Here is a 47330-nt window from a genome sequence, read left to right on the forward strand (position 1 = left end):
TGACAATGAAGAAGCAGTTCTTGAGTATGCCAAGCGTTTGGCAAAATTGCAAGAAGAAGTCAAAGATCGCGTTTTTATGGTGATGCGCGTCTACACTGCTAAACCACGTACTAATGGTGATGGTTATAAGGGCTTGATTCACCAACCAAATGCCAAAGAAGCACCTAGTCTCATCAATGGGATCAAGGCGGTTCGTCACCTGCATTACCGTGTTATTTCTGAGACAGGAATGACGACAGCGGATGAAATGTTGTACCCAGAGAACCTTCCTTTGGTAGATGATTTGATTTCTTATATGGCAGTTGGAGCTCGTTCGGTTGAAGACCAACAACACCGTTTTGTAGCTAGTGGAGCAGATTTTGCGACAGGTTTTAAAAATCCAACGTCTGGAAATCTCAATGTCATGTTCAACGGTATTTATGCAGCGCAAAACAAGCAGAGTTTTCTTTTCCTAGGAAAAGAAGTCGAAACTACTGGAAATCCTCTATCCCATGCCATTCTCCGTGGTGCCCTTAACGAATACGGGAAAAACATTCCTAACTACTACTATGATAATTTGATGGATACTATTGCCCAGTATGAAAAGATGGGCCTTGAAAATCCATTTATCATCATTGATACCAACCATGATAACTCAGGCAAGCAGTATATGGATCAGATTCGCATCGTTCGTCAGACCTTGATTAACCGCGATTGGAATGAAAAGATTAAAAAATATGTTCGTGGTTTCATGATTGAGTCTTATCTAGAAGACGGTCGTCAAAATGAACCAGAGGTCTTTGGGAAATCTATCACCGATCCATGTCTAGGATGGGAAAATACTGAGGCTCTTGTGCGCGAAATCTACCAAAGACTAGGAGAATAATATGGCATTTATTGAAAAAGGTCAAGAAATCGATATTGAAGCGATTAAGGCGGAAACACAGCTGTCTGCAAAAGCCTTGCAACATAAGGAAAGCCGTGACCAGGAACTAGCAGACATCCTTTCAGGAAAGGATGACCGAATCTTGTTGGTCATTGGACCTTGTTCGTCTGACAATGAAGAAGCAGTTCTTGAGTATGCTCGCCGTTTGGCAGACTTGCAGAGGAAAGTTGCGGATAAGATTTTCATGGTCATGCGTGTTTACACAGCCAAGCCACGCACCAATGGAGATGGCTACAAGGGTTTGGTTCATCAGCCAGATACTTCTAAAGCACCAAGTTTGATTAATGGTTTGCAGGCTGTACGTCAGCTTCATTATCGAGTGATTACAGAAACTGGATTGACTACAGCAGATGAAATGCTTTATCCATCCAATCTAGTTTTAGTTGACGACTTGGTGAGCTACCATGCCGTGGGTGCGCGTTCAGTAGAAGACCAAGAACACCGTTTTGTAGCTTCAGGGATTGATGCACCAGTGGGGATGAAAAATCCAACCTCAGGAAATCTATCTGTTATGTTTAATGCCATCTATGCTGCACAAAACAAGCAAACATTTCTTTACCATGGACAAGAAGTTGAGACTTCAGGTAATCCCCTGGCCCACGTTATCCTTCGTGGAGCTATGAATGAATATGGGAAGAATGAACCAAACTTCTACTATGAAACTCTCTTAGATGCTATCGGCCGTTACGAGTCTATGGGGCTTGAAAATCCCTTTATCATGATTGATACTAACCATGATAATTCAGGGAAGCAATATATGGAGCAAGTTCGAATTGTTCGTCAGGCTCTGCTCAACCGTGACTGGAATGAAAAGATCAAGAAGACAGTTCGAGGTTTCATGATTGAATCTTACTTGGCAGATGGTCGCCAAAATCAACCAGAAATCTTTGGTTGTTCTATTACAGACCCATGTCTAGGATGGGAAAACACAGTAGCCCTGGTAGAAGAAATCTATACTACCTTAACAAAATAAGTGAAAAGGATGGAGTTGGGGGTATCTCAACTCCTTTTGATGAAAATGATAGTTGGACACGGAATCGATATCGAAGAATTAGCTTCCATACAAAATGCAGTTGAAAAAAGAGAAGGCTTTGCGCAGCGTGTCTTGACGGACAAGGAAATGGAGCGCTTTTCCAGTCTCAAAGGTCGTAGGCAGATCGAGTATTTGGCTGGTCGTTGGTCAGCTAAAGAAGCTTTCTCAAAGGCTATGGGAACGGGAATTGGGAAGCTGGGCTTTCAGGATTTGGAAGTTTTGAACAATGAGAGAGGGGCTCCCTACTTCAGCAAATCCCCGTTTTCAGGGAAAGTGTGGCTATCGATCAGCCATACAGATCAGTTTGTGACAGCTAGTGTTATTTTGGAGGAAGAATATGAAAACTAGTCCACATAGACCAACCAAGGCCCTCATCGACCTGGGTGCTATTCGCTACAATATCCAACAAATGGGAGAGCACATTCCTAAAGATACACTAAAATGGGCGGTTGTAAAAGCCAATGCCTACGGACACGGAGCGGTAGCTGTTGCAACAGCTATTCAGGATGATGTTGACGGCTTTTGCGTTTCGAATATCGATGAAGCCCTCGAGCTTCGTCAGGCAGGAATTTCTAAGAAGATTCTCATTTTGGGAGTATCTGAGGCTGAATCTCTCTCATTGGCTAAGGAGTATGCGATTACCTTGACAGTGGCAGGATTGGAATGGATCCAGAAACTCATAGCTACAGAGCCAGACTTATCAGGTTTAACCGTTCATCTTAAAATTGATTCAGGTATGGGACGAATTGGTTTTAGAAGTGCAAGCGAGGCGGCACAAGCTCAAACTTTACTCAAGGAGCATGGAGCAAATGTTGAGGGAATCTTTACACACTTTGCTACTGCAGATGAAGAGTCAGATAGCTACTTTAAGCAACAGCTAGAGAGTTTTAAGGGAATCCTAGATGATTTGCAAGAAGTGCCAAAATTGGTTCATGCTAGTAACTCCGCAACTACTTTATGGCATGCGGAAACGATTTTTAATGCTGTTCGCATGGGGGATTCCATGTATGGTCTCAATCCAAGTGGACAAGTTTTGGAATTGCCTTATAAACTAAAACCAGCCTTGACTTTGGAGTCAGCCATCGTTCATGTCAAAACAGTAGAGGCTGGAGCTTGTATGGGCTACGGAGCGACCTATCAGGCAGACAGTGAGCAAGTCATTGCTACTTTGCCAATCGGTTATGCAGATGGTTGGACACGAGACATGCAGAATTTCTCAGTTCTGGTGGATGGCCAATTGTGCCCCATCGTAGGACGTGTATCCATGGACCAAATCACCATTCGTTTGCCTAAGCTTTATCCATTGGGTACCAAGGTAACCTTGATTGGCTCAAACGGGGACAAGGAGATTACTGCAACAGATGTAGCGGTTTACCGTGGAACCATCAATTATGAGGTAGTTTGTCTCCTCAGTGATCGAATTCCGAGAGAATATTATTAAAAAACAGAAGGAAAGGAGAGTAGCATGAATTTACACCAACCCTTGCATGTCTTGCCTGGTGTGGGACCCAAATCAGCAGAAAAATATGCCAAAATAGGAATCGAAAATCTGCAAGACCTCTTGCTCTACTTTCCTTTCCGTTATGAAGATTTTAAGACCAAGCAGGTGCTAGAACTAGAGGATGGTGAAAAGGCTGTCCTATCTGGTCAGGTGGTAACGCCAGCTAGTGTTCAGTATTATGGATTTAAGCGCAATCGTCTTCGCTTTAGCCTTAAACAGGGAGAAGTTGTGTTTGCGGTCAATTTCTTTAATCAACCCTACCTGGCTGACAAGATTGAACTAGGAGCAACCTTGGCTGTCTTTGGCAAGTGGGATCGTGCCAAGGCAAGCCTCACAGGAATGAAGGTTTTAGCCCAAGTCGAGGATGACCTCCAACCGGTCTATCGTCTCGCACAAGGTGTCAGTCAAGCAGGACTTGTTAAGGTCATCAAGACCGCCTTTGATCAAGGACTGGACCTCTTGATAGAAGAAAACATCCCTCAGTCCTTGCTCGATAAATACAAACTCATGTCTCGCTGTCAGGCTGTTCGTGCTATGCATTTCCCTAAGGATTTGGCAGAATACAAACAGGCTCTCCGTCGAATCAAGTTTGAGGAACTTTTCTATTTCCAAATGCAATTACAGACCCTCAAGTCTGAAAATAAGGTTGATGGAAGTGGATTGGTTCTGAATTGGTCCCAGGAAAAACTAACTGCGGTTAAAGAAAAGTTACCCTTTGCTTTGACCCAAGCCCAAGAAAAGAGCCTGCAAGAAATCCTGACCGATATGAAGTCGGACCATCACATGAATCGACTCTTGCAAGGGGATGTTGGAAGTGGGAAAACAGTGGTAGCAGGTCTAGCGATGTACGCAGCCGTAACGGCTGGTTATCAGGCTGCCCTCATGGTTCCAACAGAGATTCTTGCAGAGCAACATTTTGAAAGTCTAGAAAGTCTCTTTCCTGATTTGAAACTAGCTCTCCTAACAGGTTCATTAAAAGCTGCAGAAAAACGCACGGTTTTAGAGACCATTGCTAAGGGTCAAGTTGATGTAATCATCGGTACCCATGCCCTTATACAGGATGGGGTGGACTACGATCGACTTGGATTGATTATCATCGATGAACAACACCGATTTGGAGTTGGACAAAGGCGTATTTTACGTGAAAAAGGAGAAAATCCAGATGTCCTCATGATGACGGCGACTCCGATTCCACGAACCTTAGCCATCACCGCCTTTGGAGATATGGATGTTTCTATTATTGACCAGATGCCAGCTGGACGTAAGCCAATCGTGACACGCTGGATCAAGCATGAGCAATTACCCCAGGTTTTGACTTGGTTGGAAGGAGAAATTCAAAAAAGTTCTCAAGCCTATGTTATTTCGCCCTTGATTGAAGAATCTGAAGCCCTAGATCTTAAAAATGCTATTGCTTTATCGGAAGAATTGACGGTTCATTTTGCAGAAAAAGCAAAAGTTGCTCTCTTACACGGTAAGATGAAGAGTGATGAAAAAGACCAGATTATGCAGGATTTCAAAGAGAGAAATACAGATATTCTGGTTTCGACAACGGTTATCGAGGTCGGGGTCAATGTGCCAAATGCGACAGTCATGATTATCATGGATGCTGACCGTTTCGGACTTAGTCAGCTTCATCAGCTCAGAGGTCGTGTCGGTCGTGGGGATAAGCAGTCCTATGCGGTACTTGTGGCCAATCCCAAAACTGATTCTGGAAAGGATCGCATGCGCATCATGACGGAAACGACCAATGGATTTGTCCTTGCAGAAGAAGATTTGAAAATGCGTGGCTCTGGTGAGATTTTTGGAACCAGACAGTCAGGTCTACCAGAGTTTCAAGTGGCTGATATTATCGAAGATTTTCCGATTCTTGAGGAAGCGCGTAAGGTGGCTAGTTATATCAGCTCCCTTTCTAACTGGCAGGAGGACCCAGAGTGGCATATGATTGCCCTAAATCTAGAAAAGAAAGAACATTTAGATTAAGCTTTCTCTAAGAAAATCTTAAGTTTGCTTTTAGGGTTATTGTCTATACTAGGGTCATCAAAAAGAAACGAGGACTCTCACATGACGATGACAATTAAAGTAAATTACCAAAAAACGTTTCAACAGGAACAAACACCTTCTCATAAATACTAAGTAAAAGAGCGGTAACGAACGCTCTTTTTGTATGGGATTCTCAGGTAAGGGATTTAGAAAAGTGATTATGTTCATTTGATTTACTGAATGTATAAACTTCAACATCACTTCAAACAACACCTTAGTCTTAACAGGCAATCTAAAAGCAGTGCTTTGAGAAACCTGTGACTAGCTTTCTAGTTTGCTCTTTCGTTTTCGTTGAGTCAGAAGTTACTTTTAGTTTTTTCTAAGGAAAATGTAAGCTATGTTTTAGGAAGAGATTTTATACTGGGTTCATCAAAAAGAAACGAGGACTCTCACATGACAATGACGATTAAAGTAAATTATCAAAAAACCTTTCAAGAAGTAGTGGAAGCAGAAAAGGTTGCTACAAAATAGTAGTTATTAAGGGCAGTAGAGCCCTTTTTAAATACTTGCTTTATACTCTTCAAAAATCAAATTCAAACCACGTCAGCTTCACCTTGCCGTACTCAAGTACAGCCTGCGGCTAGCTTTCTAGTTTGCTCTTTGATTTTCATTGAGTATTAGGCGAAATATGATAGATTTTTAGTAGATAGAATGAGCAGAATCACGCTATACCAATTTTTATTCTTGACAAGTAAAAGAAACAAGTATATACTGTTTTTGCTGATTCTGCAAAGCGAGAATTAGACTATACCAATTTAAGGGGAAAGCACAGCTTGTCTGTGTCGTATATACTATGTGTGGAATTGTTGGTGTTGTTGGAAACACAAATGCAACTGATATTTTGATTCAAGGGCTTGAAAAGCTCGAATACCGTGGTTATGATTCTGCGGGAATTTTTGTCCTAGGTGGTGCTGAAAACCATTTGGTGAAGGCTGTTGGTCGTATTGCAGAATTGTCTGCTAAAACTGCTGGCGTTGAGGGGACAACTGGTATTGGACATACTCGTTGGGCCACTCACGGTAAACCAACAGAAGACAATGCTCACCCACATCGCTCTGAGACAGGACGTTTTGTCTTGGTCCACAATGGGGTGATTGAAAATTATCTTGAAATCAAGGAAGACTACCTTGCAGGTCACCACTTCAAGGGACAAACAGATACAGAAATCGCTGTACACTTGATTGGAAAATTTGTTGAAGAAGACGGCATGTCAGTACTTGAAGCCTTCAAAAAAGCTCTTCACATTATCCGTGGTTCTTATGCCTTTGCCTTGGTTGACTCACAAGATCCTGAAGTCATCTATGTAGCTAAGAATAAATCACCACTTTTGATTGGTCTTGGAGATGGTTACAACATGGTCTGCTCAGATGCTATGGCTATGATTCGTGAAACTAACCAATACATGGAGATCCATGATCAAGAGTTGGTTATCGTCAAGGCTGATAGCGTTGAAGTGCAAGACTATGATGGTAATAGCCATGAGCGTGCTAGCTACACTGCAGAGCTTGACTTATCAGATATCGGTAAGGGAACTTACCCTTACTACATGCTTAAGGAAATCGATGAGCAACCAACAGTGATGCGTAAGTTGATCCAAGCCTATACAGATGAGGCTGGTCAAGTAGTGGTGGACCCTGCTATCATCAAGGCTGTTCAAGAGGCAGACCGCCTCTACATTCTAGCAGCTGGGACTTCTTACCACGCAGGATTTGCTTCTAAGAAAATGTTGGAAGAATTGACAGATACGCCAGTTGAACTTGGTATCTCATCTGAGTGGGGCTACGGTATGCCACTTCTCAGCAAGAAACCACTCTTCATCTTTATCAGCCAATCTGGTGAAACAGCTGATAGCCGTCAGGTTTTGGTTAAGGCCAATGAAATGGGTATCCCAAGCTTGACAGTGACAAACGTGCCTGGTTCAACTCTGTCACGTGAAGCTAACCATACCATGCTTCTTCACGCAGGTCCTGAAATTGCCGTTGCTTCAACCAAGGCATATACTGCGCAAATCGCAGCTCTTGCCTTCCTTGCGAAAGCGGTTGGTGAAGCAAATGGCAATGAAAAAGCTAAAGCTTTCAATTTGGTTCACGAATTGTCTATCGTGGCTCAGTCTATCGAATCAACTCTCTCAGAAAAAGAATTGATTGATAGCAAGGTTCGTGACCTTCTTGAAACAACACGCAATGCCTTTTACATCGGACGTGGCCAAGATTACTACGTAGCCATGGAAGCCAGTCTTAAGCTCAAAGAAATCTCTTACATCCAGTGTGAAGGTTTTGCGGCTGGAGAACTTAAACATGGAACCATTGCTTTGATTGAAGAGGGGACACCTGTTTTGGCCCTCTTGTCAGATCCGGTTCTTGCTAACCACACTCGCGGAAATATCCAAGAAGTGGCAGCACGTGGCGCTAAGGTCCTTACTATTGCAGAAGAAAATGTTGCTAAAGATACCGATGATATTGTCCTTACGACCGTACATCCTTACCTCTCACCAATCTCAATGGTCGTACCAACACAATTGGTCGCTTACTTTGCAACCCTACACCGTGGACTTGATGTGGATAAACCACGAAACCTTGCCAAGTCAGTAACGGTAGAATAAACTAAAAAATTAAATCATAAAAAGTGAACTAAATAGTTTTCTGGAAATCAGAATGCTGTCTTGTTCACTTTTTTTGTATACTTAATGAAAATCAATGACCAAACTAAGGTGTTTAGATAGATATCTCACAGAATAGCTTAGAGATTCTAGATAAGAGTGACGCAGTCAGTCTCATTATACCAATTTGATATTGTAGAGAAAACGGATCAAGACCTCAGCCAAGATAGTTCAAGTCAAGATTGAAGAGGATTGATTCATACTCTTCGAAAATCTCTTCAAACCGCGTCAACGTCGCCTTGCCGTACTCAAGTACAGCCTGCGGCTAGTTTCCTAGTTTCCTAGTTTGCTCTTTGATTTTCAGAGTATCACTCCTTTTAAGGATTCATTAGAAATAAATCTAAAATTAAATGTTATCCCAGTTTCTATTAAAATTAGAATTCTTTTTGAAAGCTATGCTTGTGAAAGACTGGAAAACTATAAAAAAACTCTAAGAGCTGGACGATAAGGATCCAACTCTTAGAGGAGTGAGTGTCGTATTTTACTTGCGATACAAACGATCGTATTGGTAGTAAGGATCAAAGGTTACATTGATTCCTAGTTTGCGAAGAACATTTTTGTCTTCGTCTGTTAGGATAATCGTAGAGTGAGCTTCGCTTCCTTTGAGGTTTCCGAGTTCTTTCATGGCACGATCTGCATCAGGATTCTGCATAGCTGTGATTGCAAGTGCGATAAGGATTTCATTTGAGTGGAGTCGAGGGTTACGGCTACCCAAGTGATTGATTTTCAAACCTTGAATTGGTTTCACCACTTCTGGTTCAATTAATTTTGTTTCAGCATCGATGTTAGCTGATTTCTTGATTGCATTGATCAAAGCAGCGGCTGTTGGACCAAAGAGTTCTGAGTTCTTACCAGTAACGATTTCACCAGAAGGTAATTCAAGAGCTAGAGCAGGTCCGCCTGTTTCTTCTGCTTTTTGACGTGCGGCAACAGCAACCTTTCTATCAGCTGGTGTGATACCTAGGTCATTCATGAGAAGCTCAATCTTCTTCACAGCAGTTTCTCCAACCTTCTCGGCTTTGAAGTCAAGAACTGTCTGGTAATAGCGACGGATAATTTCCTGTTTAGATGCTTCAATGGCAGCGTCGTTATCAGTGATTGCAAAGCCAACCATATTGACACCCATGTCAGTTGGAGATGCATAAGGAGACTCCCCCAAGATACGTTCCAGCATACGCTTAAGGACAGGGAAAATTTCAATGTCGCGGTTGTAGTTGACTGTGGTTTCTCCATAAGTTTGGAGATGGAATGGGTCAATCATGTTGACATCATCTAGGTCTGCTGTAGCAGCTTCATAAGCCAAGTTGACTGGGTGATGAAGTGGGAGATTCCAAACTGGGAAGGTTTCAAATTTAGCATAACCAGACTTGATACCATTGATTTGGTCGTGGTACATGTTAGACATACAAGTTGCCAACTTACCTGAACCAGGCCCAGGAGCAGTCACGACAATCAAGTTACGACTAGTTTTGATATAGTCGTTTTTCCCCATACCATCAGGAGAAATGATGTGATCCATATCTGTCGGATACCCCTTGATAGGGTAGTGGAGATAAGAGTCAATACCATTTTTCTCTAATTGATTACGGAAGGCATCAGCTGCCGGTTGGCCAGCATATTGAGTAATGACAACTGAACCAACAAAGATACCGAGTTCATTGAATTTATCGATCAAACGAAGCACTTCTTGGTCATAAGAAATGCCCAAGTCTCCACGAGCTTTTGAGTGCTCGATATTGCTAGCGTTAATAGCGATAACAACCTCAACTTGCTCCTTCAATTCTTGTAAGAGTTTGATTTTGTTATCTGGTTCATATCCAGGAAGGACACGAGCAGCGTGGAAATCTTCTAACATTTTGCCACCAAACTCCAAGTAGAGTTTGCCGTCAAATTGGTTGATGCGCTCCAAGATATGGTCGCGTTGTAGATTTAAATATTGTTCAGAACTAAAAGCTTGTTTTTTCATTTTTTTACCTCTGACCTCTATTATATAAAAAAAATAGAAGATAAGAAACAACGGAGGTTCGAAATAAAGAAAAAGATTGAAGCAAACGCTTGCATAAAATTAAGAAAAGGTCTATGATGGAATAAAGTGAATGTTAAAAGGGGAAAAAAGATGCAAGAAAAATGGTGGCACAATGCCGTTGTTTATCAGGTCTATCCAAAAAGTTTTAAGGATAGCAATGGAGATGGGATTGGTGATTTACCTGGGATTACCAGTAAGCTAGACTATCTAGCTAAGTTAGGGATCACAGCGATCTGGCTTTCTCCTGTTTATGACAGCCCTATGGATGATAATGGTTATGATATTGCCAATTATCAAGATATCGCGGCTATCTTTGGAACCATGGAAGATATGGATGAGCTGATTGCTGAGGCTAAAAAACGAGATATCCGAATCATTATGGATTTGGTGGTCAATCATACATCAGATGAGCATGCTTGGTTTATCGAAGCTTGTGAAAATCCTGATAGTCCTGAGCGAGACTACTATATCTGGCGTGATAAACCTAACGACTTGGAGTCAATTTTCAGTGGTTCTGCTTGGCAATATGACGAAAAGGCTGGACAATATTACCTGCACTTTTTCAGTAAGAAACAACCAGACCTTAACTGGGAAAATGAAGAACTACGCCAAAAAATCTATGAAATGATGAATTTCTGGATTGATAAAGGGATCGGTGGATTTCGTATGGACGTTATTGACATGATTGGGAAAATTCCTGATCAGAAGATTGTCAACAATGGTCCTATGCTCCATCCTTATCTCAAGGAAATGAATCAGGCTACTTTCGGCGACAAAGAGCTCTTGACAGTAGGGGAGACATGGGGAGCGACACCAGAAATCGCAAAACTCTATTCAGATCCAAAAGGACAAGAACTGTCTATGGTCTTTCAGTTTGAACATATCTGTCTTCAGTATCAGGAAGGACAACCTAAGTGGCAGTACCAAAAAGAGCTAAATGTTGGGAAATTAAAAGAGATTTTCAACAAATGGCAGACAGAATTAGGGGTTGAGGATGGCTGGAATTCCCTCTTCTGGAACAACCATGACCTCCCTCGAATCGTCTCTATCTGGGGAAATGACCAAGAATACCGCGAAAAATCTGCCAAAGCCTTTGCAATTTTGCTTCATCTCATGAGAGGGACTCCTTATATTTACCAAGGGGAGGAGATTGGGATGACCAATTTCCCATTTGAAAAGCTGGATCAAGTAGAGGATATTGAATCCCTCAACTATGCGCGTGAAGCTCTTGAAAAAGGTGTTTCAATGGAAACAATCATGGATAGCATTCGTGTGATTGGACGTGACAATGCGCGTACTCCAATGCAGTGGGATGAGACAAAAAATGCTGGTTTCTCAGACGGACAACCTTGGTTGGCTGTTAATCCAAACTACGAAGCAATCAACGTTCAGGAAGCACTGGAAAACCCAGATTCTATTTTCTATACTTATCAAAAATTGGTAAACATTCGTAAGGAAAATAGCTGGTTGGTGAGAGCTGATTTTGAACTTCTTGATACGGCTGAAAAAGTCTTTGCTTATATCCGTAAGGATGGAGACCGTCGTTTCCTAGTTGTGGCCAATTTGTCCAACCAGCAGCAAGAGTTTGCAGTAGAAGAGTCAGTTAAGTCTATCTTGATTGAAAATACCTCAGTAGAAGCAGTTTTGACTACACAGACCTTGGCTCCATGGGATGCCTTCTGTGTCGAATTAGCTCATTAAACCTAAAAACTTAAGTATCCAAAGATGCTTGAGTTTTTTTCTAAAATAAGTGTAAAAACTTCTTTAATAAATATTAGTTTGAATTTTCTAAAAAAACACCTTGAAACCCTTGCTTTTATATAAAAATAGGGTATAATGGTGAAAAATAGTATTTTAAAGGAGAATACCGATGAAATCGAAAAAGTGGCTCGCAGTAGCAGGGATAACGATGAGCGCAGCTCTTCTTTTGGCAGCTTGTGGCAAGACTGAGAAAAAAGCAGATGCTCCAACAACATTTTCGTATGTATATGCCATTGATCCAACAACATTGGACTATAGCGTTACTAGTAAAAGTTCAACATCAGACGTCATTGCCAACTTGGTCGACGGACTCTTGGAAAATGACAAATATGGAAACTTGATTCCATCGCTTGCTGAAGACTGGTCTGTTTCACAGGACGGTTTGACCTACACTTACAAGCTACGTAAAGGTGTCAAATGGTATACTTCAGAAGGAGAAGAGTATGCTGAAGTCAAGGCCCAAGACTTTGTGACAGGTTTGAAGCATGCTGCAGATGGTAAATCAGATGGCCTAACTCTTATCCAAGATTCTATCAAAGGTTTGGCAGAGTATGTTAGCGGTGAAACAAATGACTTCTCAACAGTCGGTGTCAAAGCAGTTGACGATTATACAGTCGAGTATACCTTAAATAAACCAGAAAGCTTCTGGAATTCTAAGGTGACAACAGCGACTATGCTCCCTGTTAATGAAGAATTCCTAAATTCTCAAGGGAAAGATTACGGTGCGGCAGCGCCTTCAGGTATTCTCTACAATGGTCCATATATTTTGAAGAACTTCACTTCAAAATCAGTGATCGAGTACGAAAAGAACCCAAATTATTGGGACAAAGACAATGTTAAAATTGACCACGTCAAGCTTACCTTCTACGATGGTTCTGACCAAGAATCATTGATTCGTAGCTTTGCGTCAGGCTCATATACGACAGCTCGTCTTTTCCCAACTAGCTCAAGCTTTGATTCAACTAAGAAAGAATACGGCGATAAGATCGTTTATAGTCCGCAAGAAGCGACAAGCTATTACTTTACTTTCAACGTAAATCGTCAGTCTTACAATAAAACAGCTAAGACAGATGATGCCCAAAAAACTTCAACTAAAGAAGCACTTCTCAATAAAAACTTCCGTCAAGCCATCAACTTCGCTCTTGACCGTCATGCTTACTCTGCACAGATGAATGGCGAAGAAGGTGCAGACAAGATTATCCGTACCAGCCTTGTGCCTTATGACTATGTCCAAGTTGGTGAAAAGACCTTCGGTGAATTGGCTCAAGAACAATTGGTAACATACGGAGATCAATGGAAAGATGTTGCTTTGACAGATGGTAAGGATACTCTTTACAATCCAACAAAAGCAAAAGCTGCCTTTGAAAAAGCAAAATCAGAATTGCAAGCTAAAGGTGTAACCTTCCCAATCCATTTGGATATCCCAGTTGAACAAACTGATGTCATTGCTGTACAGCAAACCAACTCTCTCAAACAGTCTGTCGAAGCAGCACTTGGAAGTGAAAATGTTGTCATCGATGTACTTCAAATGACTGACAATGAGAAAATGAGCATTACATCTCAAGCCAAAGTTCCTTCTCAAAAAGACTATGACTTGAACGGAACTGGTTGGGGGCCAGACTATCAAGACCCAGCAACCTACCTCAATATCTTAGATGCTAAGAAAGGTTCTGCTCTTAAACACTTGGGTATAACAAAAGGTAAAGATCCAGAAGTTATGGCTCAAGTTGGACTTGATGAGTACAAGAAACTCTTGGATGATGCAGCATCAGAAACAAGCGATCTTAACAAACGCTATGAAAAATATGCCAAAGCACAAGCTTGGGTTTCAGATAGCTCACTTCTTATCCCTGTAGCTTCTTCAGGTGGTTCTCCGACAGTTAGTCGTACAGTACCATTCACAAAAGCTTACTCTCAAGTTGGTATCAAGGGAGATCCGTTTGTATTTAAAGGTTTAGAATTGCAAAATGATATTGTAACAGCTAAAGAATACGAAGAAGCTCTCAAGAAATGGCAAAAAGAGAAAATTGAAACAAATGCCAAATACCAAAAAGAACTAGCAAATCACGTTAAATAGTCTTTTGTAATGAATAAAGAAATCCTGTTTTGAAGCGGGATTTCTTTATTTTTTGATTTTCAATGAGAGGTCAAATCAGTATATAGCTTTACTTTTTGGACAAAATTTGTTAAAATATAGTCATGTTACAAAACCTAACATATAAGGAGAAATAAATCATGAGCATGAAAAAACGCTTACTAGGAGCAGGGTTGACACTTGCTGCTGCGGTCCTATTGACAGCATGTGGTCAGTCAGCATCAGATGGTAAAACATACTCGTCTACCTTTGGTGCAGATCCGACAACCTTCAACTATCTCTTGGACTACGCTGGTGATAATACTGCTGTTGTAACCAACTTGGTAGATGGTTTGCTTGAAAATGATAATTATGGAAACCTCATTCCTGCTCTTGCAGAAGATTGGAGTGTTTCTAAGGATGGTTTAACTTATACCTACAAACTTCGCCAAGATGCCAAGTGGTTTACAGCTGACGGTGAAGAATACGCTCCCCTTAAAGCACAAGACTTTGTAACTGGTATCAAGTACGCTGCTGACAACAAGGGACAAGCCTTGGACTTGATTCAGAACTCTATCAAGGGTTTGGGTGATTATGTAACAGGTGCAAATACTGACTTCTCAAATGTTGGTGTCAAAGCCTTAGATGACTATACTGTACAATATACCTTGACTCGTCCAGAACCATTCTGGAACTCAAAAACAACCAACAGTATCTTATTCCCTGTAAACGAAGAATTCCTTGCTTCTAAAGGTAAAGACTTCGGAACCCTGAAACCAGATAGCATTCTTTATAGCGGACCATATTTGTTAAAAGATTTTACATCTAAGTCTTCTATCGAATATGTGAAAAACCCACATTACTATGACCAAGAAAAAGTAACGATTGAAAAGGTAAAATTGGCCTACTTTGATGGTTCAGACCAAGATTTGACAATCCGTAATTTTGAAAGTGGTGCTTACTCATCTGCAGGTGTTTATCCAAATAGCTCAAACTTCGCTAAGACAAAGGAAAAATACAAGGACAATATCGTTTATAGCTTGCAAGATGCAACATCTTGGTACTATAACTTTAACGTCAACCGTGGTGCTTATAACCACACTGCAAAAATAAGCGATGCTCAAAAACAAGCAACTCAAGCTGCAGTTTTGAATAAAAACTTCCGTCAGGCAGTTAACTTTGCCATTGATCGTACAGCTTACTCAGCTCAATCAAACGGTGAAGAAGCAGCTAAGAACACTCTTCGTAACTCGCTTGTACCACCAACTTTCGTACAAGTTGGAGACAAGACTTTTGGTGAAACAGTTGCTTCCAAATTGGTCAACTATGGTACACAATGGTCAAATATGAATCTTGAAGATGCTCAAGACGGTTATTTCAATAAAGAAAAAGCACAAGCCAAGTTTGCAGAAGCTAAAAAAGAATTAGAATCCCAAGGTGTGAGCTTCCCAATTCATTTGGACTTGCCTGTAGACCAGGTTAACAAGACCTTGCTTTCTGGAACAAACTCAATTAAGCAATCAATTGAATCAACGCTCGGTTCTGAAAATGTAGTGGTTGATGTTATCCAATTGTCGACAGATGATTATACAAATGCAACAGTTCAAGCACCAACTCCTGCAGATCACGACTATGATTTGAATTTGGATGGATGGTCAGCTGACTACCAAGATCCTTCAACTTACCTCAATCCTTTCAATGCTGAAGATGGATTCTATCTCAAGATTTTGGGACTTGATCCAAGCAAGGATGCTGATAAGATTACAAGTATCGGATTGGACCAATATACTCAAAAATTAAAAACAGCAGATGCAGAAAATACAGACGTAGCTAAACGCTATGAAAACTACGCAGATGCACAAGCTTGGTTGATTGATAGTTCCCTTCTAATCCCAGTTGTGTCAAACGGTGGTGGTGCTTCAGTGACTCGTGTGACACCATTTACACGCGCTTACTCACTAGTTGGTATCAAAGGAACTGGAAGCAACTACAAATACATGAGATTACAGACAGATGTTGTTACAAGCTCTCAATTTGCTGAAGCGAAGGCTAAATGGGAACAAGAACGTAAAAATTCTGTCGAAAAGAGTCAAAAAGACTTTGAAAGTCACGTGAAATAAGTATAAAGAGTGATAGTAGAACAGAAATCGGTAAGCCCAAACTTGATCTCATAGTTTAAAAGATGAACAAAAAATCTTTAGCTACCGTGATAAAGTTTCATGATCAATAAACATAAAGGTCGGGATTTTTGCCCCGACCTTTTTAACATAGCAGCCTCTTTTAAGTAAAGTTTTAGCTATTTTATCATTGGAATTTACTATTCTTGTTTTTAAGGTAAATAAAAACGATTACCAAGTGTATGTCGATGGTATCCAGTACCACTTTGTGATATAATTAAAATAAAAAATACTTTGTAGAGGTGTAAGTTGAGTAGACATTCAAAAGAAAGAAAAACGAGCAAGATTCAACAAAGCATCAATATTATTTTGTTGTTTGTATATACCGTGCTTGCTTGTTTTTTGCTGTTTTTAATATTCAAATATCATATTTTAGCAATTAGCTATGCCAATATTCTTATAGCAATCGTGATGATCTTGCTTGCGCTAATAGCTTTATTTTTGATTCTAAAGAGAAAAGCTAAGATTTTCACCATGATTTTACTCTTGGTGTCGGTATTTGTCAGTTCCATTTCTTTGATTGGAGTTCATCAATTTATCAGCCTAGCAAATCAACTCAATGCGACATCTAACTATTCTAGTTACTCTATCAGTGTTGCAGTTTTGGCGGATAGCGAGATTGGAAATGTCTCGGAATTATCCAGTGTGACGGCTCCGACCAAAACAGATGCAGAAAATATTAAAAAACTGCTCGATGATATTAAGACAAGTCAGAGTAAAGACTTAACGGTTGAAGAGAGTGCTTCCTATCTTGCTGCTTATAAGAGTTTGCTGGCTGGAGAGACCAAGGCAATCGTTTTGAACAGTGTCTTTGAAAATCTGATTGAGCAAGAGTACCCAGATCATGCCAAAAAGATCAAGAAGATTTATACCAAAGAACTAACCAAGACTGTTGAGGCACCTAAAATTTCTCAAAACAAGGCTTTTAATATCTACATCAGTGGGATTGATACATACGGACCGATTAGCTCCGTTTCTCGTTCGGATGTCAATATCATCATGACTGTCAATCAAGAAACCAAGAAAATTCTTCTGACAACAACGCCTCGTGATGCCTATGTGCCCATAGCTGATGGCGGTAATAACCAAAATGATAAATTGACCCATGCAGGTATTTACGGCGTGGATGCTTCCATTCATACATTAGAAAATCTCTATGGAATTGATCTGAATTACTATGCACGACTCAACTTCACTTCCTTCTTGAAATTGATTGATCTCTTAGGTGGTGTCGATGTTTATAATGATCAAGACTTTACATCACTTCATGGGAACTATCACTTCCCTGTTGGGAATGTGCACCTAAACTCTGAGCAGGCTCTAGGTTTTGTTCGTGAACGTTATTCCTTAACTAATGGAGACGGTGACCGTGGACGTAATCAACAAAAAGTCATTGCTGCCATTATTCAAAAACTAACTTCGGCAGAAGCCTTGAAGAATTTTGATGGTATTATGCAAAGTCTGCAAGATTCTGTACAAACCAATATGCCTCCTGAAACCATGGTTAGCTTAGTAAATGCCCAACTAGCAAGTGGAGGGAAATATACTGTCATCACTCGAGATCTAAAGGGAACTGGTCGTATGGATCTTCCTTCCTATGCCATGCCTGACAGTAGCCTTTATATGCTAGAGGTCGATCCAAATAGCTTAGAGGCACTCAAAACAGAAATCAAAGATATCATGGAAGGAAAATAAGATGATTGATATCCATTCGCACATAGTTTTTGATGTAGACGATGGCCCAAAGGATAAGGCAGAGAGTATAGCCCTTCTAAAGGAAGCTTATGCTCAAGGAGTTCGCACCATCGTTTCGACTTCTCATCGTCGGAAAGGGATGTTTGAAACACCAGAGGAGGATATTGCAAGAAATTTTAAAGTTGTCAAGGAGTTGGCTAAAGAGATTGCTCCCGACTTAACCATTTTGTATGGAGCAGAGATTTATTACAGCAGTGATGCTTTAAAAAAATTAGAGAACCAACAGATTCCGCAACTAAATGGCACTCGCTATGCCTTGATAGAATTTAGCATGAATACCCCTTATCGTGAAATCCATAGCGCATTGACCAATGTTTTGATGTTGGGAATAACCCCTGTTATTGCCCATATAGAACGTTATGATGCTTTGGAAAATAATGAAAAAAGGGTGCACGACCTCATCAACATGGGATGTTATACACAGGTCAACAGTTCGAGTATCCTCAAACCAAAACTGTTTGGTGATACCTATAAATTCATGAAAAAGCGTGCTCGCTATTTCTTAGAGAGGGACTTGGTTCATATAGTTGCTAGTGATATGCATAATCTAGAGGGTCGTCCACCTTATATGCGAGAGGCTTATGAGATAGTGAGCAAAAAATATGGCCAAGAAAAGGCTAGGGAACTCTTTGTGGAAAATCCTGAAAAAGTCATTAAAGATCAAATAATATAGGAGTTAAAATGAAAGAACAAGAAACTATTGAAATCAACGTTATTCAGTTGTTAAAGGCACTATGGGCAAAGAAGCTACTAATTCTCCTTGTAGCTATCGTAGCAGGAGCTGTTTCCTTTGCATATAGTAGTTTTGTAGTCAAACCTGAGTATAGAAGTACAACGCGAATCTATGTGGTCAATCGAAATCAAAACGATAAAGCAGGACTAACAAATCAGGACTTACAAGCAGGGGCCTACTTGGTCAAGGACTATCGTGAAATCATTCTATCTCAAGATGTCCTAGAGAAAGTAGTTGCTGATCTTGGCTTGAACGTTAATGCAAAAGCATTGGCTAAAAAGGTTCAAGTAACGGTCCCTGCAGATACACGTATCGTATCTATTTCAGTTAGTGATCATAAACCTGACGAAGCTAGTCGTATTGCAAATGCACTGCGAGACGTTGCAGCACAAAAAATTATCGCAGTTACTCGAGTTTCGGACGTAACGACTCTGGAGGAGGCCCGTCCAGCTACTGGTCCTTCATCACCAAATATCCGTCGTAATACTTTAATGGGAATCGGTGCTGGTGCAGGCTTGGTGATTGTCGTGGTTCTATTAGTTGAACTATTAGATGATCGTGTGAAACGTCCAGAAGATATCGAAGACGTTATGAAAATCTCACTCCTTGGAGTCATTCCAGACCTGGATAAATTAAAGTAAGGGAGAATATATGGTAAAGTTAGAATTAGCACAACAAAAACTGAACTCTGTAAAAAAGGCGGAAGAGTATTACAATGCTTTACGTACAAATATACAACTGAGTGGAAATAACTTAAAGGTTATTGCAGTTACATCGGTCGATCCGAGTGAAGGAAAATCTACAACTTCTACAAATATCGCTTGGGCTTTTGCGCGTGCAGGCTACAAAACGCTATTGATTGATGCCGACATCCGAAATTCAGTCATGTCTGGAGTATTTAAGTCAAGAGAAAAAATCACTGGTTTGACAGATTATCTAGCTGGGACTCAGGATTTGTCACATGGTCTCTGTGAAACAGACGTTGAAAATTTATTTGTAGTTCAATCAGGAGCAGTTTCACCGAATCCAACAGCTCTCTTACAAAGCGCCAACTTTGAAAAAATGATTGAGACTTTACGCAAATATTTTGATTATATCATAGTTGATACTGCACCTATAGGGGTTGTAATTGATGCAGCCATTATTGTACAAAAATGTGATGCATCCATTTTAGTTACTGAAGCTGGTGTGGCAAAACGAAGAGAAGTGCAAAAAGCCAAAAGTCAGTTAGAACACACTGGGAAACCATTTTTGGGTGTGATTTTGAATAAATTCGACATTCAACGTGAAAAATATGGTTCTTATGGTGGCTATGGCAATTATGGGGAAAAAATAAAATGAAGTTAGGGAGTCCAGTATGGAAGGAAGGGGTTTCTACAATGTAACTCTGGCATTCTTACAGAGTATACTTGTTAGTGTATTAGCTTATATACTGATTGCAATTTCAGAAACTGATATTGTTCCAAATACAGTATTCGTCTTATTTTTTCTTCACTTTGCAGCCTTCTACATTAGTGATTATGGTAAAGATTTTTTCAAACGAGGCCAGTATGTTGAGTTAGTAGAAACGATCAAATACGTCCTCTTTTATGCCTTGTTGATTAGTTTTTCAAGTTTCTTCCTAAAAGAAAAATTTGTGATTTCTAGACGAGGAATGCTCTATTTGCTTTCCTTGTATGGTGTTTTGAATTATCTACTTAGTTTCTTTGTGAAGCGTTATTGGAAAACCATTAATCATAATTTGAAGAGCAGTCGTAATATTTTGTTGATCATAGCGACATCACGTACTGAAAAAGTGTTGGACCGTTTGTTGACCGCTAACGATGTTCAAGGGAAACTGGTTGCAGTCAGTGTTTTAGACATGCCAGACTTTACTCATGAAAAGGTGACGGTTGTTCCGAGGGAACAGTTGATCTCTTATGCAACGCATGAGGTAGTGGATGAAGTCTTTGTCAATCTTCCAAGTGAAGACTATGACATTGGAGCTATTATTTCTCAGTTTGAAACCATGGGAATCGCTGTCACAGTCAATCTCAATGCTTTTGATAAAAACTTAGGCCGTGATAAACAAATTCATGAGATGGCGGGTTTGAACGTAGTGACATTTTCTACAAATTTTTACAATCCGAGCCATGTGATTGCTAAACGCATCCTTGACATTTGTGGTGCTATCGTTGGGGTGATCCTTTGTGGAATTGCTAGTCTATTTCTAGTTCCCATGATTCGTAAAGATGGCGGACCTGCAATCTTTTCACAAACTCGTGTCGGAAAAAATGGTCGTCACTTTACCTTTTATAAATTCCGCTCGATGCGAGTCGATGCAGAAGCTATCAAGGAACAGTTGATGGATCAAAATATCATGCAAGGTGGGATGTTTAAGATTGATAACGATCCTCGAGTGACTAAGATCGGACAATTTATCCGAAAAACTAGCCTGGATGAATTACCACAATTTTGGAATGTTTTAATTGGAGACATGAGTCTAGTCGGTACACGCCCACCAACTGTAGATGAGTACGAAAAATACACACCTGAGCAAAAACGTCGTCTAAGCTTTAAACCTGGTATTACAGGTTTGTGGCAAATTAGTGGTCGAAGTGAAATTACAAACTTTGATGAAGTCGTGAAACTGGACGTAGCTTATATCGATGATTGGACCATCTGGAAAGATTTTGAAATATTGCTAAAAACTGTAAAAGTTGTATTGATGAGAGATGGAGCGAAGTAAGTCTCGTTGCTCTCCCTGTCTATAAATTAGGAGTAACATGAAAAAAACTGTCTATATCGTAGGGTCAAAAGGGATTCCTGCTAAGTATGGGGGATTTGAAACTTTTGTTGAAAAATTAACAGCCTTTCAACAAGATAAGGATATCCAATATTATGTGGCTTGTATGCGTGAAAACTCTGCAAAGTCAGGGATTACTGAGGATGTTTTTGAACATAACGGTGCTATCTGTTATAACGTCGATGTACCTAATATTGGTCCAGCGCGAGCTATAGCCTATGACATTGCTGCAATTAACAAAGCAATTGAAATTGCCAAAGAAAATAAGGATGAAGCTCCTATCTTCTATATTTTAGCTTGTCGCATTGGACCTTTTATCCATGGAATCAAGAAAAAAATTCAAGCAATAGGTGGGACTCTTTTGGTTAATCCGGATGGTCATGAGTGGTTGCGTGCTAAGTGGAGCGCCCCTATTCGTCGCTACTGGAAAATTTCTGAAAGTCTAATGGTTAAACATGCAGATCTTTTAGTGTGTGATAGTAAGAATATTGAAAAATATATTCAAGAAGATTATAAACAGTATCAACCTAAGACAACCTATATCGCTTATGGGACAGATACAACACGCTCTACATTAAAAAGTAGTGATGAAAAAGTACGTACTTGGTTCAAAGAGAAGAATGTTTCTGAAAACGACTATTACCTAGTTGTAGGACGTTTTGTTCCAGAGAATAACTATGAGGCTATGATACGTGGGTTTTTGGCGTCTAACTCTAAGAAGGACTTCGTCCTAATCACAAATGTAGAACAGAATAAATTTTATAATCAGCTATTAGCAAGTACTGGATTTGATAAAGATCCACGAGTGAAATTTGTTGGAACAGTCTACGACCAAGAACTTCTGAAATATATTCGAGAAAACGCCTTTGCTTACTTCCATGGACATGAAGTTGGAGGAACAAATCCTTCGCTACTTGAAGCTTTGGAGTCAACAAAGTTGAACCTACTACTCGATGTTGGTTTTAACCGCGAAGTTGGGGAGCAAAGTGCGATCTATTGGAAAAAAGACGAACTATCACAAGTGATTGAGGAAGTTGAACAATTTGATGGAAAAATGATTGATGAGTTAGATAGACAATCAAATCAGAGAATTGCGGATGCTTTCACTTGGGAAAAGATTGTCACAGACTACGAGAAATTATTTAAAGGTTAGAGTTAATGGCAGTAAAATTAAAATATGATAAGTCAGATATTATATTTTTAGATGATGACGGATTGAAAAAATACCAATCAGAATTGTTGAAAATGATATCAGATGTGTTTACTTTTTTTGATGAAAATGGGATAGCGTATTCTTTAAGTGGAGGTAGCATTTTAGGGGCAATCCGTCATAAAGGGTTTATCCCTTGGGATGATGATGTTGATATCAATATTCCGAGGGAAAGTTACGATAAACTATTTTCTCTATTTGAGTCAGATAATAGTCTTAGTCGCAAATATTATCTTCAATCACCAAAAAGTCATCCAGAGTTGGGACTTCATGTTTCTCAAATTAGAAAAAAAGGAACAGTTGCTCGTAGGAAATATGATCATTCGGCTGAGGAGTGCGGTATTTCTATAGATCTTTACATTGTAGAAAATGTATACAATAATCCAGTGAAACGATTCTTTCAAGGTTATACAAGTATGTTTTTAACTTTTGCCTTGGCTTCTGTACGAGAAACAAAGAATCATGCCCTGATGAAAGAAATGTTTAGACTGGAAGGTAGAAAACTAAATTATTCAGCTGGAAAGTTAATGGTTGGTTGGTTTTTTGGAATAATTCCAATTGAAAAGTGGTTGAATTGGCTTGATAAATGTAATTCAAGCTGTAAGGATTCACATACAAAATATGTATCTATACCTACAGGAAGAAAACACTTTAGACGCGAGACTTACTTGCGAGAGAATATGAATGTTTATAAAAAGGTTCCTTTTGAAACTTTGATGGTGAATGTTCCTGTTTGGTCAGAAGAGTATCTAGAAATGTTTTACGGTAAAGATTATATGGTCGTTCCTCCTGTTGATAAGAGGGAGCAACATTTGTTTTTAGAGTTGAGTTACGGAGAAGAATAAATGAAAGTAGCAATATTGACTGCTTCAGGTATCGGGAGCAGGATTGGTCAAGATATCCCTAAACAATTTATTCATGTTGAAAATAAGCCAGTCATTATCTATACCCTTGAAAAATTTCAAAATCATCCAGAAATTGATGAAATTTGTATTGTCATTTTAAAAGGGTGGGAGCAGATGGTTAAGGCTTATGCAGAACAATTTGGAATTACAAAGTTAAAGATGATAACTTTGGGAGGGAAGTCTGGTCAAGAATCAATTTATAACGGTCTTAGAGCAGTTAAGAAAGCTCATCCCAATGAGGATGTGACTGTATTAATTCATGACGGGAATCGTCCTTTAGTGAGCAATGATATTATTAGCAACGCTTTAGCAACATACCAACAGTTTGGAAATGCTGTTGCAGCAATACCAACGACTGAGGTAGTATTTGTTTTAGAAAACCCACAATCAACTTCGTCCACAGAAGCATTGAATCGTGACTTATTGAGACGAACACAAACTCCTCATGTTTACCATCTTGATAATATTCTATCGCTTCATGAAAAAGCATTAGAAAATGGGATAACCGATGTTGCAGCATCATGCCAACTCATGCAACTATTCGGAGAAAAGAGTTATTTCTCTCTTGGATCAGAGAAAAACTTGAAAATTACGACTGTAGAAGATCTCGATATTTTTAAAGCTTTATTAAGTTCAACTCGAGATAAGTGGATTAAATAGTAATGACATTATTATTAAATAAAATATATAGACAAGATGTAGAATCTTCTCTAGAAACAATCGTCAATATTAATGACTTGAATGGCAAGTCAATTTTAATTACTGGAGCTTCTGGTTTGATTGGTTCAAGTGTCATTGACCAGTTATTATTGCTAAATGAAATAAGGAATTTTAACATTAAAATTTTTTGTTGTGGAAGAAAGTTTGAATCATTAGAAAAACGATTTGGTAGACAAACAGAGTATTTACACTTTGTGTTCTATGATGCGACTGAAGTACCTCACTTTGATTTTGCAGTGGACTACATTATTCATGCTGCTAGTCCTGCTAGTCCTGAATTGTATGTTAATCAGCCTGTAGAAACAATGGCTAGTAATTTTTTGGGCATGTATAATCTCCTGGAATACGCCAAAAATGCTAAAGTTTCAAATCTAGTTTATATCTCATCTAGTGAAGTTTATGGAATTAGCACTAGTAATAATCCTTTGGACGAAAATTATATTGGAACTGTTGATCATCTTAGCGTACGGTCTTCTTATGCCAGTTCAAAAAGAGCTACTGAAACACTTTGTGCTAGTTTTGCATCCGAGTATGGAATCAAAATAATGATAGTAAGGCCCGGGCATATCTATGGTCCTAGTGCCAAGGACTCTGATAATCGTGTATCATCATTTTTTATGACAGAAGCGATTGCTGGGCGTGATATTGTCATGAAAAGTGCAGGTAGTCAGTTAAGATCCTATTGTTATAGTTTGGATTGTGCCAGTGCTATTATAAGTGTTCTCCTTTCGGGTGAGTCAGGGCAAGCTTATAATGTTTCCAATCCAAATTCAATTATTACTATAAAACAGATGGCTGAAATAATTTCTCGAGTTGGCAATGTGAAACTCACCATGGCTGTTCCTAGCAATCAAGATATTAAGCAGACTAATCCTATGCAGAATGCTAGTCTTAGGAGTGATAAGCTAGAAGGTTTAGGATGGCAAGGATTATTTTCTGCTGAAAAAGGTATAGGAAATACATTCCAAATTTTGAAAGTATTAAGAAGCAATTAGATAGATTATTCTTTTAGTAACGGAGTTTAAAATGGATGGTAAATTAGGTTCTTTTTTAAAGTTATTAAAAAAAGTAGACGGTTTAAAGATTTTAAAACAGTATTTTAAGTCTAGGGTACTATTTTTTGCTATTTTCCAAATACTATCTCAAGGTCTTTCAAAAAAGTCTTTAGAAATTGTTCGTAATTCAGTAGATAATAAAATATTAGCTAAATTGAGGAAAAAATACCTTCCCTATATAGTTGAAAGTAAAGATAGAATTTTACGGGAATCGGCTGAACGTCAATCTTCTAATAAGGTGTGGATTTTGTGGTTGCAAGGGATGAACAATGCTCCTGAAATCGTAAAGTTATGTTATAATTCTGTGGTTCGAAATCTCCCTGATAAAGAGGTAGTTCTTTTAACAGAAGATACTTATAGAAATTATGTCATCTTTCCAAATCATGTTCAACAGAAGATTGATAAAGGAGTTATTTCTAAAACACACTTGTCTGATTTGTTGAGATTAGAACTGCTAACATTGCATGGAGGTATTTGGATTGATGCAACTGTCTTTATATCTTCCAATAAAATCCCTGATTATATGTTGTTTTCTGAATTATTTTTATTTCAAAAATTAAAACCGGGGTTAGATGGAAATCCTAAGAGAATTTCAAGCTGGTATATTTGTGCGAAGTCTAATCATCCAATACTTGTTCTTACCAAGGAGTTGTTGTATCAATATTGGTTGGAACACAATTATATGATGGACTATTTTTTAATGCATGATTTTATGGAATTATCAATTGAGACATATCCACAAGAATGGAATAAAGTGATTCCGTTTTCTAGTTCTCCTTCCCATATACTGCTATTAAGATTATTTGAAACATTTGATAAGAGGATGCTAGAATATGTTTATCAACAAGTTTCTATACATAAACTAACTTATAAATATGATACTGATATCTGTTATACTGAAACCTACTTGAATAAAATACTAAGTGAAGGTGAGATTGATGCATAAAAAGTTAGCTCTAATAATAGCGTATTTTGGTGAATTACCTGAATACTCTAAAATTTTTTTCCATTCTTTAAATTATAATCCTGAGATTGATTTGTTTTTAGTGACGGATCAATGTGTAAATATAAACATGGATAATTTAATTGTTATAAAAAAAACGTTCTCTGAATTTAAAAATGATATTCAAAATTTATTTGATTTCAAAATTGTTTTAGATACTCCTTATAAATTATGTGATTACAAGCCTATATATGGAATGCTTTTTAAAGATATTTTATCTGAATATCCATTTTGGGGATATTGTGATTTAGATATGGTGCTGGGAGATGTGTTTTCGTTTTTACCTGAGAATATATTGGATAATTACAGCAAAATATATGAATATGGTCATTTAACTATTTATAAAAATGACCCTGAAAATAATCGACGTTTCATGTCTGAAGTTGGAATGAATTACCAAGACGTTTTTACAACTAAAGTTATTAAAGTATTTGATGAGACAGAAGGAATTCAGAGAAAATATGAATTAATGGGAATTCCTACATATATACCAAGAGATTGTGCTGATATAAATCCCTGGAAGTATCAGTTAAAAAGAGTAGAAACAGGTATCTCCAAAGAAAAATTAAATTCATTTAATCATAAGGAGCAGTTGTTTTTCTGGGAAAATGGTAAGATTTTTAGAGGATTTATCAACCCGTATACACATAAAATAGAGTACGATTCTTTCAATTATCTTCATTTTCAAAAAAGAGAAATGAAGATAACCTTTCCTTTTAATTCTAGTATAAAAGCGTTTTTTATTACTAATCATGGGATTATAGAGAAGAAGCAGGGTTTTAATATTAAAAAAGAAGATTTTAAAAAATATAACAACTATAACTTAATAAGAGAAATATCAAAAGATTTACAACGATATTATTTCATCTGGAAAAGGCGATTGTTAAAATATATATTTAGGAGATAACTTCAATAATGAAAATTTCAATTACAAAATTATATATATGGATATTGACAACAATGTATATATTAATGTGGATTCCGGGTGTTCCGATATTTAATTATGTAGATGAACTATTAACTTTGATAATACTTCCATATGTGATTATGAATTTTAGAGCTCTTCTACAAAAAAGTAGATTAGTAATTATAGGTGCAATTGGTTTTTTATTAATTGGATTAGTATCAACATACCTTTCAGAGCTTAGCCGCCCTTTGATAGCTATAGTATCGGATTTTTTCACATTTATTAAGTTTCCCATTACCTATTTATATTTTAGATATTTATTTACAAAACAAAATTCAACTTATTTTTTGAATATTTTATATATTCTTAGTAAGTTTGTTGTGGTTATTGCTTTTATTTGCTGTTTATTAAATTATAGTTTTGAACTAGGCATGACCTATGATATCCGCTTTGGAATAGGGAGTTTTCAGTTTATATATAATAACCCAGGATTTTTTCTAGCATTGATGGTTGCTTGTTATTCACTTATAAATTACTCTAATAATTCAGGTGATCTTAAATATAAAATTTTAGCTATTTTAAATATGATTGCAACTCTACGATCAGTAGCTTTTGGAGTTATTGCCTTACTTCTAGTTTTGAGTGTATTTATAGGCAGAAATTTAAGATTGTATCACCTATTTATATTGATTCCGTCTATTATTTTTGTAGGTAATGGAGCTATAAGTACATATTTCGGGGATTTGGAAACACCTAGAAAACTTTTATTCCAGGGAGGTATAAAGGTTTTTCAGAAATTTTTCCCATTAGGGGCGGGTTTTGCTTCATATGGGAGTAACGCTGCTTATATGTATTACTCTCCCTTGTATTTTCAATTTGGTTTTCATCATATTTGGGGGCTTAATTTAGAATATGGGAATATAGCTAATGATAACTTTTGGCCGATGATTTTTGCACAATTTGGTTTTATTGGCTCTATATTTTATATATTGATGATGATGGCTATTATGAAGGATTTATTCATTAAATCTATGTATAAAAATCAAGTGGTATCTTTATCTTTAATTATAGGTTATTTGTTAATTTCCTCAGTTGGTGCAAATATAATTACTGGTGTGTTAGGTGTAAGTATGATATGTGTATATGCCTCAATGGCTCATGTTTTAGATGATGTAGAGGTAAGCTATTGAAATTATTAAAAAACTACATATATAATTTAGTTTATCAAATAGTAGCTATTATTTTACCATTGGTGACCATTCCATATGCTTCTAGGGTCTTAGGTGCAGAAATGATTGGAATTAATTCATATACAAATACAATTATTTCTTACTTTGTTCTGATTGCAAATGTTGGGTTAACTACTTATGGAAATAGAACGATTTCGTATACTAGAGATTCTGTTTTAAAAAGAAGTCAAAAATTCTGGGAAATCTTTGTCATAAAAATTATTATGGCTTTGTTTTCATTGGCGCTGTTTTTTACCTTTACATGTATTTATAGAGAATATACTACTTTCTTATATATACAGTCTATTCAAATCCTTGCAACAGCAATAGATATTTCTTGGTTTTTTACAGGAATGGAAGATTTTAAAAGAACAGTTACTAGAAATATATTGACAAAGATATTATCTGCAATTTGTATCATTGCATTTGTTAAAAGTAGGGAAGATTTATGGTTATATATATTAATTTTAGTTCTTTCGACTTTTTTAGGGAATTTAACTTTATGGACATATGTTTTTGATGCGATTGAAGTAATTAATTTTAAAAGCTTGCAACTTAAAGAGCATATTAAACCTGTATTTGTATTATTTATACCTCAATTAGCAACAACTCTTTTTCTCACGTTAAACAAATTATTATTAGGAAACTTATCAACGTTATCTCAATCTGGCTATTTTGATAGCGCAGATAAAGTGATACGAATTTTACTGACATTTATCACAGCTATTGGGACAGTAATTTTTCCAAGACTGGCAAATAGCTTTAATAGAGGAGAAAAAAGAAATGTCGAAGAATTATTAAAACTATCTTTTGGTGCTGTTAATATTATTGCTTTCCCAATGATTGTTGGTATTATGGTAATCGGAAGGCCGTTTTCAATTCTTTTTTTTGGAAGTGAATTTGAAGGAATTGAAATTGTTTTGGGGATACTATCAATAGAATTGATTTTTATGGGCTGGTCATCAGTCTTGGGTAACCAATTTTTAGTAGCTATTAATAAGACGAAGGGCTTAACTGTTTCAGTTTTTATTGCTTCATTGATCTTGCTCATATCCTCTTTCATATTGATTCCGATGTTAGGAGCTTCTGGAGCTTCAATTTCATCAGTTATAGGAGAGGCGACAATAGCTTTGGTGCAGTTATATTATGTTTCAAAACATACTAGATTATGTTTATTATTTAGTGATATTTCTAAAATTTTAGTTTCTAGTCTCATAATGGGAACGACTTGTTTGGTAATTGGGAGTTATTTTTATGATGGTATTATGAAACTCTGTGTTCAAGGAACAGTTGGATTAATGGTATATTGTATAGTGATTTGGTATAGCAGGACTGAAATTGTAAATACTATACTTAAAAAAATAAAGAGATAGTAGTGAAAAATCTGTAGAGATTTTTACTGCAAATAAAGTAGTCCTCACAGGAATGATTGACCAGTACTTTGATTACAAACATGGTGAGTTGGAGTATCGCAGTCTTCGTTTTGAACATGAAGTCTTGGATGAGGAAAACCATCAAGGAAATGCAGTGGTTAACTACACAGAGCATGAGATTCCTTATACTCGTATCATTGAGCATAAGCACTTCGAGTATGGTACACAACCGAAGACAGTCATTACTCGCGAATACCCAGCAGATTGGAAACGTGGGGATGAGCCATACTATCCGATTAATGACGACAAAAATAATGCTATATTTGCTAAGTATCAAGAAGAAGCAGCTAAAAATGACAAGGCCATCTTCTATGGACGTCTAGCAGACTATAAATGCTATAATATGCATATTTTTATTGAACGAGCACTTAGTGTAGTAACGGATGAGTTTGGTTACTAAGACACACATTTTTTAACAATTTAATTTTTGTAGAACAGCAAAGAAAGGTACCCTACTATGAAAGGTATTATTCTCGCGGGTGGTTCGGGGACACGTTTATATCCGTTGACTCGAGCTGCATCAAAACAACTGATGCCGGTTTATGATAAACCGATGATTTACTATCCACTTTCAACATTGATGTTGGCTGGGATTAGGGATATTTTGATTATCTCAACTCCTCAAGATTTGCCTCGTTTCAGAGAGCTTCTTCAAGATGGCTCTGAGTTCGGGATTCAACTGTCTTATGCGGAGCAACCGAGTCCAGACGGTTTGGCCCAAGCCTTTATCATTGGGGAAGAGTTTATTGGCGATGACAGCGTTGCTCTGATTTTAGGTGACAATATCTATCATGGCCCTGGCCTTTCGAAGATGCTACAAAAGGCAGCAAGCAAGGAGTCAGGAGCGACTGTCTTTGGCTATCATGTGAAGGACCCAGAACGTTTTGGTGTTGTTGAGTTTGATGAAGACATGAACGCCATTTCTATCGAAGAAAAGCCAGAACATCCTCGTTCAAATTATGCAGTTACAGGCCTCTATTTCTATGATAATGATGTAGTAGAAATTGCCAAAAATATAAAACCAAGCCCTCGTGGGGAATTGGAAATTACAGATGTAAACAAGGCTTACCTAAATCGCGGAGATTTATCCGTTGAGGTCATGGGACGTGGCTTTGCTTGGTTGGATACTGGTACTCATGAAAGTTTGCTAGAGGCTTCACAGTACATCGAAACAGTCCAACGGATGCAAAATGTTCAGGTGGCAAACTTGGAAGAAATTGCTTACCGTATGGGCTATATCAGTCGAGAAGATGTGTTGGCCTTAGCTCAACCGCTTAAGAAAAATGAATACGGGCAGTATCTGCTCCGTTTGATTGGAGAAGCATAGATGACAGATAATTTTTTCGGTAAGACGCTTGCAGCACGCAAGGTTGATGCAATTCCAGGTATGTTGGAGTTTGATATCCCCGTTCATGGTGATAATCGTGGCTGGTTTAAAGAAAATTTCCAAAAGGAAAAAATGCTCCCACTTGGTTTCCCAGAGTCTTTCTTTGCAGAAGGAAAATTGCAAAACAATGTATCTTTCTCACGCAAAAATGTCCTACGTGGTCTCCATGCAGAGCCTTGGGATAAGTACATCTCTGTAGCAGATGGTGGGAAAGTTCTGGGCTCTTGGGTTGATCTACGTGAGGGCGAAACCTTTGGGAATACTTATCAGACGGTTATTGATGCTAGCAAGGGAATTTTTGTTCCTCGAGGCGTGGCCAATGGCTTTCAAGTTCTATCAGATACAGTTTCTTACAGTTATCTGGTCAATGATTACTGGGCTCTTGAACTCAAACCCAAGTATGCCTTTGTGAACTACGCTGATCCAAGTCTTGGCATTGAATGGGAAAATCTTGCAGAAGCAGAAGTTTCAGAAGCAGATAAAAATCATCCACTACTTAAGGATGTAAAACCTTTGAAAAAAGAGGATTTGTAAAAAGGAAAGAATATGACTGAATACAAAAAAATCATCGTGACAGGAGGAGCTGGTTTTATCGGTTCTAACTTTGTCCATTATGTTTACAAGAATTTTCCTGATGTTCACGTGACAGTCCTAGATAAGTTGACTTATGCTGGAAACCGCGCTAATATTGAGGAAATTTTAGGTGATCGTGTTGAGTTAGTTGTTGGTGACATTGCTGATGCAGAGTTGGTAGACAAGTTGGCAGCTCAAGCCGATGCTATCGTTCACTATGCCGCGGAAAGTCACAATGACAATTCACTCAATGATCCATCACCATTTATCCATACCAACTTCATCGGAACCTATACTCTTTTGGAAGCGGCTCGCAAATATGATATTCGTTTCCACCATGTGTCTACAGACGAAGTTTATGGTGATCTTCCTCTACGTGAGGATTTGCCAGGTCATGGTGAAGGACCAGGTGAGAAATTTACTGCTGAAACCAAATACAATCCAAGCTCTCCTTACTCATCAACTAAGGCAGCTTCAGACTTGATTGTCAAAGCTTGGGTACGATCATTCGGCGTCAAGGCGACGATTTCCAACTGTTCAAATAACTACGGTCCTTATCAACACATTGAAAAATTTATCCCACGTCAGATTACCAACATCCTAAGTGGCATTAAGCCAAAACTGTATGGTGAAGGTAAGAACGTTCGTGACTGGATTCATACCAATGACCATTCTTCAGGTGTTTGGACAATCTTGACAAAAGGGCAAATCGGTGAAACCTACTTGATTGGTGCTGATGGTGAAAAGAACAATAAGGAAGTTTTGGAACTAATCCTTAAGGAAATGGGACAACCTGCCGATGCCTATGATCATGTGACTGACCGTGCAGGACATGACCTTCGTTATGCGATTGACGCAAGCAAGCTCCGTGATGAGTTGGGCTGGAAACCAGAATTTACTAACTTTGAACAGGGGCTCAAAGACACCATTCAATGGTACAAAGATAACCAAGACTGGTGGCAGGGAGAAAAAGAAGCTGTTGAAGCCAACTACGCTAAGACACAAGAGGTTCTTGAAAAATAAAAGGCGGTGGGACAGAAATCGATAGACAAAATCTCAATTTCCTAGTCCCAGCCCCTCGAAGATGATTAGGAGTTTTTGAAGTCTAAAAGTCAAACAAAAAGTCCAATTAGCTACCGCGTCAAAGTTTGATTGCTAATAAAAAGTGAGGTAGGGATTTTTTGTCCCAACCTCTATTGCTATACCGAAGAATTGTGAATCAGTTGAAAGGAAGAAAAATGATTTTAATTACAGGGGCAAATGGCCAATTAGGAACGGAACTTCGTTATTTGTTGGATGAGCGTAATGAAGAATACGTTGCGGTTGATGTGGCTGAGATGGATATTACCGATGCAGAGATGGTGGAGAAAGTTTTTGAAGAGGTGAAACCGACTTTAGTATATCACTGTGCGGCCTACACCGCTGTTGATGCAGCAGAGGATGAAGGGAAAGAATTGGACTTTGCCATCAATGTGACAGGGACAGAAAATGTCGCAAAAGCATCCGAAAAGCATGGTGCAACTCTAGTCTACATCTCTACCGATTATGTATTTGACGGTAAGAAACCAGTTGGACAAGAGTGGGAAGTGGATGACAAACCAGATCCTCAAACTGAATATGGTCGTACTAAGCGTATGGGAGAGGAGCTTGTAGAAAAACACGTTTCAAACTTCTATATTATCCGTACTGCTTGGGTTTTTGGAAATTACGGCAAAAACTTTGTCTTCACGATGCAAAATCTTGCTAAAACTCATAAGACCTTGACAGTTGTAAATAATCAACATGGTCGACCAACCTGGACGCGTACCTTGGCTGAGTTCATGACTTTCCTAGCTGAAAATCGCAAGGAATTTGGTTATTACCATTTGTCAAATGATGCGACAGAAGACACAACGTGGTATGACTTTGCGGTTGAAATTTTGAAGGATACAGATGTCGAAGTCAAGCCAGTAGACTCAAGTCAATTTCCTGCCAAAGCTAAACGTCCACTAAACTCAACAATGAGTTTGGCTAAAGCTAAAGCTACTGGATTTGTCATCCCAACTTGGCAAGATGCCTTGAAAGAATTTTACAAACAAGACCTTAAAAAATAGCCTTACTGGAAGCCGAAATGTATACAGAAAGAGAGAGAAGAGAGATTCTCTTTCTTTTTTTGTTTACTCGTATATGCAATCGTCGGATAATTATAAAAATTCAAGAAAAAGCTTGTTTAAATGTTAGAAAATTCGAGCACGAATGTTTTTTTTGTGTTATAATATTTTGTGAGTAGTTATGCCTTGGTGTAGCTATTAAAAATAGAAGTGTGAAACTGGGAAGATAGAGAGGACGCAGTGTAATGACTAGAAATGGTTTTTTTACAGGCTTAGATATCGGAACTAGCTCTATTAAAGTGTTGGTTGCAGAGCTTGTAAATGGTGAAGTAAATGTAATTGGCGTTAGCAATGCCAAAAGTAAAGGTGTCAAAGATGGGATTATCGTTGACATCGAAGCAGCAGCGACTGCTATTAAGTCTGCAATTTCTCAAGCAGAAGAAAAAGCAGGAATTTCAATCAAGTCTGTAAACGTTGGTTTGCCAGCTAATTTGCTACAAGTGGAGCCAACTCAAGGCATGATTCCAGTGACATCAGATACAAAAGAAATTACGGATCAAGATGTCGAAAATGTTGTCAAATCAGCCTTGACTAAAAGTATGACTCCAGACCGTGAAGTTATCACCTTTATTCCAGAGGAATTTGTCGTAGATGGATTCCAAGGGATTCGTGATCCTCGCGGGATGATGGGTGTGCGTTTGGAAATGCGTGGTCTCTTGTACACTGGCCCACGTACCATCCTCCACAATCTTCGTAAAACTGTTGAGCGTGTAGGCGTTCAAGTTGATAACGTGATTATTTCACCTCTTGCAATGGTTCACTCTGTCTTGAATGAAGGTGAACGTGAGTTTGGTGCGACTGTTATCGACATGGGTGGTGGTCAAACGACTGTTGCCACTATTCGCAACCAAGAACTTCAATATACAAATGTTAACCAAGAAGGTGGCGATTATGTCACAAAAGACATTTCAAAAGTTCTTAAGACTTCTAAGAAAATTGCAGAAGGTCTAAAATTGAACTACGGTGAAGCTTATCCACCACTAGCTAGCAAGGAAACTTTCCAAGTTGAAGTGATCGGTGAAGTGGAACCAGTTGAAGTGACTGAAGAATACTTGGCTGAGATTATTTCAGCAAGAATCAAGCACATTTTTGAGCAAATTAAGCAAGACTTGGAAAGACGTCACCTATTAGACTTGCCAGGTGGTATTGTCTTGATTGGTGGAAATGCTCTTCTTCCAGGTGTCGTTGAATTGGCCCAAGAAGTATTTGGAGTACGCGTTAAGTTATTCGTACCAAATCAAGTGGGTATTCGCAATCCTGCTTTTGCCCATGTCATCAGCTTATCAGAATTCGCTGGTAGTCTTACTGAAGTGAATATTTTGGCACAACGAGCAATTCGAGGTGACGAAAGTTTACGCCACCAACCGATTGACTTTAGAAGTTCAGCTCAACCAGTTTCACCTGTTTCTCCACGACCAGTATTTAATACAGTGACAACTCCTGAGCCTGAAACAACTCAATCTGTTGAACCAGTAGCTCCTCTTCAATCAGAAGAAAAGAGCAAAGGTAAATTAACGGATCGTTTCCGTAGCTTGATTGGAAGCATGTTTGACGAATAAAATAGAGGAATATAAATATGACATTTTCATTTGATACAGCAGCAGCACAAGGTGCAGTCATTAAAGTAATCGGTGTCGGCGGTGGTGGTGGAAATGCCATCAACCGTATGGTTGACGAAGGCGTTTCTGGCGTTGAATTTATCGCAGCCAATACAGATGTACAAGCTTTGAGCAGTACAAAAGCTGAGACAGTTATTCAGCTCGGCCCTAAATTGACTCGCGGACTTGGTGCAGGAGGTCAACCTGAAGTTGGTCGTAAAGCTGCAGAAGAAAGCGAAGAAGTATTGACAGAAGCAATCAGTGGTGCTGATATGGTCTTCATCACTGCTGGTATGGGTGGTGGTTCTGGTACAGGTGCTGCACCAGTTATCGCTCGTATTGCAAAAAGCCTCGGAGCTTTGACAGTAGGTGTTGTAACTCGTCCATTTGGTTTTGAGGGAAGCAAACGTGGACAATTTGCTATCGAAGGGATTAACGAACTTCGTGAGCATGTTGATACACTCTTGATTATCTCAAACAACAACTTGCTAGAAATCGTTGACAAGAAAACTCCACTTCTTGAAGCATTGAGTGAAGCAGACAACGTTCTTCGTCAAGGTGTACAAGGGATTACAGATTTGATTACAAATCCTGGTTTGATTAACTTGGACTTTGCAGACGTTAAGACTGTTATGGCCAATAAAGGTAATGCCCTTATGGGGATTGGTATCGGTAGCGGTGAAGAACGTGTTGTAGAAGCTGCTCGTAAAGCAATCTACTCACCACTTCTTGAAACAACTATCGATGGAGCAGAAGATGTGATTGTCAACGTAACTGGTGGCTTGGACTTGACTTTGATTGAGGCTGAAGAAGCATCAGAAATTGTTAACCAAGCAGCTGGTCATGGTGTTAACATCTGGCTTGGAACATCTATCGATGAGACAATGAAAGACGAAATCCGCGTGACTGTTGTTGCAACAGGAGTACGTCAGGATAAAGTTGAGAAAGTTGTAACTGCTCAACCACGTCAAGCAACACATCGTGAACCTGCTCGAACTAGCCATGTACAAACTTTTGACCGTAATTTTGATATGGCTGATACAGCAGAAATTCCAACTCCAAGTTATCGCCGTCAAGAAGCGCCAAAGACATCGGCCTTTGGTGACTGGGACTTGAGACGCGATGCCATTGTTCGTCAAGGAGAACCAGTTGTTTCTCCAGTGGAACGCTTTGAAGTTCCAGCGGCAACAGATGAAGATGAGTTGGAAACACCACCATTCTTTAAAAATCGTTAATGAAGATGAATTTAAAAGAAAATACGAACCTTGTTTTTCAACAGATATCGAATGCAGTTCAGGAAGCCGGTCGTGAAAACGATTCGGTTTCTGTGATTGCGGTGACCAAATATGTAGATGTTGAAACAGCCTCAGCTTTGGTTTCGCAAGGAGTGCAACACATTGGTGAGAACCGTGTTGATAAATTTCTTGACAAGTATCATGCTCTAAGTGATAAGAATCTTACCTGGCATTTGATTGGAACCTTACAGAGACGTAAAGTCAAGGAAGTGATTTCTTATGTGGATTATTTTCATGCTTTAGATTCCTTAAAGCTAGCTCAGGAAATTCAAAAACGAGCGGACCACAAGATTAAGTGCTTTTTGCAAGTAAATATTTCTAAGGAAGAAAGTAAGCACGGTTTTTCGAAAGAAGAATTGTTAGCCCTCTTACCCGAACTTTCAGAATTAGACCAGATTGAGTATGTAGGTCTGATGACCATGGCTCCATTTGAAGCAACTAGTCAAGAATTACTAGAGATATTTAAAGAAACTCAAGAATTGCAAAAAACCATTCAAGAAAAACATCTCCCTAATATGCCGATGACCGAACTAAGTATGGGTATGAGTCGAGACTTCAAAGAAGCGATTCAATGTGGTTCAACTTTCGTTCGAATCGGTACAGCATTTTTTAAATAGGAAATAACCATGTCACTAAAAGATAAATTTGATAAGTTTATAGATTATTTCACTGAAGATGGAGAAGAGGTGGCACCAAGCGTTGCTGAATTAAAGTCTGAACAAACCTTAACTTCAGTTTCGGCTCCAAAGGAAGAACTTCCACGAGCTCAACAGTCACCACAATCTTCACAAGTGAATTCTAAAGAGAAAAATATTACGCGCCTTCATGCTCGTCAGCAAGAGTTGGCGATGCAGAGCCATCGTAGCACAGAAAAGGTAACTATTGATGTTCGTTATCCTCGTCGCTACGAAGATGCAACAGATATCGTTGATTTGTTGGCAGGCAACGAAAGTATTCTCATTGACTTCCAATATATGACTGAAGTACAAGCACGCCGCTGTCTAGATTACTTAGATGGAGCTCGCCATGTGCTAGCTGGTGAATTGAGAAAAGTTGCAAATACTATGTATCTTTTGACACCAGTAGGAGTTGTGGTTAATATTGAAGACATTCGCTTGCCAGATGGTTCTCACGGTGAAGAGTTTGATTTTGATATGAAGAGAAATCGAGTGAAGTAATGATTTTTCTAATTCGTTTAATACAGAATGCTGCGACTATCTATTCATGGATACTTGTAGCTTTTGCTCTATTATCTTGGTTACCCAATGCTTATGATACAGCACTAGGTCGTTTGTTAACTAGCTTAGTCAAACCGATCCTTCAACCCTTGAGACGTTTGCCACTAAGGGTTGGTGGTTTTGATTTTACAGTTTGGGTGGCTGTCATTTTAGTTCATTTAGTCGGTAACTATCTGATCCGTTTTCTTTTAATACTAGCATGAGAAAAGATATTTATCAGCATTTCTCAGTCGAGGATATTCCTTTCATTGATAAGGGATTGGAGTGGCTTAGGCAGGTAGAAGAGCACTACGCTCCCATCCTAACTCCCTTTATCAACCCCCATCAGGTCTTTATTTTAAAGACATTGGGGAATCATCAAGGAATTCAAGTTTTTTCAAGCAACGATTTCGTACCTAGTGAGTATAGTCGTGTGCTTTTTGCACCAGATTATTTCATACCGACTTTGATGGATTTTGAAATGGAATTGCTTGAGATTGTTTATTCTAGTAAGTTCGACCAATTGACACATGCCAAGATTTTAGGAACTGTTCTGAATCGTTTGGGAATTGATCGCAAATTGTTTGGTGATATTTTAGTTACGGAGAATAGGGCTCAAATCATTGTGGACCAAAAATTCACTTCTCTCTTTCAAGATGGAATTCAAAAAATTGCTAGATTGCCTGTCAAACTAGAAGTCGTATCTTTTGAAGAATTGGTAGAAGCCGTGAGTGATTATCAGGAAAAGGAAGTTTTAATTCCGAGTATGCGCTTGGATGCTTTCTTATCAAATGTTCTGAAATTGTCTCGCTCGCAGACAGCTGATTTATTAGAAAGAAAATATGTTCAGGTAAATTACCATCTTGTTGAAAAATCTGACTACCAAGTTAAGTTAGGTGATTTAGTAAGTGTCAGACGCTTTGGACGGATTATCTTACTCAAAGAAAATGGTCAAACCAAAAAAGATAAGAAAAAAATAACAGTCCAATTACTACTAAGTAAGTGAGAAGAAAAATGTCAATTACACCACAAGAAATTATTGATAAAGCTTTCTCCATTAAATTCAGAGGCTATAATAAGGAAGAAGTTGACGAATTTTTGGATAAGATTTATTTTGACTATGAGGAACTAGTCCGTTACAAGGATGAAACTGAAGTCTATATCAAAAGATTAGAAGAACGTCTTTCGTCTTTTACTGATGATTTTCCTAAAAGAACAGTGACAAGCGAGCAAGAACCAGAACCATTGAATGATTCTATTTTTTATTAAGTAAGTGAGGAAAAATATGCCAATTACATCGTTAGAAATCAAGGATAAAACCTTTAGTACCAAGTTTAGAGGTTTTAATCCTGAAGAAGTTGATGAATTTCTAGATATTGTTGTTCGTGATTATGAAACGCTTGTTCGTAGTAACCATGAAAAAGAGCAACACATTAAAAATTTAGAGGAACGTTTGTCTTATTTTGATGAGATTAAGGAGTCATTGAGCCAGTCTGTATTGATTGCTCAAGATACTGCAGAACGTGTCAAACAAGCTGCCAATGAACGCTCTCAAAATATCCTTAAACAGGCTGAACAAGATGCCCAGCGTCTGCTTGATGAAGCTAAGTATAAGGCTAATGAAATCTTGCGTCAAGCTACGGATAATGCTAAGAAGGTTGCAGTAGAGACGGAAGAATTAAAGAATAAGAGCCGTGTCTTCCATCAACGTTTGAAATCTACGATTGAGAGTCAATTGGCCATTGTAGACTCTTCTGACTGGGAAGAAATTTTGCGTCCGACAGCAACTTACCTTCAAACAAGTGACGAAGCTTTTAAAGAAGTTGTCGGAGAAGTTTTGGGTGAAGATGTAACTGGATATCATGATGAAGAACCAATTGACATGACTCGTCAGTTTTCACCAGAGGAAGTAGCAGAGCTCCAAGCTCGCATTGAAGCAGCTAATCGAGAATTGGCTGAATCACAAAAAGAAACAGTTCCAGATAATGCTAGCTCAGTAGTAGAAGGAGTCGTTTCTTCAAACCAAGATTCTCAACCAGCACCCTTGACAGAATCTATTGATCTTTTATAAGAAAGAAAATCTGAGAACAAGATCTAACCAAACATATTTACAGCGAGTAGGCGATGGTGGAAGTCCTACAGTCCCTGTTGATTAGATTATCCTCTCAAGTTATCAAGTCTGAAGTTAGTAGGATTTGACGTTCCCCACGTTACGGGAAAAGAGGGAGAAAGACTAGTTCTTTTTCCGAACAAAGGTGGTACCACGATTTTCGTCCTTTTTAGCGAGTCGTGGTTTTTATTTTGTCTATATAAAAAAGGAGATATCATGAAACTCAAAGAAACTTTAAATCTTGGGAAAACTGACTTCCCAATGCGTGCAGGCCTTCCAACCAAAGAGCCAGTCTGGCAAAAAGAATGGGAAGAAGCAAAGCTCTACCAACGTCGTCAAGAGTTGAATGAAGGAAAACCTCATTTCACTCTTCATGATGGCCCTCCGTACGCTAACGGAAATATCCACGTTGGTCATGCTATGAACAAGATTTCAAAAGATATCATTGTTCGTTCTAAGTCTATGTCAGGATTCTACGCACCATACATCCCAGGTTGGGATACACACGGACTACCAATCGAGCAAGTTTTGGCAAAACAGGGTGTCAAACGCAAAGAGATGGATTTGGTTGAATACTTGAAACTTTGCCGTGAATACGCTCTTTCTCAAGTAGATAAACAACGCGAAGACTTCAAACGTTTAGGTGTTTCTGGTGACTGGGAAAATCCATATGTAACTTTGACCCCTGACTATGAAGCAGCGCAAATTCGTGTCTTCGGCGAGATGGCTAACAAGGGCTATATCTACCGTGGTGCCAAGCCAGTTTACTGGTCATGGTCATCTGAGTCAGCTCTTGCTGAAGCAGAGATTGAATACCATGACTTGGTTTCAACATCACTTTACTATGCCAATAAGGTCAAGGATGGCAAAGGTGTGTTAGACACTGATACTTACATCGTTGTTTGGACAACAACTCCATTTACTATCACGGCTTCTCGTGGTTTGACTGTTGGTGCGGATATTGACTACGTTTTGGTTCAACCTGCTGGTGAAACTCGTAAGTTTGTGGTTGCTGCTGAATTGTTGAACAGCTTGTCTGAGAAATTTGGCTGGACTGATGTTCAAGTTTTGGCGACTTATCGTGGCCAAGAATTGAACCATATCGTGACAGAACACCCATGGGATACTGCAGTAGATGAACTCGTTATCCTTGGTGACCACGTTACAACTGACTCTGGTACAGGTATCGTCCATACAGCTCCTGGTTTTGGTGAGGACGACTACAATGTTGGTGTGGCTAATGGTCTTGAAGTTGCTGTGACAGTTAACGAACGCGGAATTATGATGGCTAATGCTGGCGCTGAGTTCGAAGGTCAATTCTATGACAAGGTGGTTCCAACTGTTATCGAGAAACTAGGCAACCTCCTTCTTGCTCAAGAAGAAATCTCTCACTCATACCCATTTGACTGGCGTACGAAAAAACCAATCATCTGGCGTGCAGTGCCACAATGGTTTGCCTCTGTATCCAAATTCCGTCAAGAAATCTTGGATGAAATTGAAAAAGTGAAATTCCATTCAGAATGGGGTAAAGTTCGTCTTTACAACATGATTCGTGACCGTGGTGACTGGGTTATCTCTCGTCAACGTGCTTGGGGTGTTCCACTTCCGATCTTCTATGCTGAAGACGGCACACCAATCATGACAGCTGAAACGATCGAACATGTAGCTCAACTCTTTGAAGAGCATGGATCCATCATCTGGTGGGAACGTGATGCTAAAGACCTCTTGCCAGAAGGATTTACACATCCAGGTTCACCAAATGGTGAGTTCAAGAAAGAAACAGACATCATGGACGTTTGGTTTGACTCAGGTTCTTCATGGAACGGAGTTGTGGTTAACCGTCCAGAACTCAAATACCCAGCTGACCTCTACCTTGAAGGTTCTGACCAATACCGTGGTTGGTTCAACTCATCACTCATCACATCTGTTGCCAACCATGGGGTTGCACCATACAAACAAATCTTGTCACAAGGTTTTGCCCTTGACGGTAAAGGTGAGAAGATGTCTAAATCTCTTGGAAATACCATTGCTCCAAGCGATGTTGAAAAACAATTTGGTGCGGAAATCTTGCGTCTCTGGGTAACAAGTGTTGACTCAAGTAACGACGTGCGTATCTCTATGGATATCTTGAGCCAAGTATCTGAAACTTACCGTAAGATCCGTAACACTCTTCGTTTCTTGATTGCCAATACATCTGACTTTAACCCAGCTCAAGATTCAGTAGCTTACGAAGAGCTTCGCTCAGTTGATAAGTACATGACTATTCGCTTTAACCAGCTTGTTAAGACCATTCGTGACGCTTATGCAAACTTTGAATTCTTGACAATCTATAAAGCCCTAGTGAACTTTATCAACGTTGATCTATCTGCCTTCTACCTTGACTTCGCCAAAGATGTTGTTTACATTGAAGGGGCTAAGTCGCTTGAACGTCGTCAAATGCAGACCGTCTTCTATGATATTCTTGTGAAAATTACCAAACTCTTGACACCAATTCTTCCTCACACAGCTGAAGAAATTTGGTCATATCTTGAGTTTGAAGCCGAAGACTTTGTTCAATTGTCAGAATTGCCAGAAGCTCAAACATTTGCGAACCAAGAGGAAATCTTGGACACATGGGCAGCCTTCATGGACTTCCGTGGTCAAGCTCAAAAAGCCTTGGAAGAAGCTCGTAATGCCAAAGTAATCGGTAAATCCCTTGAAGCTCATTTGACAGTTTATCCAAACGAAGTCGTGAAAACTCTTCTTGGAGCTGTTGATAGCAATGTAGCTCAACTCTTGATCGTCTCAGAATTGACTATCGCAGAAGGACCAGCTCCAGAAGGTGCAGTAGCCTTTGAAGATGTGGCCTTTACAGTTGAACGCGCTGCAGGTGAAGTTTGTGACCGTTGCCGTCGCATAGATCCAACAACAGCAGTACGTCACTACCATGCAACCATCTGTGACCACTGTGCAAGTATCGTTGAAGAAAACTTTGCGGAAGCAGTTGCTGAAGGATTTGAAGCTAAATAATTTTATATACTGGAGGTTGGGACAAAAGATCCCGACCTCATTTTTTATTAGGAATCAAACTTTGACGCGGTAGCTGATTGAACTTTTTGTTCGTCTTTTAGACTCCAAAAAGCTCCTAATCATCCTCGCGGGGCTGGGACTACGAAATCGAGACTTTGGTCTATCGATTTCTGTCCCACCGCCTTTTTTATGGAGTGAATACTCTCTTATTTTAGAAAATAGAAACTAAAATGTTTTTAGATCTGATATAAATCCTTTTTGTAAAAAATTTGTAAATAATCACAAATAAAACAAAAATAAGTTTTTAAAAAACGTATAAAATAAAATTGGCAAAAAATCACTATTTTCAATGTTTTTCAGGATTAATCAATCTTATTTTCACATCAAAAATACTTGTATTTATAGGTTGAAAAGGATACCAAGCATATGTATTTATATAAAATAGAACTATTTTAAAAAAGAAAACAAATAATTTGAATAATGAAAGCGAATAAGTTATAATGGCTCTGTATGTAAAATACAACATTACAAAAATAAAAAAGGAGAATGTGCGATGTATTTTAACCGTAAAAATGCGGAACAAAAGAACTGGCGAATGATCAAAAAAGGAAAACATTTCTTGTTTGGTTGTTCGCTAGTCTTTGCAGTTGGAGCGACTTTAGCTACTCCAGCAGTCCATGCTGACAGTGTAGAAGCTAAGGCAGAAACTACAACTTTAGCAACGCAAGCTGAACCTACTACAGAGACACCGACCTATGTGGCACCAGCTACAGCTAGCTCAGTTGCAACTGAAGTAGTAGAAGCAAATTCAGCAACAACTGTCGTTTCAGCTGACAAATCTCAACTAGAAGCTGTTTTGGCGCAAGCTAAAGCTAAAAACTTGGAAGGTCAAGAAGCTTCCGTTAAAGCTGAAGTAGCAGCTGCAATTAAAGAAGCTGAAGCATTAGTTGCGAACGGTTCAGCAAGCCAAGAACAAGTAAACCAAAGTGTTGAACGCTTGACTCAAGCAGTGGCAAGTGTGAAGGAAGTTACTGAAGCAACAGTTGAAATAACAACTGAAGCAGCATCTGAAGAAACTACAGATTCTTCAGAAACTCCTAAAGTCAGAAACAAACGTGCGACTTCTGAAGGAACATCACGTGCAGTTGATGAATCGAGACTTGATCGTGTTACAGTAACGAAAGATAACTTTGATAGTTTCTTTAAAGAAGGTGGTACGGCAAATTATGATGAAACGTCTGGAACAATTAAATTAACAGATGATGTATCTGGTCAAGTTGGTAGTGCTTACCTTCGTTTTAAAATTGATCCTAGGGAAGACTTTACCTTTACTGGTAAGGTAGATATTGGTGATAAATATGAAGGACATAAAGTAAATGGTCGCGATGGTGGAGATGGAGTAGGTTTTGTCTTCCATACAGGGAATGTAGATACTATTGGTCAATCTGGTGCTTCCATCGGTATGGGTACTATCAAAAATGCCTTTGGTTTCAAACTAGACTCATGGCACAACACTTCTAACCCAAATGCTAACCAAAATGCATCAGCCGATCCAAGATATGGTGGAAATGCATGGAGAAGTAATGCCTTCGGTTCATTCTACTCATCAAATAATGCTGGTAGGGTAACGACAAGTAGCTCAGCAGCAAAAGCTCTAAATCCAAAACCTAATGGCGAATGGGTAGACTTTAAAATTGAATATAAAGGTCAATCAAAAGAGTTTATTGTAACTTACGGTTCTGAAAAATGGTCAACTAATTTGAAGACTGCGAATGCTTCAATCATGGAACCAACTGCTAAGACTGCTCTTAACAACTCAAATGCAACTTATGCATTGTCATTCTTAGGAAGTACGGGTTCGGGTACCAACTTGCAACGTGTGCAAATCGAAAAATTTGAGTTTACTGCACCACAAATTGTACAAGTAGCCTTTTATGATGAAGCGGGTAATGAGCTCGCAGCAAGTAGTGCGATCCCAGGAGATAGAGATCAAGTTGTTAATTTGAGTAATATCGAAGCAGTACAAAAAGCTATTACGAAAATAACAGCTAAAGGCTATACACTTAAGGAAGTTAATTCTGATAGAGCAGAAACATATAACTCGGGAGCCAACACTGTAACACTTAGAAGTGGTGGACAGTTACTGAAGTATGTATTTGCAGTGCCTACTCCAGAGGTAACTAAAACATTACCTTCAGATGGTGGTATGCTGCGAAATGGAGGTATTAAATCAACTGATAATACATTATCAGGGACAGGAACACCTGGTGCAACTATTAATATTAAAGTTGCAGGAAACACAGTTGTAGACAACGTAACAGTAGAAAGTAACGGTAAGTGGACAGCGACACTTCCAACTGGATTAAATAGTAATGTAACGACACAAGATCAATTAGTTCCAAAAAACAGTTTAGTAGTTACACAAAAAATAGGTGTCAGTGAAAGTGAAGAAGCAGCAGTAGATGTTGCACTTGGTGAATCAAGTGTGCAACCTTCAACTGATTCAAAAGATCAACAAAGTATTGTTGCGGAAACTACGACAGTTACATTAAAAGTCCCTCATGATGCAGGAATTACTTACTTTGATTACCCTAATGCAAACAATGGTAGAAGTGAAGTAGCTATTAAACGCGATTCAATTCCTGGGGCATGGACTTCAAAAGACGAATCAAAAGCAGTTGTTACCTCATACTCTAGTGATGGTTTCTTTGATACAGTTGTTCTTGAAATGAAGGATAAAATCCAAGCAGGTAAAGCTAAGGTCATTTCAAATATTAAAGAAACTAAATACTCAAGTCCAACTGGGTGGAAAGAAATTAATGTAGAAGCAAAACCTGACACAACACCTCCAGCAGCCCCAACTGTAAACGCAGTTAAGGCAGGTGCTACTAGTATTACTGGTACAGCAGAAGCTAATTCTAAAGTAGAAGCTACATTACCAAATGGTAGTAAAGTATCTACAACAGCAGGAGCAGATGGAAGCTTCACTATCCCAGTTTCAGCTTTGAATGCTTATGATCAAATTAGTGTTACAGCTACAGATGAAGCAGGTAACAAGTCAACTCCAACTAAAGTTACTGTAAAAGAAACAGTTCGTCCAGTTCTCAACATTCCTTACGATGATGCTGAGAACCAAGTAATCTATGTGTATTCTGGTGAAGAAAATAATATAGAACTAAAAATTACTGATAACTCAGGAAAAATTTCTAAAGCGTATTTAGTATTTGCTCAAGATAATCGTACAGGTTTAGGGACAGAAGATACTGGATATTTAAATGGTAAAACGAAAAGTGCTTTATATTTAAAAGCAAATAGATTTGGTTCAGAAACAACAGCTACAGAAACAAATCCAGCTATTATTAAATTAACAGCAAATATTCCAAATGGGTCTTACACTGATGGAACTGGTATGACACGTTATCTATTTGCAGAAGACGCAGCAGGTAATACCTCATACGAGCATGTTGGTGCAAACATGGATAAAGGTGCTCTTGGACGTATTCGCTTTGTTTGGAAACCACAAACATTCAAGTATACTGCAGTAGCTCCGTCAACACCTATTACATCAAACACTGTTCCAGAAGCGAGTGCTATTGAAAAAGCTATTAAACATGCCAATCCAACGTTCAGTGACAAGATTGGAAGTGTTACTTTAGATGGTACGAATGTTAAGGTTACTTATAAGGATGGAAGTACAGATACCCTAAGCGCGGACTCAGTTTTCAAAATTGAACCAACTGCACCTACAGTAACACCAGTTAAGAATACGTCAGCGTTAACTACACCAGAAAAACAAGCTGTAGAAGCAGCAGTAAGAACAAAGAACCCAGATGCGACAACAGTAGTAGTTGGAAATGATGGTTCAACAACATTAACTTACTCAAATGGCTCAACAGCTAAATTGACACCAGCACAAACTGTCAGTCAAGCGGACGTTACAGCACCAGCAGCACCAAGTGTAAGCCCAGTTACAGCAGGCGCTACAGCAGTTACAGGTACAGCCGAAGTAGGCTCAACAGTCGAAGTAACCCTTCCAGATGGTTCTAAAGCAACAGCGAAA

37 protein-coding genes and 2 pseudogenes are annotated in these 47330 nt (G+C 38.8%); 38 read left to right on the plus strand and 1 reads right to left on the minus strand.

From position 1 onward, the window contains the following. The 6 genes from HMPREF2728_RS05140 to glmS all read left to right on the plus strand — a co-directional run. A partial coding sequence (locus tag HMPREF2728_RS05140; RefSeq protein WP_075227256.1) for a 3-deoxy-7-phosphoheptulonate synthase occupies nt 1-865 on the plus strand: 865 nt, incomplete at its 5' end. Nucleotide 866: 1 nt separating this feature from the next. Next, entirely contained in the window at nt 867-1898 is a 1032-nt protein-coding gene (locus HMPREF2728_RS05145) for a 3-deoxy-7-phosphoheptulonate synthase (protein ID WP_049528850.1), read from the plus strand. Nucleotides 1899-1943: 45 nt separating this feature from the next. Further along, nucleotides 1944-2306: a holo-ACP synthase gene (gene acpS, locus HMPREF2728_RS05150; RefSeq protein WP_075227281.1), complete on the plus strand. Its 363-nt coding sequence runs from the start codon at nt 1944-1946 to the stop codon at nt 2304-2306. After that, a complete protein-coding gene (gene alr / locus HMPREF2728_RS05155) occupies nt 2296-3399 on the plus strand; it encodes an alanine racemase (RefSeq protein WP_075227257.1) in 1104 nt (367 codons plus the stop codon). Before acpS ends, alr begins: the two co-directional genes overlap by 11 nt. A gap of 24 nt (nt 3400-3423) precedes the next feature. Beyond that, nucleotides 3424-5439 carry an ATP-dependent DNA helicase RecG gene (gene recG, locus HMPREF2728_RS05160; protein ID WP_075227258.1) on the plus strand — a complete coding sequence of 672 codons (2016 nt, stop codon included), beginning with the start codon at nt 3424-3426 and terminating at the stop codon, nt 5437-5439. A gap of 853 nt (nt 5440-6292) precedes the next feature. After that, nucleotides 6293-8101, plus strand: a complete 1809-nt coding sequence (gene glmS, locus HMPREF2728_RS05165; protein WP_075227259.1) for a glutamine--fructose-6-phosphate transaminase (isomerizing) — start codon at nt 6293-6295, stop codon at nt 8099-8101. A 538-nt stretch (nt 8102-8639) separates the two neighbouring features. On the opposite strand, the gene HMPREF2728_RS05170 is transcribed toward glmS, so the two are convergent. After that, nucleotides 8640-10124 (minus strand): DUF1846 domain-containing protein, encoded by a 1485-nt coding sequence (locus tag HMPREF2728_RS05170; protein ID WP_075227260.1) that lies wholly within the window; start codon nt 10122-10124, stop codon nt 8640-8642. A gap of 150 nt (nt 10125-10274) precedes the next feature. Here HMPREF2728_RS05170 and HMPREF2728_RS05175 point away from each other — a divergent pair, with 150 nt between their 5' ends. The 32 genes and pseudogenes from HMPREF2728_RS05175 to HMPREF2728_RS05325 all read left to right on the plus strand — a co-directional run. Continuing rightward, the gene (locus tag HMPREF2728_RS05175) at nt 10275-11885 is read left to right on the plus strand and encodes a glycoside hydrolase family 13 protein (RefSeq protein ID WP_075227261.1); all 1611 of its coding nucleotides are present in this window, start codon (nt 10275-10277) and stop codon (nt 11883-11885) included. A gap of 169 nt (nt 11886-12054) precedes the next feature. Next, entirely contained in the window at nt 12055-14022 is a 1968-nt protein-coding gene (locus HMPREF2728_RS05180) for a peptide ABC transporter substrate-binding protein (RefSeq protein ID WP_075227262.1), read from the plus strand. A 158-nt stretch (nt 14023-14180) separates the two neighbouring features. After that, nucleotides 14181-16139: a peptide ABC transporter substrate-binding protein gene (locus HMPREF2728_RS05185; protein ID WP_075227263.1), complete on the plus strand. Its 1959-nt coding sequence runs from the start codon at nt 14181-14183 to the stop codon at nt 16137-16139. A 306-nt stretch (nt 16140-16445) separates the two neighbouring features. Then, nucleotides 16446-17891, plus strand: a complete 1446-nt coding sequence (locus HMPREF2728_RS05190) for an LCP family glycopolymer transferase CpsA (protein ID WP_075227264.1) — start codon at nt 16446-16448, stop codon at nt 17889-17891. Nucleotide 17892: 1 nt separating this feature from the next. Continuing rightward, nucleotides 17893-18624 (plus strand): capsular polysaccharide biosynthesis protein Cps4B, encoded by a 732-nt coding sequence (gene cps4B / locus HMPREF2728_RS05195; RefSeq protein WP_049528871.1) that lies wholly within the window; start codon nt 17893-17895, stop codon nt 18622-18624. An 8-nt stretch (nt 18625-18632) separates the two neighbouring features. Then, complete coding sequence (locus HMPREF2728_RS05200) at nt 18633-19325, plus strand: CspC family polysaccharide chain length determinant protein (RefSeq protein WP_075227265.1); 693 nt, start codon at nt 18633-18635, stop codon at nt 19323-19325. Nucleotides 19326-19335: 10 nt separating this feature from the next. Continuing rightward, nucleotides 19336-20025 (plus strand): tyrosine-protein kinase, encoded by a 690-nt coding sequence (locus HMPREF2728_RS05205; protein ID WP_075227266.1) that lies wholly within the window; start codon nt 19336-19338, stop codon nt 20023-20025. A gap of 16 nt (nt 20026-20041) precedes the next feature. Beyond that, nucleotides 20042-21412, plus strand: coding sequence for a sugar transferase (locus tag HMPREF2728_RS05210; protein WP_075227267.1), 1371 nt, complete (start codon nt 20042-20044; stop codon nt 21410-21412). Between the two features lie 37 nt (nt 21413-21449). Then, entirely contained in the window at nt 21450-22622 is a 1173-nt protein-coding gene (cps2T, locus tag HMPREF2728_RS05215) for a beta 1-4 rhamnosyltransferase Cps2T (RefSeq protein WP_075227268.1), read from the plus strand. 5 nt (nt 22623-22627) lie between these two features. Next, nucleotides 22628-23524, plus strand: coding sequence for a LicD family protein (locus HMPREF2728_RS05220; RefSeq protein WP_075227269.1), 897 nt, complete (start codon nt 22628-22630; stop codon nt 23522-23524). Further along, nucleotides 23525-24244, plus strand: coding sequence for an IspD/TarI family cytidylyltransferase (locus tag HMPREF2728_RS05225; RefSeq protein WP_060805244.1), 720 nt, complete (start codon nt 23525-23527; stop codon nt 24242-24244). Nucleotides 24245-24246: 2 nt separating this feature from the next. After that, the gene (locus tag HMPREF2728_RS05230) at nt 24247-25299 is read left to right on the plus strand and encodes an NAD-dependent epimerase/dehydratase family protein (RefSeq protein ID WP_075227270.1); all 1053 of its coding nucleotides are present in this window, start codon (nt 24247-24249) and stop codon (nt 25297-25299) included. A gap of 31 nt (nt 25300-25330) precedes the next feature. Next, entirely contained in the window at nt 25331-26305 is a 975-nt protein-coding gene (locus tag HMPREF2728_RS05235; RefSeq protein WP_075227271.1) for a capsular polysaccharide synthesis protein, read from the plus strand. After that, nucleotides 26298-27269 carry a DUF6625 family protein gene (locus tag HMPREF2728_RS05240; RefSeq protein WP_075227272.1) on the plus strand — a complete coding sequence of 324 codons (972 nt, stop codon included), beginning with the start codon at nt 26298-26300 and terminating at the stop codon, nt 27267-27269. Before HMPREF2728_RS05235 ends, HMPREF2728_RS05240 begins: the two co-directional genes overlap by 8 nt. Before the next feature lie 8 nt (nt 27270-27277). Next, a complete protein-coding gene (locus HMPREF2728_RS05245) occupies nt 27278-28459 on the plus strand; it encodes a hypothetical protein (RefSeq protein WP_075227273.1) in 1182 nt (393 codons plus the stop codon). Beyond that, nucleotides 28456-29871 carry a flippase gene (locus HMPREF2728_RS05250; protein WP_075227274.1) on the plus strand — a complete coding sequence of 472 codons (1416 nt, stop codon included), beginning with the start codon at nt 28456-28458 and terminating at the stop codon, nt 29869-29871. The genes HMPREF2728_RS05245 and HMPREF2728_RS05250 overlap by 4 nt, the downstream gene beginning before the upstream one ends. Before the next feature lie 25 nt (nt 29872-29896). Then, nucleotides 29897-30331, plus strand: a pseudogene (locus tag HMPREF2728_RS05255) (UDP-galactopyranose mutase); the annotation flags it as partial. Between the two features lie 57 nt (nt 30332-30388). Continuing rightward, a complete protein-coding gene (rfbA, locus tag HMPREF2728_RS05260; RefSeq protein WP_075227275.1) occupies nt 30389-31258 on the plus strand; it encodes a glucose-1-phosphate thymidylyltransferase RfbA in 870 nt (289 codons plus the stop codon). Beyond that, nucleotides 31259-31852, plus strand: a complete 594-nt coding sequence (locus HMPREF2728_RS05265) for a dTDP-4-dehydrorhamnose 3,5-epimerase family protein (protein WP_075227276.1) — start codon at nt 31259-31261, stop codon at nt 31850-31852. Between the two features lie 12 nt (nt 31853-31864). After that, nucleotides 31865-32914, plus strand: coding sequence for a dTDP-glucose 4,6-dehydratase (gene rfbB / locus HMPREF2728_RS05270; protein ID WP_075227277.1), 1050 nt, complete (start codon nt 31865-31867; stop codon nt 32912-32914). Nucleotides 32915-33129: 215 nt separating this feature from the next. Further along, nucleotides 33130-33984, plus strand: coding sequence for a dTDP-4-dehydrorhamnose reductase (gene rfbD, locus HMPREF2728_RS05275; protein WP_075227278.1), 855 nt, complete (start codon nt 33130-33132; stop codon nt 33982-33984). A gap of 242 nt (nt 33985-34226) precedes the next feature. Continuing rightward, nucleotides 34227-35418, plus strand: a pseudogene (gene ftsA / locus HMPREF2728_RS05280) (cell division protein FtsA); the annotation flags it as partial. Further along, complete coding sequence (locus HMPREF2728_RS11055; RefSeq protein ID WP_398578144.1) at nt 35409-35600, plus strand: cell division protein FtsA C-terminal domain-containing protein; 192 nt, start codon at nt 35409-35411, stop codon at nt 35598-35600. The pseudogene ftsA and the gene HMPREF2728_RS11055, both read left to right, overlap by 10 nt. A gap of 17 nt (nt 35601-35617) precedes the next feature. After that, the gene (gene ftsZ / locus HMPREF2728_RS05285; protein ID WP_049503964.1) at nt 35618-36874 is read left to right on the plus strand and encodes a cell division protein FtsZ; all 1257 of its coding nucleotides are present in this window, start codon (nt 35618-35620) and stop codon (nt 36872-36874) included. 5 nt (nt 36875-36879) lie between these two features. Further along, complete coding sequence (locus tag HMPREF2728_RS05290; RefSeq protein ID WP_075227282.1) at nt 36880-37551, plus strand: YggS family pyridoxal phosphate-dependent enzyme; 672 nt, start codon at nt 36880-36882, stop codon at nt 37549-37551. A 9-nt stretch (nt 37552-37560) separates the two neighbouring features. Next, nucleotides 37561-38112: a cell division protein SepF gene (locus HMPREF2728_RS05295; RefSeq protein ID WP_049510385.1), complete on the plus strand. Its 552-nt coding sequence runs from the start codon at nt 37561-37563 to the stop codon at nt 38110-38112. Further along, nucleotides 38112-38375, plus strand: coding sequence for a YggT family protein (locus tag HMPREF2728_RS05300; RefSeq protein WP_049503967.1), 264 nt, complete (start codon nt 38112-38114; stop codon nt 38373-38375). The genes HMPREF2728_RS05295 and HMPREF2728_RS05300 overlap by 1 nt, the downstream gene beginning before the upstream one ends. Continuing rightward, nucleotides 38372-39157 carry a YlmH family RNA-binding protein gene (locus HMPREF2728_RS05305; protein ID WP_049510386.1) on the plus strand — a complete coding sequence of 262 codons (786 nt, stop codon included), beginning with the start codon at nt 38372-38374 and terminating at the stop codon, nt 39155-39157. The genes HMPREF2728_RS05300 and HMPREF2728_RS05305 overlap by 4 nt, the downstream gene beginning before the upstream one ends. 8 nt (nt 39158-39165) lie before the next feature. Beyond that, entirely contained in the window at nt 39166-39420 is a 255-nt protein-coding gene (locus HMPREF2728_RS05310) for a DivIVA domain-containing protein (RefSeq protein WP_049503971.1), read from the plus strand. A 16-nt stretch (nt 39421-39436) separates the two neighbouring features. Continuing rightward, nucleotides 39437-40222 carry a DivIVA domain-containing protein gene (locus HMPREF2728_RS05315; RefSeq protein WP_049510390.1) on the plus strand — a complete coding sequence of 262 codons (786 nt, stop codon included), beginning with the start codon at nt 39437-39439 and terminating at the stop codon, nt 40220-40222. Between the two features lie 255 nt (nt 40223-40477). Continuing rightward, complete coding sequence (ileS, locus tag HMPREF2728_RS05320) at nt 40478-43270, plus strand: isoleucine--tRNA ligase (protein WP_075227280.1); 2793 nt, start codon at nt 40478-40480, stop codon at nt 43268-43270. Between the two features lie 553 nt (nt 43271-43823). Beyond that, nucleotides 43824-47330 (plus strand): lectin-like domain-containing protein (locus HMPREF2728_RS05325; RefSeq protein WP_148130270.1); only part of this gene is annotated, 3507 nt, incomplete at its 3' end.

Source organism: Streptococcus sp. HMSC061D10 (assembly GCF_001808865.1).
Classification (GTDB): Bacteria; Bacillota; Bacilli; order Lactobacillales; family Streptococcaceae; genus Streptococcus.

Excerpts from the sequence above, each read along its gene's own strand:
- HMPREF2728_RS05290 (WP_075227282.1), top strand. The coding sequence starts at position 36,880 with ATGAATTTAAAAGAAAATACGAACCTTGTTTTTCAACAGATATCGAAT.
- HMPREF2728_RS05230 (WP_075227270.1), top strand. The coding sequence starts at position 24,247 with ATGACATTATTATTAAATAAAATATATAGACAAGATGTAGAATCTTCT.
- HMPREF2728_RS05265 (WP_075227276.1), top strand. The coding sequence starts at position 31,259 with ATGACAGATAATTTTTTCGGTAAGACGCTTGCAGCACGCAAGGTTGAT.
- HMPREF2728_RS05245 (WP_075227273.1), top strand. The coding sequence starts at position 27,278 with ATGAAAATTTCAATTACAAAATTATATATATGGATATTGACAACAATG.
- HMPREF2728_RS05200 (WP_075227265.1), top strand. The coding sequence starts at position 18,633 with ATGAAAGAACAAGAAACTATTGAAATCAACGTTATTCAGTTGTTAAAG.
- HMPREF2728_RS05180 (WP_075227262.1), top strand. The coding sequence starts at position 12,055 with ATGAAATCGAAAAAGTGGCTCGCAGTAGCAGGGATAACGATGAGCGCA.
- glmS (WP_075227259.1), top strand. The coding sequence starts at position 6,293 with ATGTGTGGAATTGTTGGTGTTGTTGGAAACACAAATGCAACTGATATT.
- HMPREF2728_RS05145 (WP_049528850.1), top strand. The coding sequence starts at position 867 with ATGGCATTTATTGAAAAAGGTCAAGAAATCGATATTGAAGCGATTAAG.
- rfbB (WP_075227277.1), top strand. The coding sequence starts at position 31,865 with ATGACTGAATACAAAAAAATCATCGTGACAGGAGGAGCTGGTTTTATC.
- acpS (WP_075227281.1), top strand. The coding sequence starts at position 1,944 with ATGATAGTTGGACACGGAATCGATATCGAAGAATTAGCTTCCATACAA.
- ftsZ (WP_049503964.1), top strand. The coding sequence starts at position 35,618 with ATGACATTTTCATTTGATACAGCAGCAGCACAAGGTGCAGTCATTAAA.
- HMPREF2728_RS05295 (WP_049510385.1), top strand. The coding sequence starts at position 37,561 with ATGTCACTAAAAGATAAATTTGATAAGTTTATAGATTATTTCACTGAA.
- HMPREF2728_RS05205 (WP_075227266.1), top strand. The coding sequence starts at position 19,336 with ATGGTAAAGTTAGAATTAGCACAACAAAAACTGAACTCTGTAAAAAAG.
- HMPREF2728_RS05185 (WP_075227263.1), top strand. The coding sequence starts at position 14,181 with ATGAGCATGAAAAAACGCTTACTAGGAGCAGGGTTGACACTTGCTGCT.
- HMPREF2728_RS05315 (WP_049510390.1), top strand. The coding sequence starts at position 39,437 with ATGCCAATTACATCGTTAGAAATCAAGGATAAAACCTTTAGTACCAAG.
- rfbD (WP_075227278.1), top strand. The coding sequence starts at position 33,130 with ATGATTTTAATTACAGGGGCAAATGGCCAATTAGGAACGGAACTTCGT.
- HMPREF2728_RS05210 (WP_075227267.1), top strand. The coding sequence starts at position 20,042 with ATGGAAGGAAGGGGTTTCTACAATGTAACTCTGGCATTCTTACAGAGT.
- HMPREF2728_RS05240 (WP_075227272.1), top strand. The coding sequence starts at position 26,298 with ATGCATAAAAAGTTAGCTCTAATAATAGCGTATTTTGGTGAATTACCT.
- HMPREF2728_RS05235 (WP_075227271.1), top strand. The coding sequence starts at position 25,331 with ATGGATGGTAAATTAGGTTCTTTTTTAAAGTTATTAAAAAAAGTAGAC.
- HMPREF2728_RS05310 (WP_049503971.1), top strand. The coding sequence starts at position 39,166 with ATGTCAATTACACCACAAGAAATTATTGATAAAGCTTTCTCCATTAAA.
- ileS (WP_075227280.1), top strand. The coding sequence starts at position 40,478 with ATGAAACTCAAAGAAACTTTAAATCTTGGGAAAACTGACTTCCCAATG.
- recG (WP_075227258.1), top strand. The coding sequence starts at position 3,424 with ATGAATTTACACCAACCCTTGCATGTCTTGCCTGGTGTGGGACCCAAA.
- cps2T (WP_075227268.1), top strand. The coding sequence starts at position 21,450 with ATGAAAAAAACTGTCTATATCGTAGGGTCAAAAGGGATTCCTGCTAAG.
- rfbA (WP_075227275.1), top strand. The coding sequence starts at position 30,389 with ATGAAAGGTATTATTCTCGCGGGTGGTTCGGGGACACGTTTATATCCG.
- HMPREF2728_RS05305 (WP_049510386.1), top strand. The coding sequence starts at position 38,372 with ATGAGAAAAGATATTTATCAGCATTTCTCAGTCGAGGATATTCCTTTC.
- alr (WP_075227257.1), top strand. The coding sequence starts at position 2,296 with ATGAAAACTAGTCCACATAGACCAACCAAGGCCCTCATCGACCTGGGT.
- HMPREF2728_RS05170 (WP_075227260.1), bottom strand. The coding sequence starts at position 10,124 with ATGAAAAAACAAGCTTTTAGTTCTGAACAATATTTAAATCTACAACGC.
- HMPREF2728_RS05225 (WP_060805244.1), top strand. The coding sequence starts at position 23,525 with ATGAAAGTAGCAATATTGACTGCTTCAGGTATCGGGAGCAGGATTGGT.
- HMPREF2728_RS05175 (WP_075227261.1), top strand. The coding sequence starts at position 10,275 with ATGCAAGAAAAATGGTGGCACAATGCCGTTGTTTATCAGGTCTATCCA.
- cps4B (WP_049528871.1), top strand. The coding sequence starts at position 17,893 with ATGATTGATATCCATTCGCACATAGTTTTTGATGTAGACGATGGCCCA.
- HMPREF2728_RS05220 (WP_075227269.1), top strand. The coding sequence starts at position 22,628 with ATGGCAGTAAAATTAAAATATGATAAGTCAGATATTATATTTTTAGAT.
- HMPREF2728_RS05300 (WP_049503967.1), top strand. The coding sequence starts at position 38,112 with ATGATTTTTCTAATTCGTTTAATACAGAATGCTGCGACTATCTATTCA.